General features: G+C 64.5%; 53 protein-coding genes and 1 tRNA gene (2 of these 54 only partly in view). 27 read left to right on the forward strand and 27 right to left on the reverse strand.

What is annotated here, in order from left to right; translation table 11 throughout:
* On the reverse strand, positions 1-530 hold the 5' portion of the coding sequence (locus DKB74_RS01505) for a COX15/CtaA family protein (RefSeq protein WP_109806345.1). 502 nt of this gene lie to the left of the window's left edge; 530 of the gene's 1032 nt are visible here — the first part of the coding sequence; its start codon is at positions 528-530; its stop codon lies beyond the left edge, outside the window.
* Between the two features lie 129 nt (positions 531-659).
* Here DKB74_RS01505 and DKB74_RS01510 point away from each other — a divergent pair, with 129 nt between their 5' ends.
* The 12 genes from DKB74_RS01510 (at position 660) to DKB74_RS01565 (ending at position 14806) form a co-directional block, all read left to right on the forward strand.
* Positions 660-1046, forward strand: coding sequence for a MerC domain-containing protein (locus tag DKB74_RS01510; protein WP_109806346.1), 387 nt, complete (start codon positions 660-662; stop codon positions 1044-1046).
* A gap of 58 nt (positions 1047-1104) precedes the next feature.
* Positions 1105-1569 (forward strand): Fur family transcriptional regulator, encoded by a 465-nt coding sequence (locus DKB74_RS01515; RefSeq protein WP_109807047.1) that lies wholly within the window; start codon positions 1105-1107, stop codon positions 1567-1569.
* A 67-nt stretch (positions 1570-1636) separates the two neighbouring features.
* Positions 1637-3856 carry a S9 family peptidase gene (locus DKB74_RS01520; protein WP_109806347.1) on the forward strand — a complete coding sequence of 740 codons (2220 nt, stop codon included), beginning with the start codon at positions 1637-1639 and terminating at the stop codon, positions 3854-3856.
* 100 nt (positions 3857-3956) lie between these two features.
* The gene (dxs, locus tag DKB74_RS01525; RefSeq protein ID WP_109806348.1) at positions 3957-5885 is read left to right on the forward strand and encodes a 1-deoxy-D-xylulose-5-phosphate synthase; all 1929 of its coding nucleotides are present in this window, start codon (positions 3957-3959) and stop codon (positions 5883-5885) included.
* A gap of 883 nt (positions 5886-6768) precedes the next feature.
* On the forward strand, positions 6769-7506 hold the full coding sequence (locus tag DKB74_RS01530; RefSeq protein ID WP_109806349.1) for a TlyA family RNA methyltransferase: 738 nt from the start codon (positions 6769-6771) through the stop codon (positions 7504-7506).
* 114 nt (positions 7507-7620) lie between these two features.
* Positions 7621-8697, forward strand: coding sequence for an efflux RND transporter periplasmic adaptor subunit (locus tag DKB74_RS01535; protein WP_420822395.1), 1077 nt, complete (start codon positions 7621-7623; stop codon positions 8695-8697).
* Positions 8697-11810, forward strand: a complete 3114-nt coding sequence (locus DKB74_RS01540; protein ID WP_109806351.1) for an efflux RND transporter permease subunit — start codon at positions 8697-8699, stop codon at positions 11808-11810. Before DKB74_RS01535 ends, DKB74_RS01540 begins: the two co-directional genes overlap by 1 nt.
* Complete coding sequence (locus DKB74_RS01545; RefSeq protein WP_420822388.1) at positions 11810-12361, forward strand: TspO/MBR family protein; 552 nt, start codon at positions 11810-11812, stop codon at positions 12359-12361. The genes DKB74_RS01540 and DKB74_RS01545 overlap by 1 nt, the downstream gene beginning before the upstream one ends.
* 28 nt (positions 12362-12389) lie before the next feature.
* Positions 12390-12689: an accessory factor UbiK family protein gene (locus DKB74_RS01550; protein WP_109806353.1), complete on the forward strand. Its 300-nt coding sequence runs from the start codon at positions 12390-12392 to the stop codon at positions 12687-12689.
* A 105-nt stretch (positions 12690-12794) separates the two neighbouring features.
* Positions 12795-13295, forward strand: coding sequence for a type III secretion system chaperone family protein (locus tag DKB74_RS01555; RefSeq protein ID WP_109806354.1), 501 nt, complete (start codon positions 12795-12797; stop codon positions 13293-13295).
* Positions 13292-14125: a pyrroline-5-carboxylate reductase gene (gene proC, locus DKB74_RS01560; RefSeq protein ID WP_109806355.1), complete on the forward strand. Its 834-nt coding sequence runs from the start codon at positions 13292-13294 to the stop codon at positions 14123-14125. The genes DKB74_RS01555 and proC overlap by 4 nt, the downstream gene beginning before the upstream one ends.
* Before the next feature lie 81 nt (positions 14126-14206).
* Complete coding sequence (locus DKB74_RS01565) at positions 14207-14806, forward strand: hemerythrin domain-containing protein (protein WP_109806356.1); 600 nt, start codon at positions 14207-14209, stop codon at positions 14804-14806.
* Between the two features lie 18 nt (positions 14807-14824).
* On the opposite strand, the gene DKB74_RS01570 is transcribed toward DKB74_RS01565, so the two are convergent.
* Complete coding sequence (locus tag DKB74_RS01570) at positions 14825-15322, reverse strand: MarR family winged helix-turn-helix transcriptional regulator (protein WP_109807048.1); 498 nt, start codon at positions 15320-15322, stop codon at positions 14825-14827.
* 93 nt (positions 15323-15415) lie between these two features.
* Between DKB74_RS01570 and DKB74_RS01575 the strand changes: the two genes are divergently transcribed.
* The 3 genes from DKB74_RS01575 (at position 15416) to DKB74_RS01585 (ending at position 17670) form a co-directional block, all read left to right on the forward strand.
* On the forward strand, positions 15416-16513 hold the full coding sequence (locus DKB74_RS01575; protein WP_109806357.1) for a branched-chain amino acid aminotransferase: 1098 nt from the start codon (positions 15416-15418) through the stop codon (positions 16511-16513).
* 89 nt (positions 16514-16602) lie between these two features.
* A tRNA-Gln gene (locus DKB74_RS01580) sits at positions 16603-16677 on the forward strand.
* 360 nt (positions 16678-17037) lie between these two features.
* On the forward strand, positions 17038-17670 hold the full coding sequence (locus tag DKB74_RS01585) for a PilZ domain-containing protein (RefSeq protein WP_161956771.1): 633 nt from the start codon (positions 17038-17040) through the stop codon (positions 17668-17670).
* Here DKB74_RS01585 and DKB74_RS01590 read toward each other — a convergent pair.
* The gene (locus DKB74_RS01590; protein WP_109806359.1) at positions 17667-19952 is read right to left on the reverse strand and encodes an FdhF/YdeP family oxidoreductase; all 2286 of its coding nucleotides are present in this window, start codon (positions 19950-19952) and stop codon (positions 17667-17669) included. The genes DKB74_RS01585 and DKB74_RS01590 overlap by 4 nt on opposite strands.
* Before the next feature lie 174 nt (positions 19953-20126).
* On the opposite strand from DKB74_RS01590, the gene DKB74_RS01595 reads away from it, so the two are divergent.
* On the forward strand, positions 20127-20420 hold the full coding sequence (locus tag DKB74_RS01595; protein ID WP_109806360.1) for an ArsR/SmtB family transcription factor: 294 nt from the start codon (positions 20127-20129) through the stop codon (positions 20418-20420).
* Positions 20421-20423: 3 nt separating this feature from the next.
* Here the strand turns inward: DKB74_RS01595 and DKB74_RS01600 are convergent, their stop codons facing one another.
* The 12 genes from DKB74_RS01600 to DKB74_RS01655 form a co-directional block, all read right to left on the reverse strand.
* Positions 20424-21362 (reverse strand): 1-phosphofructokinase family hexose kinase, encoded by a 939-nt coding sequence (locus tag DKB74_RS01600; RefSeq protein WP_109806361.1) that lies wholly within the window; start codon positions 21360-21362, stop codon positions 20424-20426.
* A 41-nt stretch (positions 21363-21403) separates the two neighbouring features.
* Entirely contained in the window at positions 21404-22951 is a 1548-nt protein-coding gene (locus tag DKB74_RS01605) for a bifunctional aminoglycoside phosphotransferase/ATP-binding protein (RefSeq protein ID WP_109806362.1), read from the reverse strand.
* 71 nt (positions 22952-23022) lie between these two features.
* Entirely contained in the window at positions 23023-24315 is a 1293-nt protein-coding gene (locus DKB74_RS01610; RefSeq protein ID WP_109806363.1) for a patatin-like phospholipase family protein, read from the reverse strand.
* Between the two features lie 179 nt (positions 24316-24494).
* On the reverse strand, positions 24495-25160 hold the full coding sequence (locus tag DKB74_RS01615) for a dTMP kinase (protein WP_109806364.1): 666 nt from the start codon (positions 25158-25160) through the stop codon (positions 24495-24497).
* 61 nt (positions 25161-25221) lie between these two features.
* Positions 25222-26874 carry a putative bifunctional diguanylate cyclase/phosphodiesterase gene (locus tag DKB74_RS01620; RefSeq protein ID WP_109806365.1) on the reverse strand — a complete coding sequence of 551 codons (1653 nt, stop codon included), beginning with the start codon at positions 26872-26874 and terminating at the stop codon, positions 25222-25224.
* Between the two features lie 69 nt (positions 26875-26943).
* Positions 26944-28080, reverse strand: coding sequence for a helix-turn-helix domain-containing protein (locus tag DKB74_RS01625; protein WP_239987327.1), 1137 nt, complete (start codon positions 28078-28080; stop codon positions 26944-26946).
* A gap of 73 nt (positions 28081-28153) precedes the next feature.
* Positions 28154-28672 (reverse strand): hypothetical protein, encoded by a 519-nt coding sequence (locus DKB74_RS01630; protein WP_145960872.1) that lies wholly within the window; start codon positions 28670-28672, stop codon positions 28154-28156.
* A gap of 78 nt (positions 28673-28750) precedes the next feature.
* Positions 28751-29800, reverse strand: a complete 1050-nt coding sequence (locus tag DKB74_RS01635) for a sigma factor-like helix-turn-helix DNA-binding protein (protein WP_109806368.1) — start codon at positions 29798-29800, stop codon at positions 28751-28753.
* Positions 29801-30095: 295 nt separating this feature from the next.
* Positions 30096-31169: a peptidoglycan-binding protein gene (locus DKB74_RS01640; RefSeq protein ID WP_109806369.1), complete on the reverse strand. Its 1074-nt coding sequence runs from the start codon at positions 31167-31169 to the stop codon at positions 30096-30098.
* Positions 31166-31594 carry a hypothetical protein gene (locus tag DKB74_RS01645; RefSeq protein ID WP_109806370.1) on the reverse strand — a complete coding sequence of 143 codons (429 nt, stop codon included), beginning with the start codon at positions 31592-31594 and terminating at the stop codon, positions 31166-31168. Before DKB74_RS01645 ends, DKB74_RS01640 begins: the two co-directional genes overlap by 4 nt.
* A complete protein-coding gene (fliI, locus tag DKB74_RS01650; RefSeq protein WP_109806371.1) occupies positions 31591-32934 on the reverse strand; it encodes a flagellar protein export ATPase FliI in 1344 nt (447 codons plus the stop codon). Before fliI ends, DKB74_RS01645 begins: the two co-directional genes overlap by 4 nt.
* A gap of 9 nt (positions 32935-32943) precedes the next feature.
* Positions 32944-33357 (reverse strand): flagellar biosynthesis repressor FlbT, encoded by a 414-nt coding sequence (locus DKB74_RS01655; protein ID WP_109806372.1) that lies wholly within the window; start codon positions 33355-33357, stop codon positions 32944-32946.
* Positions 33358-33603: 246 nt separating this feature from the next.
* Between DKB74_RS01655 and DKB74_RS01660 the strand changes: the two genes are divergently transcribed.
* The 3 genes from DKB74_RS01660 (at position 33604) to DKB74_RS01670 (ending at position 37993) form a co-directional block, all read left to right on the forward strand.
* Complete coding sequence (locus tag DKB74_RS01660; RefSeq protein WP_109806373.1) at positions 33604-34905, forward strand: flagellar hook protein FlgE; 1302 nt, start codon at positions 33604-33606, stop codon at positions 34903-34905.
* A gap of 68 nt (positions 34906-34973) precedes the next feature.
* On the forward strand, positions 34974-37073 hold the full coding sequence (locus tag DKB74_RS01665) for a flagellar hook-associated protein FlgK (protein WP_109806374.1): 2100 nt from the start codon (positions 34974-34976) through the stop codon (positions 37071-37073).
* A 14-nt stretch (positions 37074-37087) separates the two neighbouring features.
* Positions 37088-37993, forward strand: a complete 906-nt coding sequence (locus tag DKB74_RS01670; RefSeq protein WP_109806375.1) for a flagellin N-terminal helical domain-containing protein — start codon at positions 37088-37090, stop codon at positions 37991-37993.
* Between the two features lie 39 nt (positions 37994-38032).
* Here the strand turns inward: DKB74_RS01670 and DKB74_RS01675 are convergent, their stop codons facing one another.
* Both DKB74_RS01675 and DKB74_RS01680 read right to left on the reverse strand, forming a co-directional pair.
* Positions 38033-39850: a hypothetical protein gene (locus tag DKB74_RS01675; protein ID WP_109806376.1), complete on the reverse strand. Its 1818-nt coding sequence runs from the start codon at positions 39848-39850 to the stop codon at positions 38033-38035.
* Positions 39850-40065, reverse strand: a complete 216-nt coding sequence (locus tag DKB74_RS01680; protein WP_145960873.1) for a hypothetical protein — start codon at positions 40063-40065, stop codon at positions 39850-39852. The genes DKB74_RS01675 and DKB74_RS01680 overlap by 1 nt, the downstream gene beginning before the upstream one ends.
* Before the next feature lie 74 nt (positions 40066-40139).
* On the opposite strand from DKB74_RS01680, the gene DKB74_RS01685 reads away from it, so the two are divergent.
* Positions 40140-40544, forward strand: a complete 405-nt coding sequence (locus tag DKB74_RS01685; protein ID WP_239987328.1) for a hypothetical protein — start codon at positions 40140-40142, stop codon at positions 40542-40544.
* A gap of 45 nt (positions 40545-40589) precedes the next feature.
* On the opposite strand, the gene DKB74_RS01690 is transcribed toward DKB74_RS01685, so the two are convergent.
* From DKB74_RS01690 to DKB74_RS01705, 4 genes are read right to left on the reverse strand one after another with little or no spacing between them, the layout of a single operon-like run.
* Positions 40590-41147, reverse strand: a complete 558-nt coding sequence (locus tag DKB74_RS01690; RefSeq protein ID WP_164497896.1) for a MotE family protein — start codon at positions 41145-41147, stop codon at positions 40590-40592.
* Positions 41144-41638 carry a DUF6468 domain-containing protein gene (locus tag DKB74_RS18925; protein WP_193504336.1) on the reverse strand — a complete coding sequence of 165 codons (495 nt, stop codon included), beginning with the start codon at positions 41636-41638 and terminating at the stop codon, positions 41144-41146. The genes DKB74_RS01690 and DKB74_RS18925 overlap by 4 nt, the downstream gene beginning before the upstream one ends.
* Positions 41639-41643: 5 nt before the next feature.
* Entirely contained in the window at positions 41644-42669 is a 1026-nt protein-coding gene (gene fliM / locus DKB74_RS01700) for a flagellar motor switch protein FliM (RefSeq protein WP_109806379.1), read from the reverse strand.
* Positions 42666-43205, reverse strand: coding sequence for a flagellar basal body-associated FliL family protein (locus DKB74_RS01705; protein WP_109806380.1), 540 nt, complete (start codon positions 43203-43205; stop codon positions 42666-42668). The genes fliM and DKB74_RS01705 overlap by 4 nt, the downstream gene beginning before the upstream one ends.
* Before the next feature lie 117 nt (positions 43206-43322).
* Here DKB74_RS01705 and DKB74_RS01710 point away from each other — a divergent pair, with 117 nt between their 5' ends.
* The 7 genes from DKB74_RS01710 to DKB74_RS01740 all read left to right on the forward strand — a co-directional run bounded on the left by DKB74_RS01710 (position 43323) and on the right by DKB74_RS01740 (position 48381).
* Positions 43323-44066: a flagellar hook-basal body complex protein gene (locus DKB74_RS01710; RefSeq protein ID WP_109806381.1), complete on the forward strand. Its 744-nt coding sequence runs from the start codon at positions 43323-43325 to the stop codon at positions 44064-44066.
* A 39-nt stretch (positions 44067-44105) separates the two neighbouring features.
* Positions 44106-44888 (forward strand): flagellar basal-body rod protein FlgG, encoded by a 783-nt coding sequence (gene flgG / locus DKB74_RS01715; RefSeq protein ID WP_109806382.1) that lies wholly within the window; start codon positions 44106-44108, stop codon positions 44886-44888.
* Positions 44888-45337, forward strand: coding sequence for a flagellar basal body P-ring formation chaperone FlgA (flgA, locus tag DKB74_RS01720; protein WP_239987329.1), 450 nt, complete (start codon positions 44888-44890; stop codon positions 45335-45337). Before flgG ends, flgA begins: the two co-directional genes overlap by 1 nt.
* Before the next feature lie 51 nt (positions 45338-45388).
* The gene (flgH, locus tag DKB74_RS01725; RefSeq protein WP_109806383.1) at positions 45389-46156 is read left to right on the forward strand and encodes a flagellar basal body L-ring protein FlgH; all 768 of its coding nucleotides are present in this window, start codon (positions 45389-45391) and stop codon (positions 46154-46156) included.
* A gap of 325 nt (positions 46157-46481) precedes the next feature.
* Positions 46482-47333 (forward strand): flagellin, encoded by an 852-nt coding sequence (locus tag DKB74_RS01730; protein WP_109807051.1) that lies wholly within the window; start codon positions 46482-46484, stop codon positions 47331-47333.
* Positions 47334-47501: 168 nt separating this feature from the next.
* The gene (locus DKB74_RS01735) at positions 47502-47903 is read left to right on the forward strand and encodes a hypothetical protein (protein ID WP_109806384.1); all 402 of its coding nucleotides are present in this window, start codon (positions 47502-47504) and stop codon (positions 47901-47903) included.
* 115 nt (positions 47904-48018) lie between these two features.
* Positions 48019-48381 (forward strand): hypothetical protein, encoded by a 363-nt coding sequence (locus DKB74_RS01740; RefSeq protein ID WP_109806385.1) that lies wholly within the window; start codon positions 48019-48021, stop codon positions 48379-48381.
* A 302-nt stretch (positions 48382-48683) separates the two neighbouring features.
* Here DKB74_RS01740 and DKB74_RS01745 read toward each other — a convergent pair whose 3' ends face one another.
* The 6 genes from DKB74_RS01745 to fliF all read right to left on the reverse strand — a co-directional run.
* Entirely contained in the window at positions 48684-49340 is a 657-nt protein-coding gene (locus DKB74_RS01745) for a flagellar hook assembly protein FlgD (protein WP_109807052.1), read from the reverse strand.
* A gap of 10 nt (positions 49341-49350) precedes the next feature.
* Entirely contained in the window at positions 49351-51069 is a 1719-nt protein-coding gene (locus tag DKB74_RS01750) for a flagellar hook-length control protein FliK (protein WP_109806386.1), read from the reverse strand.
* 71 nt (positions 51070-51140) lie between these two features.
* A complete protein-coding gene (gene flhA, locus DKB74_RS01755) occupies positions 51141-53222 on the reverse strand; it encodes a flagellar biosynthesis protein FlhA (protein WP_109806387.1) in 2082 nt (693 codons plus the stop codon).
* A gap of 216 nt (positions 53223-53438) precedes the next feature.
* Complete coding sequence (locus DKB74_RS01765; RefSeq protein WP_109806389.1) at positions 53439-54773, reverse strand: sigma-54-dependent transcriptional regulator; 1335 nt, start codon at positions 54771-54773, stop codon at positions 53439-53441.
* A 2-nt stretch (positions 54774-54775) separates the two neighbouring features.
* On the reverse strand, positions 54776-55141 hold the full coding sequence (gene fliN / locus DKB74_RS01770) for a flagellar motor switch protein FliN (protein ID WP_420822389.1): 366 nt from the start codon (positions 55139-55141) through the stop codon (positions 54776-54778).
* On the reverse strand, positions 55138-56570 hold the 3' portion of the coding sequence (fliF, locus tag DKB74_RS01775; RefSeq protein ID WP_239987330.1) for a flagellar basal-body MS-ring/collar protein FliF. The gene runs 124 nt beyond the window's last position; only the last 1433 of its 1557 coding nucleotides appear in the window; its start codon lies beyond the right edge, outside the window; it ends in the stop codon at positions 55138-55140. Before fliF ends, fliN begins: the two co-directional genes overlap by 4 nt.

Here is a 56570-nt window from a genome sequence, read left to right on the forward strand (position 1 = left end):
GCCGACAGGATCGTCAGTGCCAGCAACAGATGCACCGCGAGTCGGAAATGGCTGACATCGGTCCGCACGGTGAGCCCCGAAGTGACCATCCACCAGCCGACCACGCCCTGAAGCCCGCCGAGCGCCAGCAGGCCGACCAGCCGCCAGCCATGGCCATGCGGGATGGCCTTGCGGATCGCGAAGACCACCAGCGGCACGAAGAACGCGAATCCGATCAGCCGCCCGATCAGCCGATGCAGATATTCCCAGAAGAATATCCCCTTGAACTGCGTCAGCGTCATGCTGTTGTGGACCAGCCTATATTCCGGGATCTGCTGATATTTGGCGAATTCGGCCTGCCATTGCGCTTCGCTGAGCGGTGGCACGATGCCGGTCACCGGCTTCCATTCGGTGATCGAAAGCCCCGACTCGGTCAGCCGGGTAATGCCGCCGACGACGACCATCGTCACGATCAGAGCTGCCACGGCATAGAGCCAGATCGCCAGCGCGCGTGGCCGGGCGGTGGCGGGGATGGGAGTGGGCTGAAGCATGGCCGCCGTTTAAATTCCGCTCTCGCGAAAAGCGAATCTTTTGGCCGCGGTTTCCAAGCGTGCGCGAGCGCCGCGATTCTTTGGCGATGATATGTTGTAACTTAATCCGGGCCGGTCTATATCGCTGCCATGGTTCAGGCGCTTACCTTTTCCCGGCTGTGGGAAGGCATCGATTCGCGATTCGATCGCTATGCGATGGCGATCAGCGGCCTGTGCGTGGTACATTGCCTGGCAACGACGGTGTTTCTGGCGCTGCTTTCGTCGGCGGGCGGGCTCCTCAATCCTGTAATCCACGAAGTCGGTCTGGTGCTGGCGATTCTGTTCGGCATCGTCGCGCTGGGGCGCGGCATCGTTTCGCACGGCTATATGATGCCGGCGGTCGTGGGTGCCTTTGGTCTCGGCATGATGGCCGGTGCGCTGCGGCTTGACCATGGCACTTATGAGACGCTGTGGACTCTGGTCGGCGTCGCGCTGGTCGCGCTGGGCCACGATCTCAATCGCCGCGCGACCTATTGAGCATATCGTCGGTCGTATCGAGCTTGCCGGTGCGGTGCGGCGCGCCTACATCCCCTTCATGCACGCGCACGAACATCATGAGCACCATGGCGCAGCACTGACGCGCGCTGCCAAGGTGACGCTGGAAAAAGCCGGCGAGCAATGGACCACCATGCGGCAACGCGTATTCGAGGCGCTGGCCGCGTCGGACAAGCCGGCATCCGCCTATGACGTGGCGGACGCCGTATCGAAGGCCGAGGGCCGTCGCGTGGCCGCCAACAGCGTCTATCGCATCCTCGATCTGTTCGTCGCATCCAACCTGGCGCGGCGAGTGGAAAGCGCCAATGCCTATGTCGCCAACGCGCATCCCGATTGTCTGCACGATTGCATCTTCCTGGTCTGCGACGCATGCGGCCAGACGACGCATATCGACAATGACGCAATCACCAGCAATGTCCGTTCGGCCGCCGAAAGCGCAGGATTTTCACCGGTGCGACCGGTGATCGAAGTGCGCGGCAAATGCTCGGATTGCGAAGAGGGCTGACTCGCCGCGGCAAGGCCCGACTTTCGCCATGAAGCCTGCCGAATGCTGCCGGTGAGGGAGTATCGGCATGCGGCGTTCACTTTGCATCTTTTTAGGCGCGCTTGCGGCGGTTCTGATTTCGCCGACACAGGCGCAGATATCGCCGCGCCACTCGCTCACGCTGGACGATGTGCTCGATATTCAGCGGATCGATCGCGCGACTCTGTCGCCCGACGGCTCCGAAGCTGCGGTGGTGGTGGTGCGTCCGGCACGAGCGGGCGAAGTCTATGGTCGCACCGACTATGAAACCGATGTCTCTCGCGCTGACATCTGGCTGATCGACACACGCACCGGTGCACGGCGCGCGATCACGGACGGCAGCGGCGATGCGGCGGGCAGCTGGTGTGCCAGCTGGTCGCCGGACGGGCAGCGACTGGCGTTTCTTTCCACGCGTCCGGAAGCGGGCGAGCCGCGCGGCGGCGACAATGTGCGCCTCTATGTCTGGGATCGTGCGACAGGGCGTGCGACGCGCGTCGCAGACGCGGCGGTGATGACGCAGACGCGATATGGCAGCGCGATCGACCGGCTCGATCTGCGCGGCGGCGCCGGAGCGTCGGGCGGCGCCCATGCGTGCAATTTGCGGCAAGAGAATGCGCCGTTTCTCTGGCTCGATTCGCGCCGCCTGCTGGTCGCGACGCTGCCCGAGGGAGCGGTCTCGGCACTGATCGACCAATATGGCCGCCCCTTTGCCGAGCGCGCGCGCAGCGCTGCGCGGCTGCGCGAGGGCCGCGAGCCGACGCTGCTTGCGCTCGGCAGCGGCGATGCGCGCGTTGCCGGCGACGAATCGGCGAACCGGGTGATTCTGCGGATCGCGGACGTAGCGCGCGGAACAGTCGAAACGGTCGCCAGCGTTCCGACCTATCCGTTCCGCAGTGCGCTCAGCGTCTCTGTTGCGCCCGACGGGCGGACGGCGGCAGTGCTGGCGACGCTGCGCGCGCTTGCGCCGGTCGCGGATCGCGATTTTCCCAATGACTGGAACGACGACTGGCTGGTCGAGCGGCGGCTGGGATTCGTGTCGCTACGGTCCGGGGCGGGCGTTCGCTGGATTGAAGCTCCGCCCGAGGCACGCTTGCCGATCGCGCTGGGCGACTGGCGGGGCGACGGCATTGCATTCACTGCGCGGTCCGACGCGTTCGCGGCGGATGCAACATGGTTCGTCGCCAGCGCAAATGGGGAGGTCCGGCCAGCGGCAGATGCCCCGGCAACGCCGACCGAACACCGTTTCAGCTCCCCGACCCGTGGCGAATTGCTCGATGACCGCCCCGATCGGGACACCGTGTTGTGGAGCGAGAGCGGTCGCACCGGGCTTGTGCTCCATCTCACCAACCCGAGCGACGGCGCCACCCGCGACCTGCTTACCCTCGACGGCCATCTTGCCGAAATCGACTGGGGCGATCTGCGCCTGATCGACTACACGCTGGCCGATGGCGCGCAACGCAGCGCTATCGCGGTTCTTCCGCCCGGATATCAGCAGGGGCGACGCTATCCGACGCTGGTCTGGATTTATCCCGGCTATCGCGTCGTCGACATCGATCATGACTTGTTCACCGACCCGTTTCTGCCGGGCTTCTATAACCTCCAGCTCTATGCGGCCCGTGGCTATGTCGTGGTGGTGCCCTCCATGCCGCTCGAGTCGCGAGACGGGCTTTACGCCAGCCTTCCCGCCATGGTGCTGCCCGCAGTCGACCGGATGATCGAACTGGGCATTGCCGATCCCGAACGCGTTGGCGTGTTCGGCCAGAGCCTGGGTGGCTATGGCGTCTATGCGCTGATGACGCAGACGGATCGGTTTCGCGCCGCCGTGGCGATTGCCGGAATCAGCGACGTGGCGCATGTCTATGGCGCGCTCGATCCCGGCGCGATCGGCTATCCCGGAATCGCACATGAAAAAAGCCCGAACTGGACGATGACCGGCCAGTTCGGGCGTGCCGCGCCGCCGTGGCGGGATCGCGAAGGCTATGACGCGATCTCGCCGCTGCGCGAAGTCGATACAGTGACCACGCCGCTTCTGATGATCCACGGCGATCTCGATACGCGCGGCACGGCTGACCAGGCCGAGCAGTTCTTCTTCGCGCTGTACCGGCAGGGCAAGACGGCCAGGCTGCTGCGCTATTCGGGAGAGAGCCACGGACTGCGCCAGTCGCCGGCGAACGTCCGCAGCATCCTTGCCGAGACGATGGGATGGTTCGACGCCTATCTGGCGCCGGCCGCCGCCCCGGCATCGGGCGATGCGACCGAGCGCGACTGATCGCCGGTTGCGGCGATTTGCACGCCCGAGGGAAATCTGCACGGAAATTTGACGGGTCGAACCGTTCGACTTGTCGGATCGAGTGGAGTAAGCAGGCGTGATGGTTGACGTTCCTGAGACGCCGTTGCTCGACACGGTGCACACTCCCGAAGACCTTCGAAAGCTGAAGCCCGCCCAGTTGCGGCAACTTGCCGACGAATTGCGCGCCGAAACGATTTCTGCGGTCGGGGTGACCGGCGGCCATCTCGGTTCCGGCCTTGGCGTCGTCGAACTGACCGTCGCGATCCATTATATCTTCAACACGCCCGAGGATCGCCTGATCTGGGACGTCGGGCATCAATGCTATCCGCACAAGATCCTCACCGGCCGGCGCGATCGCATCCGCACGTTGCGGCAGGGCGGGGGGCTTTCGGGTTTCACCAAGCGCACCGAAAGCGAATATGATCCGTTCGGCGCCGCGCACAGCTCGACGTCGATTTCGGCGGCGCTGGGCTTTGCCGTCGCCAACAAGCTGAATGACAGGCCGGGCAAGGCGGTTGCAGTGATCGGCGACGGCGCGATGAGCGCGGGCATGGCCTATGAGGCGATGAACAATGCCGAAGCCGCCGGGAACCGACTGGTCGTCATCCTCAACGACAATGACATGTCGATCGCACCGCCGGTCGGCGGGCTTTCCGCCTATCTCGCGCGGCTGATTTCCTCGTCCGAATATATCGGGCTGCGCAGCCTGGCGAAGAAAGTGACCAAGAAGCTTTCGCGCCGCGTCCATAAGGGGCTGGGCAAGGCGGAGGAATTCACGCGCGGCATGGTGACCGGCGGGACGTTGTTCGAGGAACTGGGCTTTTATTATGTCGGCCCGATCGACGGGCATAATCTCGACCATCTGATCCCGGTGCTGGAAAATGTTCGCGACAGCGAGCAGGGGCCGATCCTGGTCCATGTCGTGACGCAGAAGGGCAAGGGCTATGGCCCGGCCGAGGACGCCGCCGACAAATATCATGGCGTCCAGAAATTCGACGTCATAACCGGCGCGCAGGCAAAGGCGCCTCCCGGGCCGCCCAGCTACCAGAACGTCTTTGGCGAAACACTGGCAAAGCTCGCCGAAACCGACGACCGCATCGTCGCGATTACTGCCGCCATGCCGTCGGGCACGGGTGTCGACAAATTCGCCAGCGCGCATCCCGCGCGCGCATTCGATGTCGGTATTGCCGAGCAGCATGCCGTCACCTTTGCCGCGGGTCTGGCCGCGCAGGGCATGCGGCCTTTCTGTGCGATCTATTCCACCTTCCTGCAGCGTGCCTTTGATCAGGTGGTGCATGATGTCGCCATTCAGAACCTGCCGGTGCGCTTTGCGATCGACCGCGCCGGGCTGGTCGGCGCCGACGGTGCGACGCATGCGGGCAGCTTCGACATCACTTATCTCGCGACGCTTCCCAACTTCGTGGTGATGGCCGCTGCCGACGAGGCGGAACTGGTCCATATGACCTATACCGCTGCCGAATATGATGCCGGGCCGATCGCGGTGCGCTATCCGCGCGGGTCGGGTGTCGGCGTCGCGCTCCCCGAAACGCCGGAAAAGCTGGAAATCGGCAAGGGGCGCATCGTCCGCGAAGGCAAGAAGGTCGCGATCCTGTCACTCGGCACCCGGCTTGCCGAGGCGCTCAAGGCCGCCGACACGCTCGATGCCAAGGGGCTTTCGACCACCGTCGCCGATCTGCGCTTTGCCAAGCCGCTCGACGAGGCGCTGATCCGCACATTGCTGACGACGCACGAAGTCGCGGTGACGGTGGAAGAAGGTGCGATCGGCGGGCTTGGCGCGCATGTGCTGACGATGGCGAGCGACGCGGGGCTGACCGATGGCGGCCTCAAGATCCGCACCATGCGCCTGCCCGATATCTTTCAGGACCACGACAAGCCCGAAAAACAATATGAAGAAGCCGGCCTCAACGCCGAGCATATTGTCGAAACGGTGCTCAAGGCGCTGCGCCACAATGCGCCCGGGGTGGTGGAAGAGGGCGCTCGGGCCTAGCTGGACATATATAATTGGCGGACTGTTTTGTCTTAATTGAAAGATATGGGAACAGGAAGACACCGGCTTCACTTCGCGGTGAGCATTCGGGCTGCCCCTTCTGCTTAAGGAGGGGTGAGCCATTTCCGGAAGATGGCGAGCAGGCCCTATTTTTAGCTGGCGCCAAAGCTGGCCAAGTCTTTCGCGTAGGAGAATTTCTTCTTCAGAGCGACCATGATTTGGTCACCCCACTTCCACTCGTCCCCATTCCCCAATGGTCAGTGCCGTTTGACCTTCGAACTTCGGCTATACTCGATCACATGGCAGTATGGTTTTGCGATGAAGGATTGATAGGGGACAGTTTCTTCTGGTCTTGCTCCAGCGTTATAACTGCTGCTTGGGTATGCTGGAGGAAGCGAATACCACTGACTGGAAGTGAGGCAGCTAGGCTGTTCATTTCCCATGGCATGCCTCACGACTTGCAGAAACGCGCTGAGGAGGAGTTTGAGTTCGCATTTGAGGCAATGGTCGCGGCAGCTCAACGGCGACCAATCAAGAAGCTGAGGAGCACCGAGGTAATGCGCGATCAATGGTTTGAGGCAATGCGCCAATGGGGGAAATAACTCACGGTAGGCCGGGCGCCGCTCTAGGGGGACGTCGCCCGGCCACGCCCGCAGGATCAACATAGGCGTTCGTGGTCGCTGTGCCAGCATCGTGCGCCGATCCGGCGCGGGGATGCGGCAGCCGGAGCCGGAGTGCGCGCTGCCGACACGCATCCGTTCCCGTCCCGATCTCCCGCCAAGGCTGTGTTCGCGCGGACCGACATAATGCCGATTTCGATACATGGCTTCCGGCGCCGCTCCGCACTTGCCTCGACCCCATCGGTGCGGGCAGAGGCTGGCGCATGGCAAAACAACGCGCAGACCAGATGCTTGTCGATCGCGGGCTCGTCGAAAGCCGCACGCGCGCGCAGGCGCTGATCATGGCGGGGCTGGTCTATGCGGGCGACCGCAAGGTGGAAAAGGCGGGGCAGACGCTGCCCGACGACACGCTGCTCGACGTGCGCGGGCGCGATCATCCCTGGGTTTCGCGCGGCGGGATCAAGCTGGCGCATGCGCTCGATCATTTCGCGCTCGACCCGGCGGGGGGCGTCGCGATCGATGTCGGATCGTCGACCGGTGGCTTCACCGACGTCCTGCTGAGCAAGGGCGCGATCCGCGTCTATGCAGTCGACAGCGGCACCAACCAGCTCGCGTGGAAATTGCGACAGGACGACCGCGTCATCGTCCATGAACAGACCAGCGCGCGGATCCTGACCCCCGATCATATTCCCGAACCGATCGACTGGGTGGTGTGCGACGCAAGCTTCATCTCGCTTGCCAAGGTGCTGGAAGTGCCGCTGGGTTTCGTCAGACCCGGCGGGCAATTGGTCGCGCTGATCAAGCCGCAGTTCGAAGCCGGGCGCGAGGAAGTGGGCAAGGGCGGCGTGGTCCGCGATTCCGCGGTTCACGAACGCGTATGCCGCGAAGTCGCCGACTGGCTGGAGCGCGCAGGATGGGATGTTGCCGGGATCGTGCCCAGCCCGATCACCGGCCCCGAAGGCAATGTCGAGTTCCTGATCGCGGCGCGCAAACGCGCCTGAGACGCCCGTGTCGGCGACGCAGTGCCGTGGAGTTGCCGTTCGCGCTCGTTTTTCGCTGCTATCGGCTTGCGTTTCGTACTGCGGCAGCATAGCGGCGAAGCTATCGCCATGCACATTCGATCCTTCGCTTTTGTCGCCTTTCTGGCTCTGACCGCGTGCGGGAACGGGGCCGATGCGGGCAAGGGCGCGCGCCAGCCTCCGCTGGTGGGAGTCGCACCGGTTTCGACCCTGCGTTTCGTCGATCGGATCGAAGCGGTCGGCACTGCCCGTGCCAATGAACAGGTCACGCTGGCGGCGCCGGTTACCGAGCGGATTGAGCGGCTCAATTTCGACGATGGCGATTTCATCCGGCGCGGCCAGGTGGTTGCGGTGCTCGCGTCGGGACAGGAAGGCGCGCAACTCGCCGAAGCCGAAGCGCGCGCGCATGAGGCGCAGCAACAACTGACACGGCTTGAATCGCTTCAGGATCGCGGTTTCGCGACCTCGAGTTCGGTGGACGCGCAACAGGCAGCGGCGGCGCAGGCGCGCGCGCAGGCGCAACAGGCGCGCGCATCGATCGGCGACCGCGTGATCCGCGCGCCCTTTTCCGGATGGGTGTCGCTGCGCACCATTTCGGCGGGGGCGGTCGTCACCGCCGGCACCGAAATCGCCCAGATCAGCGATATTTCGCGGATCAAGCTCGATTTCGCCGTTCCTGAAACGCTGCTCTCCCGGATCGCGCCGGGCCAGACGATCGAGGCCCGCGCCGAAGCCTATCCCGACCAGCCGTTTCGCGGCACCATCGCCAGCATCGATCCGGTGCTCAGTCCCGAAACGCGCGCGGTCACCGTGCGCGCCATCCTGGCCAATGGCGACAATCGGCTGAAGCCCGGCATGTTGCTGACCGTCACGATCGAATCGGCTTCGCGCAACGATCTGGCGGTGCCCGAACTGGCGATCGTCGGTGAGGGCGACCGCAGCTTCGTCTTCGTGGTCGAGGACGGCAAGGCGAAGCGCGTGCCGGTGACGACAGGCGTGCGGCAGGACGGGATGGTCGAAATTCTGTCGGGGCTGTCCCCCGGGCAGCGGGTAGTGACCGAGGGCGTGGTCAAGATCGCCGATGGCATGACCGTCCGGGTCGCCGGGACGGCCAATGCCGAACCGGGCAATTCCGCCGCCGCCAATACGACGACAGCGGCCGAACCGGACTGATGCAGCTATCCGACCTGTCCGTCCGCCGTCCGGTGTTCGCTTCGGTGGTCGCGATTCTGCTGGTCATATTCGGCATCGTTGCTTTTTCCAGCCTGTCAGTGCGCGAATATCCCGATACCGATCCGCCGATCGTGTCGGTGGATACCAGCTATACCGGCGCTGCCGCCAATGTGATCGAAGCGCGGATCACGCAGGTGCTGGAGGAACGGCTTTCGGGGATCGAGGGCCTGCAGACCATATCGTCCGAATCGCGCGACGGGCGTTCGGACATCACGCTGGAATTCCGCCCCGGCCGCGATATCGACGCCGCCGCCAATGACGTTCGCGATCGCATCGGCGGCGTTGCCGATGACCTGCCCGACGAAGCGCTGGCGCCCGAAGTGCGCAAGGTCGATTCGGATGCGCGATCGATCATGTTCATCACCATTTCGCGCCCCGGCTGGTCGCAACTGGCGCTGTCGGACTGGGTCGACCGCAATCTGGTCGACCGGTTCTCGACCATCGATGGGGTTGCGCGCGTCTATATCGGCGGCGACGCGCGTCCATCGATGCGGGTGTGGCTGAAACCACAGAAACTGGCGGCGTTCCAGCTGACGGTGGGCGATGTCGAAAGCGCGCTGCGTAGCCAGAATGTCGAATTGCCCGCAGGACGCATCGAATCGCAGCAGCAGAATGTGACGCTGCGCGTGCAGCGGCCCTATGAAACCCCAGAGGCTTTTTCCCGGCTCGTCGTGGGGCGCGGACCCGATGGCTATCTCGTCCGGCTGGGGGATGTCGCGCGGGTCGAGGAAGGGCCCGAAGATCCCTATTCGCTGTTCCGCCTCAACGGCCAGTCAACGGTGGGTCTGGGCATCATCCGGCAATCGGGCGCCAACACGCTGGCGGTGGCCGAGGCGGCCAAGCAGAAGATGGCGGAAATTCAGCCCGATCTGCCTCAGGGCATGGTGCTGGGGCTGGGATCGGACGATTCGCTGTTTATCGACCGCGCGATCGAAAAGGTCTGGCACACGCTCGCCGAAGCGGCGGTGCTGGTGGTGCTGGTCATTTTCCTGTTTCTCGGTTCGTGGCGTGCCACGCTGATCCCGGCAGTGACAGTGCCGATCTGTCTGTTGTGCAGCTTTGCAGTGCTGTGGATCGCGGGATTTTCGATCAATCTTCTGACATTGCTCGCGCTGGTGCTCGCCATCGGTCTGGTGGTCGATGATGCGATCGTGGTGCTCGAAAACGTCTATCACCGGATCGAAGAGGGCGAGCCGCCGCTGGTTGCCGCCTTCCGGGGGACGCGCCAGGTGGGCTTTGCCGTGATTTCGACGACGTTGGTCGTCTGCGCGGTGTTCGTGCCGGTATGTTTCCTTGCCGGGCAGACGGGATTGCTGTTCCGCGAACTGGCGGTTGCGATGATCGCGGCGATCGGTTTTTCGGGTTTCCTCGCGCTCAGCCTGACGCCGATGCTCTGTTCCAAGCTGCTGCGTGTGGAAAAGCGCGGGCGGCTGACCGGCTGGGTCGATGATCGCTTCCGGTCGCTGGAGCGGGTTTACGGTCGCTGGCTCGATCGCGCGCTCAATCGTCCGCTGCTTCCCGTGCTCGGGACGATCCTGTTTCTGGGGATCGCCGCCTTCGCCTTTTCGACGCTCAAGTCCGAACTGGTGCCTGCCGAGGATCAGGGCGTGCTCAACGCCAGCATCTCGGCACCCGAAGGCACCGGGTTCGCGCAGATGGACCGCTATATGACGCAGGTGCAGGAAAAGCTCCTGCCGCTGCTCGATCAGGGGGCGGTCCGTACCGTCATCACGCGCACGCCCGGCGGCTATGGTTCGAGCGACGATTTCAACAGCGGGATGTTCATCATCTTCCTGAAAAACTGGGAGGACCGCACGCAATCGACGCAGGATGTGGCGAACCAGGTGAACCGCATCATTGCCACCATGCCCGCCGTTCGCGGCAATGCCCAGGCGCGATCGGCATTGGGCCGCGGGCGCGGGCAGCCGATCAACTTCGTGCTGGCGGGCAGCAGCTATGACGATCTGGCCCGTGCGCGCGACCGTATCCTTGCCGCGGCTGCCGACAATCCCGGCATCATCAATCTCGATTCCGATTACAAGGAAACCAAGCCGCAGCTGCGCATCGATGTGAACACCACGCGCGCCGGCGATCTGGGCGTGTCGGTACAGGCGGTCAGCCAGGCGCTGCAGACGCTGCTCGGTTCGCGCCGCGTCTCGACCTATGTCGATCGCGGCGAGGAATATCGTGTGATCATGCAGGCCGAAGCGGACAGCCGTTCGGCGGTATCCGATCTGGGCAATATCTATGTTCGCGCCCGCGACGGCGGGCTGGTGCCGCTTTCCAATCTGGTGACGACGCGACAGGCGGCCGGGCCGCGCGAGCTGGGCCGTTTCAACAAGCTGCGCGCGATCACGCTGTCGGGCAGTCTGGCACCGGGCTATGCGCTGGGCGATGCGCTCGCCTTTCTCGAGGCGCAGGCGCATGCCTCGCCTGAAGTGACTGCCGTCGGGTATCGCGGCGAAAGCCAGGCCTATAAGGAAACGGGCAATTCGATCCTGATCGTGTTCGGGCTCACCATCCTGATCGTCTATCTGGTGCTTGCCGCCCAGTTCGAGAGCTTCGTCCATCCCACGGTCATCGTCACCACCGTGCCGCTGGCGGTGGGCGGCGGGCTGATCGGGCTCGCTTTGTTCGGCCAGACGCTCAATCTCTACAGCCAGATCGGCATCGTCATGCTGGTCGGGCTGGCGGCCAAGAACGGCATTCTGATCGTCGAATTCGCCAATCAGCTGCGCGACGAGGGGCTGGCGATCGCCGATGCCATCCGCAAGGCGGCTTCGCGGCGTTTGCGCGCGATCCTGATGACGTCGATCGCAACGGTCGCGGGCGCGGTGCCGCTCGTCACTGCCGGGGGCGCCGGCGGCGCCGCGCGTGCGGCGATCGGCGTGGTTATCATATCGGGTGTTTCGCTTGCCACGATGATCACCCTTTTCCTAATCCCCATTCTCTATAGTAAGCTGGCGGGGCGCACGCGTTCGCCCGAGGCTGTGAGCCGCGAACTGGACGCAGCGCTCGAAACGCCGGCAGCGCAGGGAGGGTCGCAAGGTTGATGGAAATCGCATCCAAGGGTCAGTTGCGTTTGGCGTATCTGCGGTGGGCAGTGGTCACCGTGCCCTTCATCCTGCTGCTGGGGTTCACATCGGCGCGGCTGGTGCCGAGCGGATCGGAAAACAACTGGTATCGCCAGCTGGCGAAGCCGGAAATGCTGCCCGAAGACTGGGTGTTCCCGGTCGCCTGGACGCTGATCTATATCCTGCTGGGTCTTGCGCTGGCGATGATCATCAATGCGCGGGGATCGCGGCTGCGCGGTCCTGCGCTGGTGGTGTTCGCAGTGCAGATGGGGCTGAACCTGCTCTGGACGCCGCTTTTCTTTGGCGCGCATCAGGTGGTGCCGGCGCTGATCGTCATTGGCGCATTGCTGGTCACCGTGCTGATCACGATGCTGTTATTTGCCAGGATTCGCATCGGCGCGGCGCTGTTGCTGGTACCCTATCTGGCATGGCTGGGTTTTGCGGGAACGCTGCTGTGGCAGATCCACCAGCTCAATCCCAACGCCGAAAGCCTTGTACCATCGCATGCGAGCGACCAGATTCAGCTGTGATACCGCCAATCAGGCGCTGGAGGAATTAATGCAGAGCGACAACCGGATTTTCGACGACTTCGTGAAGTTCGTGAACGGAGCGGCCGGAACCATGGCCGGCATGGTGCGCGAAGGCGAGGCGGCGACTCGCGAACGCGCCCGCGAATGGATCGGCGGGCTCGATTTCGTCAGCCGCGAGGAATTCGACGCGGTGAAGGAAATGGCCGCCGCCGCGCGCGACGAAGCTGATGCGCTCAAGGCGCGGATCGCCGAACTCGAAGCCCGGCTGGGCGGTGCCGCAGCCGCGAAGCCCGCGTCGCGTGCAAAGAAAACTGCCCCCAAGGATTGAACGGCTTTTCCACAGCTTTTCTACAATATGAGTAACACTGTACTTGTGCGGTATCGCGGCGCCGTGCACCCTTGGTGCAGCATGGCAGCCGCGCAGAGGAACTGAATGCTGGAAGAAGCCGATTTCGACCGCGATGACGCTGCGCCCATCGATATGCTGGAGAGCTATTTCTCTGCGCATGGGTGGCAGCATGAGCGCGACGATGATGAAATCGTCGCCAAGGTAAAGGGCAGCTGGGCGCCGTATGAGCTTCGCGCAATCTGGCGCGAGGATGATGGCGTGCTGCAATTCCTGGCGTTTCCGGACATTCGCGTGGCGGATGACCGCCGTGCGGTGCTGTATGAAACGATCGGGCTGGTCAATGAACAGCTGTGGATCGGGCATTTCGAACTCTGGTCGCAGAGCGGCATCCTGTTGTTCCGTCACGCGGCCATGGTCGACGGTGACGAAGCGACACTTTCTCTCGCCCAGGCGGAACTCCTGGTCGAGAGCGCCATTGATGAGTGTGAGCGCTTCTATCCGGTGTTTCAGTTCGTTCTTTGGGGCGGCAAGAGCCCGGCTGAGGCAATCGCAGCTGCATTGATCGAAACACAAGGCGAGGCATGACCGAGAGCGGAAACGCAACGAACCCCGAACTTCCCAAGTCCATCTGGCTGATTGGTTGCGGCAACATGGCTGGCGCGATCCTGCGCCGATGGGTGGATGCCGGCATGGACCCGGCCATTTTCACGGTAATCGATCCGGGCGAGCCGAAACTGCCGGCCGGTATCACGCATGTCGCCGAACCACCCGCAGGCTGGCCCGAAGCGATGTTGCTGGGCGTCAAGCCGCAGATGCTCGACAAGGTTGCGCCGCTCTACACCGATGTCGATCGCGGCGGAAAATTGCCGCTGCTTATCTCCATCCTGGCGGGCGTCGAGGAATCGGCGCTGGCGCGGCGGTTCGATGCCGATGCGGTGGTGCGGCTGATGCCGAACCTGCCGGTCGCGATCGGCAAGGGCGTGGCTGGCCTCTACAGCAGCAACGCCGATACTGCGCTGCGCGACAAGGTGTCGGCGCTGATGGACCCGCTGGGCCTGGTCGAATGGATCGACAATGAACAATTGTTCGACGTCGTCACAGCGCTGGCCGGCAGCGGGCCGGGTTTCGTCTATCGCGTGATCGACGCGCTTGCCGAAGGCGCGAAGGCGCTCGGCCTGCCCGGGGATCAGGCGCTGCGCATGGCCACCGCCACGGTCGAAGGGTCCGCGACGCTCGCGGCCAATGCCGACGAAACCCCCGGCGAACTGGCCGACAAGGTGGCGAGCCCCGGCGGGTCGACTCGCGAAGGGCTCAACGTGCTCGACGCGGATCAGGCGATTCAGAAGCTGATGACCGCGACGCTGGCTGCCGCAACCAGGCGCAATCAGGAACTGGCGGCCGCCGCGCGCGACTGACCCGCACGGCAATCCGGACGCGCGCGGAACGACGGCTTGCGCCGTCGGTTATAGAGGCGTGCTCCAAACAGGAGGGAAGCCATGGCGACGACAATGGAACGCGACAGCAAGGGACGTTTTACCGGTAAGGCGGGGGTCGGCCGGCATCTGGGCCTGATCGGAGCGGCCGCAGCCGGCGGCGCTGCACTCGGCCTGTTGGCGATGCTGGGCCGCAAGGCGGCGGTGCAGGCGCCCTCTGCGCTGTCCGAAGACTGGGTTGAGGCGCTGCACAAGGAGCATCTGGCGGTGCTCAAGCTGTTCGACCTGATCGAGAATACCGACGACCGCGCGACCACGCGGCGCAGTCTGCATCTCGCACAGCTCAAACATGCGCTTGCCAAGCATGATGTCGAGGAAGGCAATGTGATCTACCCGGCACTGCGCGAAGCGGGCATGGCCGAAGAGGCCGATCAGCTGACGCGGGAGCATGGCTATGTGAAGCAATATCTCTACGAACTCGAGACGATGCCCTATGCGGCGCCCGAATGGCTGGAAAAGCTGCGCCAGTTCCGCGCCGATCTGGAAAAGCACGTCACCGAGGAAGAGACCGACCTGTTCCCGCGCCTTTATGGCCAGCTTTCCGAAGAGAAGAACAAGAAGCTCGCCTTCGCAATGAACAAGGAAGGGTTCAAGGTCGCCTGAACCCGCAAGGTTTACGACCTAGCTCCGGTCGCCTTCGCGCAATTTCTGAATACGGCCGCGCTCCGAAAGCGGGATCAGTTCCTCGAGCACGGCCCAGAATCCTCCGACCGCTTCCTGACCCGCTTCGGAATAGGCTGTGGAAAGCCGGCGGCGCAGCGCTTCGAACAGGTCCGCCTCGAGCGCCGCTCCGCTGTCGGTCAGCGTCAGCATCCGGCGGCGCCGATCCTTGGGATCGGTCGTGGTTTCGACCAGCTCGCGGTCGGAAAGATCGCCCAGCACGCGTCCAAGCGACTGTTTGGTGATCGCCAGCAGCGCCAGAAGTTCGCTCACCGACAGGCCCGGCTTGCGCGCGATGAAGTAGAGTGCGCGATGATGGGCGCGGCCAAGTCCCTGTTTCGAAAGCTGTTCGTCGATGGAACGGGTGAGGTGGCTATAGCCGAAATAGAGCAGTTCCACGCCGCGCCGAATCTCGGGCTCACGCAGGAAAAGCGGTGATGCGGGAATTGGGGCAGCCATGTTGACCGATCCTGCCACCGCGCCTAGTTTCGCGCAAGTTTTCAGCGCGCCATTCCGTGTCGCGGAATGCCCAGTTTTTGCGGAGCCGTTTCGATGTCCGATGCCTCTCTTCTCGACTTCCGGTTCGAGGCGCATGGCAGTCCGGTACCGGCCAGCGAGCGCGAGGCGATTCTGGCCGATCCCGGCTTCGGCAAGGTCTTTACCGACCATATGGCGATGATCCGCTATTCGACCGATCGTGGCTGGCACGACGCGCGCATCATGCCGCGCGGCCCGATCCAGATGGACCCTGCCTGTGCGGTCCTTCACTATGCCCAGGAAATTTTCGAAGGGATGAAGGCCTATCGCCTTCCCGATGGCGGTACCGCGCTGTTCCGGCCCGAAGCCAATGCGCGTCGCTTTCGCGAATCCGCCGAGCGTATGGCAATGGCGCCGCTGCCCGAGGAACTCTTCCTCGAATCGATCCGTGCGCTGGTGCGCGCCGACAAGAACTGGATTCCCGCGATGGAGGGCGGGGCGCTCTATATTCGCCCCTTCATGTTCGCGAGCGAGGTGTTTCTGGGGGTGAAGCCCGCATCGGAATATCTCTACATGGTGATCGCATCGCCTGCGGGGGCTTATTTCAAGGGCGGTGCGCCGTCGGTCACGCTCTGGGTTTCCGAAGATTATACGCGGGCCGCGCCCGGCGGCACTGGCGCGGCCAAATGCGGCGGCAATTATGCGGCCAGCCTGGTCGCCCAGGCCGAAGCGATCCGCGAGGGATGCGATCAGGTCGTGTTTCTCGACGCTGCCGAGCGGAAATATGTCGAGGAACTGGGCGGGATGAACCTGTTCTTCGTGTTCGAAGACGGGTCGATGATCACGCCGCCGCTTGGCGGGACGATCCTTCCGGGCATCACGCGCGATTCAATCCTGACTCTGGCGAAGGATGCCGGAATTGCGGTTCGTGAAGAGGCCTATTCGCTCGATCAATGGCGCAGCGATGCCGAAAGCGGCAAGCTGCGCGAGACCTTTGCCTGTGGCACGGCGGCGGTGGTTACGCCGGTCGGCACGGTGAAGGGCGACGGGTTCGAATTCGGCATCGGCAATCGCGGCCCGGGGATTCTGACCGAGCAATTGCGCGCCAAGCTGGTCGGTATTCAGCGCGGTGAGGCGAGCGATCCCCACGGCTGGCTCGAACGGCTCGACTGAACGATATCAAAAGGGGAATTCCGCCCCTTCCATCGTCGCGCCAGACGATTATAAGCGCACACCCGCCCGCATGTCGGGCCGACGCCTGCTGGGGCGTAGCCAAGTGGTAAGGCAACGGTTTTTGGTACCGTCATTCGCAGGTTCGATCCCTGCCGCCCCAGCCAGACGCTAGCATCTTCCACACGCGTCGCTCGGTTTGGACCGCTTCCGCAGCTATCATGCGAAAACTCCGGGTATTCACACTTGTGTCAGCGCTCGTTGAAATAAAATAACAATTCCCAGGCGAACAAAAACGAACGTTCCCAGCAGGGCTAACCGCTTATCTTTTGGCGAATTTATACAATCGCGGCCCGGCAGGCGGCTATATTCTTTGTCTGATCATCAATTGCCGCGCATTTTATTGCAAATTATGAATTTATTAACGGTTCAGGCGCGATATGCGATGCAGTCGCAAGAATGAACCCGGGTCGCCAAGGAGTTGGTTTAACGCTGCACATATTTTGGCGGCTGCGAGGGGAGGGAGTATGGATCAGAGTATTGATCGCCCGCGCGATACTGTTTCCGAACGGCGCCAGACGTCACGCCATCTTACCGTATATCGGACCGCGCGGATGTGCATCGGAGACGTGCAGCGTCTGATGCTGGTAAAGAATCTGTCGTCGGGCGGGCTCAAGGCGCGCATCTATGAACCGGTTCCGGTCGGGACGACGATCACCACCGAATTGACCAATGGAAAGTTGATCGAAGGCACCGTCGTCTGGGCCGATACCCCGCATATCGGTGTGCGCTTCACGCGCGAAATCGATGTGGCCGAAATACTTCACCTGCCGTTCGTCGCATCGACGGCGCTGGAACGGCTGCGGTTTCCCGTGCTCGATATCAGCACGAACGGATTGTTACGGGCACCGCGCGAAAGCGCGATGGTGACGGTGCATAGCGTCGGTACGACCGGCGCGCGGTTCGACTGGCCGGCGTTGCCGCACCATGACGATGTCTTCCTTCAGATCGAAGGGCTGGAACCCCATCGGGGCCATATCGTGTGGGAAGGCGATGGCATGGCCGAAATCGGATTCTTCCGGCCTATCGCCTTTGCGACGCTGGCCGAATGGGCGACACGCCGTCAGCCGCTTGGTCTGCGCCTCGCCGCGACTGCCTAGGGTACGATCCGCACCGGCACCGATTTCGCGGCGGGCGTTTGCGCCAGCTTGTCGTGGTGCGACAGCGGCATCAGCGGGTTGAGTTCGGGATAATAGCCCGCAACGCATCCGCGCGGCAGGTTGAAGGGCGTGACAGTCAGCCCGCCGACTTCGCGATGGATCCCATCCCCGGCGTCGCTGACGAGCGATACGACCTGACCCGCCTTCAGCCCGGCCATGTCGATTTCCTCCTGACTCATCAACAGCACGTCGCGCGTGCCTTCGATCCCGCGCAGACGGTCTGAATAGCCATAGATGGTCGTGTTGAACTGATCGTTCGAACGCAGCGTCATCAGCCGGTAGCGGCCCGGAGCATCATCGAAACCGCAGCTGTTGAGCGCTTCGGCAACGGTAAATTCCAATTTGCCGCTGGCTGTGTTCCAGATGCGGTCGCGGGCGGGAATCCCCTTGTTGAATCCACCGGGGGTGAACAGGCGATCGTTGAAATTGGCGAACTTGTCCGGATAGGTCGCTTCGATCAGGTCGCGGACCTTTCCGTAATCGGCGGTCCAGGCGTCCCAGGCTACTTTATCCTTTTGCGGCAGCGTCGCTTTCGCGATGCCTGCGACGATCGCGAGTTCGGATTTCAGGAACTTGCTCGCCGGCTTCGCCTTGCCGATCGAACCATGGATACAGCTGGTGCTGTCCTCCACCGTCACGATCTGGGGGCCGCTTTCCTGCATATCCTCTTCCGAACGGCCAAGGCAGGGGAGCAGCCATGCGCTCTTCCCGTTGATCAGATGGCTGCGGTTGAGCTTGGTCGCGATCTGGACGGTCAGCTGCATGTTCGGCCAGGCGGCTTCCATGATCGCGGTTTCGGGAATGGCGCGCAGGAAATTGCCGCCCAGCCCGATAAACGCATGCACCTTGCCCGCGATGATGCCTTCGCACGCCGCCACCGTCGCCATGCCTTCTTCGGCGGGAGGCTCGAAATCGAAAAGCTGCCGGAGCTTGTCATAGGGAACCAGTTCCGGCTTTTCGGAAATGCCCACGGTGCGCTGGCCCTGCACATTGCTGTGCCCGCGCACGGGTGAGATTCCTGCGCCTTCGCGCCCGATATTGCCGCGCAGCGCGAGCAGATTGACGAACATGCCGATCGTTTCGAAACCGCGCACATGCTGCGTAACGCCCATGCCATAGACGCCGATAACCCGCTTCGCCGCGCAATAGACATCGGCGGCGTTTTTTAGCCCTTCGCGGGTAAGGCCCGATTCGGTTTCGATATCTTCCCAGCTGGTTGCTTCAACCTGCGCCCGGAATGCTTCGAAGCCGTGGCAATGGGTGTCGAGAAATTCGGTGTCGAGGATCGGAGTGCCACCGCTCGCCCGGCATTCTTCGTCGGCGGCGAGCACATGTTTGCACAGGCCCATCAGCACGGCGGTGTCGCCGCCCGGGCGCGGCTGGAAATAGAGTTCCGAAATGTCCGTCTTGCCGCCGGTCAGCATTTCCACCGGATTCTGCGGATTGCGGAACGCGATCAGTCCTTTCTCGCGGATCGGATTGAAGGTGACGATGCGGCAACCGCGTTTGGCGGCCTGTTGCAGCGGGTGGAGGAAGCGTGGGCTGTTCGTCCCGGTATTCTGTCCGAAAAAGAACATTGCGTCGCACGAATCGAAATCCTCGAGCGTGCAGGTGCCGACCGGCGATCCGGTGACCTTGCGCAGCCCGACCGATGTGGTTTCGTGGCACATATTGGAACTGTCGGGCAGGTTGTTGTGCCCATAGAGCCGCGCGAACAGCGCATAGAGATAGCTGGTTTCGAGGCTGGCGCGCCCCGATGCATAGAAAATCGTCGATTTGGGATCGAGCGCCTTCAGCTCGCTGCCGATTCGGGCAAAGGCTTCGTCCCAGCCGACCGGGACATATTTGTCGCTTTGCGGGTCATAGCGCATCGGGTGGGTGAGGCGCCCGGTCTGTTCCAGATCATAGTCGCTCCAGTCGCGCAGTTCGGAAACCGTGTGGCTGGCGAAGAAATCGGGCGTGCAGCGGCGGCTGGTCAATTCCCAGAAGGTCGCCTTTGCACCATTTTCGCAAAATTCGAGTCCGTGCGGATGTGCGGGTTTGGGCCAGGCGCAGGACGTGCACATGAAGCCGCCGGGCTTGTTCTGGCGACGGAGCGTATCGAGCGCATCGACCGAGGGCCGCTCGCTGGCCGCGATGCTGGTGATGCCGCGTACCGACCCCCAGCCGCCGACGGGGCTGCGATATTCGCCGATCCGGCCCTTGTCGCGTCGGTTCGCCATCGTTTTTTCCTTCGTTCGCCGGGCCCGTTGCTTTTCATCGCGCGAACTGCGGCGAAGGGCAAGGCGTGACGGCGGCCGAACAGTTGTGGCATTTGATCGACAGCCGAAATTTCTTTCTGTTCCCGCAAGATAGCAGGTTGCGTCGCTGCCTCGCTCAGAATAGCTGTCGCCCCTGTGACCGATGATTTGCTAGTGCAGGCCGACCGTGCGTCGGCTTTTCTCAAACTGATTTCGGGCCGAACCAGGCTCAATATTCTGTACCTGCTTCGTGACGGCGAACGCTCTGTCGGCGAACTCGCCGAGCTGAGCGGCGTTCGCGATACCGCCGTGTCGCAGCAGCTCGCCCTGCTGCGCAACGACGGTATCGTTGCCGCGCGCAGGGCAGGGCAGACGATCTTCTATTCGCTGGCCAGCCAGGAAGCGGTGGCGTTGCTCGTCCTGATGGACCGCCTGTTCGGGGCGGCCTAGCTGTCAGTCTATCTGAGCGAGCAGCCGCTCGACATCGTCCCGATGCGCGAGTTCGGTCGCCGGGGTTAGCAGCGCTGCCGCGCCTGCGGCCATGCCATGGCGAAACGCTTCCTCGAGCGGCAGGCCGCGCGCCATCGCCAGGGTGATGGCGGCGACCATCGAATCGCCGGCACCGACTGCGCTTGCCGCTTTCACCTGGGGGGCGCGAAAATGGCGGCTGGTGTCGGCAGTGACCAGCAGCGCGCCCGCTTCGCCCAGCGACAGCGCCACGATTTCGGCGAAACCCTGTTCGATCAACGCGCGCGCGGCATCGGTTTGCGCCGCTTCGTCGGGCAACTCCCGGCCCAGCAGGTCCTCAATCTCGCGCTGGCTGGGCTTGATGAGCCAGGCACCGCATCCCTTTGCCGCCGCCAGCGCCGGGCCGGACGTGTCGAGGATCAGCCGCGCGCCGATCCGGCGGCAGAGCGCGCCGACCTGGCAATAGAAATCCTCCGGCAGCCCGGTGGGAAGGCTGCCGCTCGCGACGATATAGGCGGGAGGTGCCGGCTGCTCTTCCAGGACACGCAAGATCGCCTGTTGTTCGGCTTGCGACAGCGCGGGGCCGGGCATCACGAACCGATATTGTTCGCCGGTGGCACCTTCATCGACAGTGAAGCTTTCCCGCGTCGCGCCCGCCACCGGGACCGGCGCAATCGGGATTTCGGCGCGGACCAGCAATTGCTTGAGCGTCTCGCCCGCCGGGCCGCCGGCCGGAAAGACTGCCGTCGCCGCGCCGCCCAGCGCATGGATGACGCGCGCGACGTTGATCCCGCCACCGCCCGGATCGAAACGCGGCGCCGAACAGCGCAGCTTGTGCGTCGGGCGGACATGCTCGGTGGCGGTCGTGACATCGAGCGCCGGATTCATGGTCAGTGTGACGATAGGGGGCGTGGAAAACGGCATGGACTGGGCGCTAGGGGGCGGGTGCCCATGGGGTCAAGCGGTCATCGCCTGCGGCGGTCGAGAAACGCGCGCGCGGCCTGTGCCACTGTATCGATCGGCCGATTGGCGCGCAGCCGCAGCCATCCACCGACATCGCCGACCGATTTGCGCGACTGTTCGCGCACGACTTGCGCTCCGGCGTCCGACGCATCGAATGTGCGGCTGGAAACCCGCGCGACACGTTCCTGTTCGGGGGCCTCCAGCCAGATGCCGTGAAACGGAACGCGTTCGCGCTCGGCGATGATCTGCGCGACTTCGCGTTCGCTGCGGCTGGTGAACACCGCGTCGAGAATCACGCTGGTGCCGCAGCGCAGGTGATCCTCGGCGGATTCGAACAAGGCTTCATAGGTCTCGTCCGAAGACGCCGCCGTATAGCTGGCCGGGGGCAGCCGCGTTTCCGGCGAAACCCCCGCCAGCCTTTTGCGGAACACGTCGCTGCGCAGCACCCGTGCGCCGGGTGCCCGACCGATCCATGCGCCCAGCTGGCGCGCAAGCGTCGACTTGCCGGTGCCCGAAAGCCCGCCGACCGCGACCAGACGTGGCGGCACCGGCGTCAGCAATTCGACGGCGAGGGTGCAATAGTCGCGTGCTTCGGAAATTTGCGCAGCATCACCGCTGGCCTGCGCCGCGGCACCAGTCACATGGGCACGGATCGCCGCACGGATCGACATGAACAGCGGGAGCAGGCTGTATCCTGTCGCGCCCTGGGGTGACACGTCGAGATAGCGGTTGGCGACGATATTGGCTTCGATCCGCAATCCGCGATGCCACAGATCCATCAGCACGAACGCCAGATCGTACAGGACATCGACCGTCGCCAGCCCGACATCGAATTCGAGACAGTCGAACAGGACCGGTTCGCCGTCGATCCGTGCGATGTTGCGCAGATGCAGGTCGCCATGCCCGTGCCGCACCCGACCGCCCTTTGCCCGGCTGTCGAGCTGGGCGGCAAGGCGTTCGACTTCGGCGCGTTGCAGGCGATCGAGCGCGGCGGCCTGATCGGGCGGAATCACCGCCGCGACATCGGCGAAGCTGCGCGCATTGCCGTCGAGGATGTCGCGCATCCGCTGCGCGCCGTCCCCGGTGTCGCGCTTCGCCTCGGCATGGAGCGTGCCGATCCGGTCGGCCAGCTTGATCAGCAACGCCGTGCTCAGCCGATGATGCGTTGCGATATCGTCGAGCAGCGCATCGTCGGGGAAGCGCCGCATTTCGAGCACCCAGTCGACCGGATCGCCGCTGCCGTCGAGCGCCAGCGTGCCATCGTCCTGACGCGTGATCGGATGCAGCGCGTGATACAGGTCCGGCGCCGTCCGGCGGTTGAGGCGCAATTCGGCGTCCAGCGCTTCGTGCCGGCGTTCGGGCGTCGAAAAGTCGAAATAGTCATAGCGGACCGCGCGCTTTATCTTCCACGCGCGGTCGGACGTCAGGAATATATGGGCGCCATGCGTATCCACGCGCCTTTCGACACGACCGATGGCATCGCCGCCCTCAAGGAAAGCAAGCTGCGGCGTCTGCACCTGGATCTGCGTGCCAGAAGGCGGCACTGCCATTGAACGCTCCCTTTTTGCCGGCAGCGCAGCGCGCCCGGCTCCGTGCCGATATCCGTTTCTTCAGGCGAAATTCAACTGTCCGGCGGTTCGGCATCCGCTTCGCCATGCAAGGGAAGTTGTGAGAGCGATATCCATGGGGAGGGGGCGCGTGCCTTGGCCGCGCCGAAACGCGTCAGGCAGTTCATGAAATCCTTGTCGAACATCGCGCCGCCGCCCGGTTTGACGCAGCCGGCGGTGTCCCAGCCATCGGCGGTGACGAGCAGCAGCGGCCCGCGCGGATGCTCGATGCGCAGCGCGGCGATCGACCCGATTTCGAGCTGATTGACGACGATTCCCTCGGCGCGCATCGCCGCGGTCAGCGCGCCCGACTGGCGATTGACATCGGGATCCGGCTGAACCGTCGTCGGGCCGTTGCGTACGACATAAATCGGCAGTCGCGCCTCGCGGTCGCGCCAGATACGGTTGTAGAGCGCGTCGAGAATCTCGCGCCGCTCGGTCACCAGCGCGGCAGTATGCGCCACCGATGCTTCGAAGACCGAGGATCGCACGCCACCGTCATAATAAGCGACGCCGTTGATCCTCACCTGTTGGAAAAATACCGGCATCGCCGCCGATGCAAGCGCCGCGCCGGTAAGGCAGGTGCGTGCCTGTCGCCGGGGCAGCTGTGCCAGATCGACGGCGTCGACATATTGGAACCGCCCGGTTTCCGCATTGACGAATCCGATCAGCACGGTCTTGCGCCCCTTCAACCTGCGCAACCCGTCGAGCATGCACCGGCTTTCCGGATCGTCGATCAGCGCGTCCGGGCAGAGCGCGGCTTCGATCCGCCGGCGCAATGGGGAAAGCCCCGCGACGGAGCCGCGAAACGCCGCCTGCCATGTCGGATCGCGATCGACCACATCGCTTTCGCGCGTGGGGTCATAGGCACGCAGCAGCCCGTCATAGGCTTCGGTTGTGGCAACGGCGATGAACATGGATTGCAGCCCGCCGGTACTGACTCCCGTGATGACCGTGAATTCGGGCAGATCGCTGCGCAGCCGCAGTTCGTTGAGATACCCCGCTCCGAACGCCCCCCATTGGCCGCCACCGCTCAGCAGCAACAGTATAGGAGTCGGGGTGGGAGCGGTCGGGTCGGTCATTTCCGCTTCTGACGGCAGCGTCGCTTCGACGCGTTCGGTCAGTTCGGACTGATCGGCATTTTCCGCAGGCGGCGTTGCCGTTTCGCCATGGATTTCGCGTTCGAGCTGCGAATAGGGCAAATCGCGCCGCATCGTTTCGAAGCTGGGACAATCGATGTTGAGCGCGCCGCGCGCACAGCCGCTCAGGCTGGCGAGCATCAACAGCGCGAAGACGATCGGTCGCATGGCAATCCCCCTGTTCCGGCACAAACCGGCCGGCCGCCCCCGGCGGCGAGATCGGGCGGGCGTCTGGCGGCCCCGTCCCGATGCGATGCGTTCCCACAGACGAGCATACAGCGCGCGGGGCGATTCGCCACTATGGACCGGACCCGTAACGGTGAAAGCCGGGCCGACGCCCGGAGGCGTCAGAGCGCGTCGATCGCCGCCATGATGTCCGCCACGATCGCGGCGGTCGGGCGCATCGCGCCGTCCTGGCTCGCCTGAACGATCCGCCAGCTTCCCAGCAGGCCCGCAGCGGCGATCGCTTCGTAATTGGCGCGAACGCGCTGTTGCAGCGCGACGTCCTCCTCATGCACGTCATAGCTGCGGTCGGTATAGCTGCGCTGCGCCTTTTTCAGGATCATTTCGCGCGCAAGTTCCCAGGGCGTATCGAGATAGATGTTGAGCGCGGGCAGCGGCAGCGCGAACTGGTCGATTTCCAGCGCGCGGATCCAGTCCATCAACGCGCGCGCTTCTCCGGGCGGGACCTTCGCACCCTGATAGGCCATGTTCGATGCGACATAGCGGTCGAGCACCACCACATCGTTCGTCGCCAGCGCGCGGTTGAGCGTGTCGCGCCATTCCAGCCGGTCGAGCGCATAGAGGACCGCGGCGGCCTCTACCGTCATCGGCACCGGCAGCTCGCCGGCAAGAAACCGACCGATGGTTACCCCGGCGACGGTTTCGCCATAGCGGGGAAAGGCGATCAGCTCCGCGCTGCGTCCGCGCGCGGCCAGCGTATCGCGCAACGCGTTTGCGGTCGTGTTCTTGCCGACGCCATCGGCGCCTTCGATCGCGACGAGCAATCCCATCGATGCCGAGCCTCTTTCCCTGATGTACCGCCGCGCCGCTCTAGCATGCTGGCACGGGGAGTCACCTGTCCGCGTTGCAGCCGTTGGCGGTCCGGCTGCTGTCGCACGGAATGACGATGGCGGGCGTGTGGAGGCTGACCACGCGGTCGCCATGCGGAGCAGCATGGGGCACCATCTGCCGCGCAAGCGCAAGCGCACGCGGCGCCGGTTCGGCATGCCCGAACAAATAGCCCTGAGCGAGCGGGCATCCGAGCGCATGCAGCGCATCGGCCTGTTCGCGGGTTTCGACGCCCTCGGCAGTGACTGCGAGTTTCAGCCCTTCGCTGAGCCGCAGGATCGACGCGATGATCGCGCGGTTTTCCTGGGTTTCCATATGAGTGATGAAGCTGCGGTCGATCTTGACCCGATTGAACTGAAGCTCGCGCAGATGCTTGAGCCCCGAATAGCCCGTGCCGAAATCGTCCAGTGCGATCTGGACGCCGGCATTGTGCAGAGATGTCAGGATCGCGCGCGCGGCATCGAAATCGCCGACCAGCCTGTTTTCGGTGATCTCGACGATCAGCCGCTGCGCGGGAAACCCCGTTTCGCACAGCGTTCGCAGGATACGCTCGGGCAACCAGCTGTCGATCAGCTGCATCGGCGATATGTTGATCGAAAGCGTCAGTTCCGCGGGCCATTCGCGCGCATGTCGGCAGGCTGCGCTCAGAATCGCATAGCTGAGCTCCTGAATCAGGCCCGCTTCTTCGGCAATGGGGATGAAGATATCGGGCGACACCAGCCCGCGCTGTGGGTGCTGCCAGCGCGCCAGGCATTCGAAACCATTGAGCTTGCCCGACTGAAGCGACACGATCGGCTGGAAATAGGGAATGAACTCGCCCCGGGTGATGCCCGATCGCATATCGACTTCCAACGCGGCGCGATCATCCATTTTCGCGGCCATTTCCGGGACGAAAAGCGCGCATCTGCCACGGCCGTTGCGGCTCGACTGCTGGGCGGCGAAGGTTGCCGAGCGCAGCAGCCGTTCGCCATCGAGCGATTCCGCCGGCAGCGTGGCGATGCCCAGCGATGCCGTGATCTGAACGACGCCGGCGCGCAGCTGAATCGGTTGGGCAATGCCGCGTGCCAGCGTTTCGGCCAGGTTTGTCGGCCATGACGATCCTGTGGGGTGTCGCAGGAAACAGGCGAATTCGTCGCCGCTGAGCCGTGCGGCAAAGGCGCGGGTTCCGCAGATTTTATGTATCCGATCAGCGATCACCTGCAGCGCATGGTCGCCCGCTTCATGCCCGTGAATATCGTTGATCGGCCGAAACCGGTCGAGATCGAGCGCGATCAGCGAAATTTGCTTCCCTGCGCGCGATCGGACGGACGCATCCAGAAGCGCCTTTATCAGCGAATTGCGATTGGGCAGGCCGGTCAGCGAATCGAAGCGTGCGAAACGCTTGATATCTGCCTCAGCACGCGTGCGCCGGGCATATTCGACACGCAACCCTTCGGTGCGACGGATCAGCAGGGCGAGATAGAAGAACAGCGTCAGAATCATCGTGGCGACCAGTTCGATCGCCATGATCGTCTCGCGATCGGCACCAAAGGCGCCGATCCCTGCAAGCATTTCGAACGCGCCCCAGACCAGAACGAACAGCGGGAGCGGAAGCACGGCGATCAGCGCGTGCTCTCGCGAGGCCGCCCAAATCCCGATCCGCCGCAGATACGCCATCCCCACTGCCTCCTTTCTGCTTGTTAGAAGGAAAGCAGCATGCGCGTCAGATTGGAGATGTGCGGAGCGTTATGGAAAGGTTGCGGTAACCACTGGCGCAAGCCGGGCCGGGTCGCAGTCGTCGAGCGGGACGTCATATTCCGGATGCAGCGAAAATCCGGTCATGCCGCCGCTGCGATTCGATTCGACGGCAAGCAGCCGCCATCCCTGTTCTTCGCGTAACAGGACAAGCCCGCCGGGGCTGGGCGACCGCGCCGGATCGGCGATCAGCACGGTCTGGACCGGCAATCCCGGGCCCAGCGTGGCGCGCGACGTGCGCACCGCAAATGCTTGCGGGCCGACATTTTCGGGCGCGGCGACATGTTCCGACGTCGCATCCGCCGCGATCAACCCGCCGGCCAGGCTGGTCGAATAGACCGGGATGGTGGCCGTCGGAATAGCGGCGGGGGCGGGGGCCGGCATGTGCACCGGTGCCGCGCGGCCGGGCCTGGCGCTTCCCGGCTGTCCGCCCGTCAGCGCCGCGCGCAGTTCGGCGATGCGATCGCGGCTGCGCGCGAGGCGTTCGGCGGGATCGGACACGCTGGAAAGAAAGGCGTCGAGCGCGCCGCTGCGATGCCGATCCTCGATTCGTGCGCGCAGCGCCGCTTCGCCGGAAACGCCGAACAGCGAATAGAGCGACTGGCGTACCGAGCCGTTCCAGCGGGCAAAGGTCTTTTGCGCGTTTTCCAGCCGGGAAAGATTGACCGGCGGCAGGCCATGATCGCGTTCGATGGCGGCGATCGTCAGTGCCGCGTCGCTTGCCCGCATCGCTCGCACCGCAGCGCCCAGCAGGACCGCGAACCGTTCCTCGGCGATGTCGATGTCGCTGCCGTCGCGAAACGGTTCGGCCCATCGCGCAATGTCGAAACCCGGCGCGTCGGGATCGATCAGCAAGGTTTCGGGCGCGATTCCCAGCGCCGCGGCGATATGCCGCAATTCCTCGGGCCGGGCGACGACTTCGCCGCGTTCGATTTTTGACAGGCGGATATAGGGGATGTCGGGGATCGCAGCCGCGAGCGGGAGCAGCTTGGCATAGCCATGCGCCCGGCGCAGCTCGCGCATATGGTTGGGAAACACGATTCCCCGATACAGATCGACCGGAACCGTCGCCGCAACTGTAGTTGCGGCGCCATTTTCCACGCCAGCTACACCGGCGATACTGCTCATTATTATCCCCTCGCTTCCAAGCGGCCTTTATCTTGGAGCGAATTAATGAACAAGCTGTGATTGTCGGAATGACCTAGTGGAGGACGATCCCCTGTTCCTGATAGCTCAGCAATGCGGCGGAACCGGTGGGCGAAAGCGGGCGGATCTCGCGCAGGACATGGCGCCCGCTGGCGATATCGGCGAACCAGCCGGGAAGGAAGGGGTCGGGTCGTTCCGGGGCGAAGGCGACACCGATACCGTCGGTGACGATGCCGAACCGCGTCGGCGCGGCGCCGGGCGGCCAGCGACCGATCAGCCAGTCGAGCAGCACCGCGCCGCTACGCTGGACTGCACCTTCCGCGGTTCCGATGGGGCAAAAGTCGCTGCGTGAGGCATCGAGCCGCGCCACGATTTCGAACTGCGGGCTCCACCAGCCGAGCGAAATCCGGTCGCCTTCGCACAGGATGCCGAGCAGCATCCGCGGGTCGGGGGCCAGCAGTACCGAGGCGCTGTGCGCCACGCGCCGGGCGAGACTGGAGAGCCGCCGGTTGGGGCGAAATGCCCCGGATGATTCAAGCGTCGGGGCGGCGGGAGCGATCATGCGAACGGTCACGATAGAGAATCCTCAGGGGGTATTTCCATTATAGGAAGAAATACGCGGCGCTGGTTGCAGAGCCGCGTACCCCGGGGATCAATGGCGGGACGCCGAGCTCATATTGACGACCAGCTGGGCGTTGCCGCTGCGCGTCTTTTCCGCCGCAGCTTCGTCGCCGGCATGCAGCGATGCCGGATCGATCGCACGCACCCGCGTCAGGCGGTTGTGCGCGTCATCGGCACGCGGCAGCAGCGAGGGAGCGGGCGCGGCGGCGGCGCGGCGCGGGCGAGCCCGCTCGGCGGCCGCAGCCTTATATTCGGCCATCACGGCGAAGCGCGGATCGGCGGCGGCAAGATCGGCCATCGCCTTGGTGGCGCGCTTGGTGATCTGGCGGACGCGTTCCTTGGTCACGCCGGTGTCGTTCGACAGATCGTCGAGCGTGGCGGCGTCGAATACGCGGCGCAGAACGATCTCGCGATCGCGTTCGAGCTTGGCTTCGAGCTTTTCGAGCTCGTCGGGGTCGATTCCGTGGGTGGCGACGCGCAGGCGCGGTGCGTCGCTCGGCAGGCGTTCGCGGCGCTTGGGGCGCGGGCGACGATGCAGCTGTTCGATCCCGACCTTGCGGAGATGATCGACATAGGCGTCGACCAGCGCTTCGATGGCATTGTCGGCGAGATAATCCGACGCGGCCGCTTCGGTGCGTTCCTGGGCAAATTCGTCTTCGATCAGCGTTTCGGGCGACATTTCCTCGCCATCGGCGCTCGAAGCGAGGGCGCTGAGCGACACGGTGGTCGCTTCGACCTTCTTCGCCGACGGGCGCTGATCGGTCATCAGGCGGAAGCGCAGGCTCTGCAGTTCGCCGCGGATCTGCCAGTTGATGAAGGTGGTGAACTGGGCCTTGGCGGGGTCATAGGCCTGGATCGCACGATGCACGGCGATGGCACAGCATTGTTCGGCATCTTCCCAATGGGCGTTGAGCCCGTACTGGCGGATGAAGTGACGGATACGCGGTGCGATCAGCTTCAGGATTTCGGCATAGGCGCGGTCGACATTGGCGCGCTGGCGCCGGGTCTGCTCGCCGTCCTTCGGCATGTTTTCAAGTGCGGAAGCAACAGCGGCTTCAAGTGCGATCGTGACCTTGGACATCTCTGTCCCCCTGATTGTTGTCAGCGACCCCCTGGACGCTGTTCACACTCAGGAGATTGGCGTGATCCTCCTAAAAGGAGTTAACCAGTCCTATATGTAATCCTACATATGAGTAGTCACACCTAGGAACGGGCTTTTGCATAGAAAATGACGGTTTTTCGGGATTTTCTTGGCGATCTGCTCGATCGGCATCGTAGCCGCGGCAGGAATCATTCCGGCCTCTGTTAAAAATTATAGGATAATTTTTGCAGGTTGGGTGGCATCCGTAGCGCTACGGACATGGTTCCCGAAAAATTTACGATGCGAACCGGTCCGGCTGGACGCGTTGCGCGATATAGCCGAGCAGCCACTGGCGATGCGCCTGGACTGCGCCGCCCGCGCGCGTGATCCTTTCCTGCGCTGCCACAGGGCCGATTTGCGCGGTCAGCAGCGAGCGTGCCCGTTCGGTGCCGATTTCATTGCCCAGAAAGCGGCGGGCATCGCCCAGACCCAGATGATGAGTGAGATAGGCTGCCTTGGCCACCGTCTCTGAATCCGCGCGTACGTTGAAGCCCGAGGATTCGAGCCGGTCGAGATTGATTCGCGCGAAATCGGCGACGGTGCGAATCGCCGCGCCGGGATCATAGCGTAGCTGCAGCAGTTCCGCGCGCGCCTGCGGCACGATGCGTCCCGCCTGATCCAGCCAGCCGCGCTGTTTCGCGACGTCGTTGAGCCAGCATCCCGGCGTCTGTGCCAGATCCTGCCAGGTGCCGCTGAGAAACTGGCCAAGTCCGGCTGCGCTCGAACGCGGATTGCGCGAAAGGGGATTCCAGCTGCCATCGGGATGGCGCGCCGATTCGGCGTCGACGATTGCGGCAATGGCGGGCGCGGGGACGCCCGTCGCGGCTGACGCGGCTGCGATGGTGCCGGCGTACCGATCATTGGGGCCCAGATCGAGCGGGCCGGCGGCCGGGGCGGGGGCAAGCGTGTCGGCGGCGCCGGTGGCGCTGATCCCGACCGCGGCAATGCCGTTCCCGCGCGCCAGCGCGGCTGCGCGCAGGGCGGGGTCGGGGCCCGTTGCGTTTGCGGCTGCGCCGATCGCCGCGCTACCGCCCTCATGCTGGCAGCAACAGCAATGATGCTGGCATCCGCACGCGCCGCCCGCCTGAGCCCCGGCGCTATTGCCGCCGCCCATCATCTGCATCAGCATTTCGACCGGAAGGCCGCCGATGCTGCCGGTCCCGCCGGCAGGATCGCTGCGATCCTTGCCATCCGGATCGCCCAGCGCAGCGCGCCACAGCCGGTTCGACATTTCCGATTGCGCGGTGCGATAGATCAGTTCGGCGCGCCGCGCCGGGGTCAGCGAAGCAAGCGTTTCGGGGCCGTTCATTGCATCCGCCTCCGCTCGATACCGCGCGCGGCCAGGAAACGGGCAGTGCCGAAATCATCGGCCTGCGCCTGTTCGACGGCGGATTGTTCGCGGTCGATTTCTTCCTGTCGGCGCGCGGCGGCCTCTTCGATGGCACGCATGGTGCCATAGCTTTCCGCCGCGCGGCTGCGCAGCAGCGTCAGCCGCTCGCTCGCATCCCGGGCGCTGCGGGCCAGCCGGTCGCGCTCGCTGCGCATGCGCGCGGCCCAGGCATCGGTGGGTATCCAGATTTCGGACGCTGCCGCGCGCTCGCGACGCTCTGCCTCCAGATGCGCGCGCTGTTCGTCGGTCAGCATATCGACCTGTTCGATCTGAACGCTGATCGAAACGCGCAGCGCATCGAGTTCGCGACGCTGAACGCGAAGTGCGGTGTCGAAACTCTTCATGCGACAGGCTCCTCTGCAAGCGCATCGTCGACGATGGCGGCAAGCGCGGCGAAGGCTTCGCCCGAATGGCCGCGGTCTTCCTTGCCCTGATTGAGCATCGCTTCGATCCGCGGCGCCAGCGCGACCGCGCGATCGACGTCGGGGTTCGATCCGCGCTTATACGCGCCCAGCCGCACCATCTCTTCCATATCGGCATAAGTGGAGAGCAGGTTGCGCGCGGAAACGCGGGCAGTGTTCTGCGCCTCGTCCAGGCAATGGGGCAGCGTGCGCGACACCGATTTGAGCAAGTCGATCGCCGGATAGCGACCGCGTTCGGCGATCGCGCGGCGCATCACCACATGTCCGTCCAGAATGCCGCGCACAGCGTCTGCGACCGGTTCGTTGTGATCATCGCCATCGACCAGCACCGTGAACAGGCCGGTGATGCTGCCCTGACCCGGCAGGCCGGGACCGGCACGTTCGAGGAGGCGCGGCAGCTCGGCAAATACCGTCGGCGGATAGCCCTTGGTCGCCGGAGGTTCGCCGCTTGCCAGTCCGATCTCGCGCTGTGCCATGGCGAAGCGCGTGACCGAATCCATCAGGCACAGGACGTTCAGCCCCTGATCGCGGAAATGCTCCGCGACGGCGAGCGTGGTCCAGGCCGCCTGGCGACGCATCAGCGCGGGTTCGTCCGATGTCGCGACGACAACGACGCTGCGGGCAAGGCCCTGTTCGCCCAGATCGTCCTCGACGAATTCCTGCACTTCGCGGCCGCGTTCGCCGATCAGACCGATCACCGCGACGTCGCATTGCGTCCAGCGCGCCAGCATCGACAGCAGCACCGACTTGCCGACGCCGGAACCTGCGAACAGGCCCAGCCGCTGGCCCTGGCACAGCGGTGCGAACATATCGAGCGCCCGGACACCCGTTTCCACGCGCCCGCCAACGCGCGCGCGATTTGCGGCAGCGGGCGGCGGGGCCTTGATCAGATGCGGGTCCGCGCCAAGCGGCAATGCGCCCTTGCCGTCCACCGGCCGTCCCAGTCCGTCTATCATGCGACCGAGCCAGCCTGTCGACGGCCGCAAGCTCAATTGCCCGGCGGCAAGATCGGCGCGCGCGCCGAGCCCCACGCCCTGCGGATCGGCGAAGGGCATGCACAGCGCCAGTTCGCGATCAAGGGCAGTGACTTCGGTTTCGACGATGCCGCTGTTGGAACGGATCGCCACGCGGCTTCCGATCTGCGTGGCGCCGGCCAGCCCTTCGACTTCGATCAGCGCGCCGCGCACCGCGACCACGCGCCCGAACCGATGGTCGGGCGCCTTGGCGCGGATCGCACGGGCTGCGCTGGCGAGCGTCTGCATGGCTGTTCCTCAGGCCGCCTCGGCTTGCGCACCGGCTTCGGGTTCGGCCGGTCCGGTCTGTTCGAGCGCGATCAGATCGCGTGCCGATGCCAGCGCGCGATAATAATCGCTGCGGGCAAGGTGGTTGGCGAAGCGGACACAGGCCGCCTTGGCGGCAGGCTGCTGCATGGCGGCGAGCAGGGCCTGAAGTTCGGTCAGGATCGCGTCGTTATGCGCTTCGCGCTGTTCGAGATCGACATAGGCGAGCATGCAGGTGAAATAGAGTTTGCGCGCAGGCGTGGTCGCATCCTCGGGCTGCATCACTTCGCTGCCGCGCAGGATCGACACGCGGTTTTCCACGAGCAGCCGCGTGCGACCGATCGCGCGAACGACCGCGCCGTTGATAATTGCCTTTTCGCCGTCCCGGAGCGTGATCCGAAGCATGGGGCGTCCTTTTGATGATGCTCTTGGCTTCATTATAGGATGAATGCGCGGGTCGGGACGGTGCACCGGCAAAATTTGCCTAGCCACGGCGCAGCAACGAAGAAACCCGCAAGAGTGCGAACCGGCGCGGCGAAATATTTTCGCTCCGGGCTATGCATAAATCGCCACATCGAACCGTGACGTGCTCCGCCATCCTATAATGCGCAGGAAGGGCTCGGTTGAGCCATCATCCGGGGAGTATCAGAGTTGAGCCTCTATTCCGCACTCTATGCCGGCGTTTCCGGCCTTGGCGCCCACGCCAATGCGATGGCCGCGGTCGCCGACAATATCACCAATATCAACACCATCGGCTATAAGGGCACCGATGCCCAGTTCCGTTCGATGGTCACCGACGGACGCAGCACCAGTTCCTATTCGGCCGGCGGCGTAACGGTTGCCCCGATTGCGATGATTTCCAAACAGGGTCTGCTGCAGGCTTCGTCGAGCAGCACCGATATCGCGATCGAAGGCGCGGGCTTTTTCGTCACGCGCAACGAACCCAACGCCAATGGCGACGTCGAATTCACGCGTGCCGGTTCCTTCCGTCCCGACAATGAGGGCTTTCTGCGCAACGCCGCCGGTCTCTATCTCTATGGCTGGCGCCTCGATGCAGAGGGCAATTATACCAATACCGGCAATCTCGCGACGCTCGAGCCGGTCCGCATCAGCGATCTGACAGGTACGGCCCAGCCGTCCACGCGTATCCAGATGCGCACCAATCTCAGTTCCTCGGCAACCGCCTATACCGGCGCCTATGCCGCAGGCGACATGGCGTCCGGAGCTGTAGCGCCCGAATTTTCGCGCTCGTTCGACGTCTATGATTCGCAAGGTTCCACGCACCGGATCACCATGTCCTATCTCAAGACCGGTCCGAACAGCTGGCAGTCGGAAATCTATGCCGATCCCGCCAGCGATGTCACCGCGGCCGGCGGACTGCTGGCGAGCGGCACGTTGATGTTCAATCCGGACGGCAGCCTGGATCGCGCAAACTCGTCGCCCGCGCTGTTCGACGATCTCAATATCAACTGGACCAACGGCGCCGGATCGGTGCCGATCGAACTGCAGATCGGCGACGATGGCGGGATCAACGGCCTTACCCAGTTCGGCACCGAATCGGCGATGATCTCCTCGTCGGTGAACGGCGGATTGCTCGGCAATCTTTCCACCATCGAAATCACCGATGACGGCATCGTCAGCGCGATCTTCGACGATGGTTCAACGCGCTCGGTATTCCAGTTGCCGATCGCCACGTTCCAGAATCCGGACGGCCTTACCCGCCTGTCGGGCAATGCCTATGGGATCAGCCAGCAATCGGGCGGATTCGCGCTCAATGCTCCGGGTTCGCTCGGCGCAGGCAGCATCTCCGCCAATTCGCTCGAATCCTCGAACGTCGATCTGGCGGGCGAATTCACCAACATGATCCGCTTCCAGCGCGCCTATAGCGCATCGTCCAAGATCATCACGACGGTGGACGACATGTTGCGCGAAGTCAGCGACCTCAAGCGGTAATCATGCTGTCGATTCCGGGCCGGAGATGATCCGGTCCGGAAACGGCGGGAGTTGGGGATCGGAACGCAATGTCCATCAACGAGATCCTCCACAGCGCGACATCGGGGCTTGCGGCCGCGCAGGCGGGGTTGCGCTCGGTCTCGAACAATATCGCGAACGTCAACGTCACCGGCTATGCGCGCGAAAAGACCAACCTGACGACACGGGTCGTTGCGGGGCGGGTCAGCGGCGTCGCCGTTGGCGAGCCCAGCCGGGTTGCCGACCAGTTTCTCGAAGCGACTGTCTATCGTCGTTCGGGCGATTATGGCCGGGCCGAGGTCAAGGCCGAATATCTCGATCGTCTCCAGGAATTGCTGGGCGAACCGGGCGGCGAGTCGGGCCTGCCCGCGCGGCTCGACGCGATCGCTTCGTCCGCAGTGGCGATGACCGGTGCGATGGGCGCCGAACAGACCGCAGCCGAATTCACCGGCAATGTTCAGGACGCGCTGTCGTCGATGCAGCAGCTTACCGACGATGTCGAAAATCTGCGCGGCGATGTCGAAAGCGAAGTCGGCTATACGGTCGATCGCATCAACGGTCTGTTGCAGCGGGTTTACGACCTCAACACCACGGTTTCGCAGCTGACCGGCCTGGGCCGCAGCACCAGCGGTCCCGCCGATCAGCGGATGAACGCGATCGAGGAACTCAGCCAGCTGGTTTCGATCAATGTGCGCGATCAGCCCGATGGCCGCGTGACGATCGAAGCCGCGAATGGCGCTACGCTCCTCGACAAGAAACTGCGTCAGCTAAGCTATCCCTCCAGCGGCGCCGGGATCGCGCAGCCGCATTATCCCGCGATCGAACTGCGTTTCGCCGACGGCCAGGGCAATCTGGGCGCGGCCACGGGGGAAAAGCTCGACAGCGCGGTGGTCGGCGGCAAGCTGGGCGGGCTGATCGATTTGCGCGACCGCGCGCTTCCCGAATTCAACGAACAGGTCGGCGTGCTGTTTGGCGGCATGGCCGAAGCGTTGAATTCGGTGTCCAATGCCAACACGACCGTGCCCGCTCCGGCCAGCCTGAACGGGCGTCAGACCGGCCTTGGCGGAAGCGACAGGGCCGGGTTTACCGGTGCCGCGACATTCGCGGTCACTGCCGCCAACGGCACGCTGATCGCGCGGGCCGACATCGACTTTTCCACGCTGCCGGCGAATGCGACCGTGGATACGGTGGTCGCACAGATCAACGCGGGCCTGGGCGGCGCGGCAACCGCCAGCTTTGTCGACGGCAAGCTCAATCTGACTGCCGCCAACAGCAGCAACGGCGTCGTGGTGGCGCAGGACGAAACCCGCCCCAGCGATCGCGGGGGCGTGGGCTTCGCGCAATTTTTCGGTCTCAACGATGTGGTGCGCAGCGATACGAGCTCGCTGGTCCCATCGGGGTTCGCTGCCACCGATCCGCATGGCTTCGCAGCCGGCCAGACGACTCAATTCGTGCTGCGCGACACCAGCGGACGCGAGCTTGCCAGCTACGCGCTTGCCACGTCGGGCGGCGGCACCTTCGGTGACCTGGTAAATGATCTCAACGCCAGCCCGATGGGGCAGTTCGGCAATTTTGCGCTCGATGATCGCGGCCGGTTGCGGTTCGATGCGACTGCGTCGGTCGCGGGTTCGACCATCACCATTCCCGTCGATTCCACCGATCGGCGGGGTACCGGGCGCACGCTTTCGGCGCTGATGGGGCTGACCGGCGCGTCGAGCGGCCTTTCCGACGCGGCGGTTCGTTCGGATGTGGCGGCCAGCGCCGTAAAGCTGCCGCTTGCGCGGTTTCAGGCAAGCGCGGCATTGGGCGAGAAGGCGCTCGGCGCCGGCGACACCCGCGGCGCCAATGGCTTTGTCGAGCGGCTCGATATTCCGGTCGACTTCGGCAAGGACGGCAGCGCGACGCTGGAGCGTTTTTCCAGCCTGTTGCTCGGCAAAGCGGGGCTTCAGGCTTCGAAGGCAGAAGATTCGCTGGCGGACGCCACGGCGCGCCGCGCCGACGCGACGAGCCGCCGCGACAGCTTTTCCGGCGTCAATATCGACGAGGAGCTGGCACAGATGGTGGTGCTTCAGAACAGCTATGCCGCATCGGCGCGCGTGATGAGCACCGCCAGCGAAATGTACGATACGCTGATCGCGATGGTCGGCTGATCGGGGAGATAGAGATGACTCGCGTTGCCACCATTCCGCTCCAGCGCACCATGGCCGATGCGATCGGCAAGTCGCAGGAAAAACTCGCGCTTACGCAGGTACGGCTGTCGACCGGCAAAAAGGCCAGCGATTTCGCCGATCTGGGCACAGAAGCGGTGCGCAATCTTTCGACGCACTCGATGCTTGCCAAGCAACAGGCAACGTCGGTTGTGGCAAAGCGCGTCGGGACGACGCTGGACCTCTATCAGGGGCATATCGAAGTCGTGGAGGAATCGGCTTCAACGCTGCGCACGTTGATCCTGACGGCGATCGGCACCGGTCAGTCCCAGGGGCTGCAATCGGACATCGAGGCCGCGTTCGACCAGCTTCGCAATTCGCTCAACGCATCGGAAGGCGGCAAGCCGCTGTTCGCGGGATCGCAAACCGACACTTTGCCGTTCAAGCCGCTGAAATTTTCCGATCTCTCCGGCATGGACCCTGCCGATGCCTTTGCCGATGACCAGGTGCTGGCAAAGGCGCGTGTCGACGACAATGTCGATGTTACCTATGGCATCGGTGCCAGCCAGCTGGGCGGCAAGCTGTTCGATGCGTTTCGTACGCTTGCCGATGGCGGCGCGATCGGTGCCGCTTTGACCGACGATCAGAAGCTGGTTCTGCAACAGGCTGCCGAACAGCTTGCCAATGGGCTGGACGATGTGAACAGCGTCAATGCGGCAAATGGGCGCAAACAGGCGCAACTCGAATCGCTCGTCGCACGCGGCGAACAGCGCGCGCTCGTGCTGCAGGGCGTGATCGAGAATAATGAGGATGCCGATCTGGGTCAGGTCGCGATCGACCTTGCCCAGCAAAAGGCCGTGCTGGAAGCCAGCTATTCGGTCTTTTCCCAGCTGTCGAACCTCAGCCTCGTCCGCTATCTCTGATCGCTCCGGCGGGCATGCGCCCGCCGGATTTGCCCGCGCCTATTCGGTATAGACCGCGTCGATCAGGTCGGCGAAGCGACCCGCCGGGCTCGCCGAGGGAATTTCCCCCATCGCCGCGCTTACCGTGGCCGGATCCACCGATCCCACCGCGCGCGTCAGCACATCGAACACGCCTGCGCTCGGCAGCTTTTCGAACGCGCTGCCATAGCGGTTGCGCAGCGCCACCAGGCCGTCTTCGCGTCCCAGCATCGCCAGCGCGATCGCCTGGCGCAATATCTGTGCCTGTTGCGGCGCCTGGAGCGGGCCGCGACCGGGAAGGGCGGCGCCGTTGGTCGCGGCAAAGCGTTCCCACGCCGCGTCCTTCCATTCGAATTCCGCGCGTAGCAGGTCGCCGCCGGGTATGCCGTCCAGTGCCGCCATCGCGGCTTCGGGTTTGCCCAGCACGTGCAGCGCGACCGCTTCCACGCGCTTGCGATCCCAGATCATTTCGTCGGAATATCCCGGCTGCTCGGTCTCCTGCAGCACGCGGATCGCGCGTTCGGGCTGTCCGGCCAGGATGCGCAGCGACGCGACCTTGATCGACAGCGGCCCCTGAACCACATCCTGCGCGCGTTCGCGCAACTGATGATCGAGCAGATCGGCGGCGCGCTCATACAGGCCCGCTTCCTGAAGCCGGTCGGCCAGCCGGTCGACCAGCCGGTCGCCATCGGGTCCGGCCGGCGCCAGCTCGCGATAATCCCAATAGAGCCCCGCCGCCTGGGCCAGCGGCACGCCGCTATCGGGCGCCAGCACGGCGAACAGCGCCGTCCGCGCCTGTTCGAGCAATTCGGCAGCATCGCTACGCGGCTCGAAATAGCCGATCAGCGTTGCGGCGGACCGGAGCGTCGCGGTGGTATCGTGGCTTGCCATGGCGAGCATGAATTCGCGGCGCAGGGCGCGTTCCTCTATCGGGCCGCCGCGCCAGCTATAGCGCACGGTCTCGAGCTTCCCGATCGCTTCGGCCGGGGACAGCGCGCCATGATCGATCTCGCCTTCGACCAGCGCCAGCCGGGCGTCGGCCTTTTGCTCTTCGGTTCCGTCGATCAGCACCCGTTCCAGCCGCAAGCGGCCGGCCTGTACTTCGCCCATCGCCAGATAGGCGCGACCACGCAGCACATTTGCCGCAGGATCGCGATCGGTGAGCGGATTCAGCCAGCGCAGCGCCATGCCCGGTCGCCCGGCGCGTACCGCCGCGTCGGCGGCCGCCAATATGAAGGGGATCCGGCTGGCATCGCGGCGCCCGTTGATCGCAGGCAGCGCGCAATTGACTTGCTGCAGTGCTTCGTCGTCGCGGCCCAGCGCGGCGAGCGCGCGCATCCGCCAGGCGCATGCCTCGGCATTGTCGCGCAGTTCCGCGCCGGACAGCACCGCCATGGCTTCGGCCGGTCGGTGCAACTGCAGCTGCGCTATGCCTTTTGCGAGCTGGAACACGGGCACGAGCGCCAGATCGGCGTCATCCTCTTCCATCAGCGTAAGCATGCCCAGTGCCTCGGGCGCGCGCCCGGCGCCGATCAGCGCCCGGGCATAGTCCCAGCGTGCCGCCTGGCGTTTCGCCCGACCGGCGGACATCCAGCGCGCGCGCGCATCGCCTTCGGGTCGCCATGCGGCGGTGCCCATGAACATGGGCCGCTGTGCCAGCTCGGCGGCGAAGCGGGGCAGGGCGATATCGCCGCTCGGCGCATCTGCGGTTTGCGCGGGCGCTTCGACCGGAGGCCCGGAATGTGCCGTCGCATCGGGCGCGGGCTTTTCCGGCTCGGAAGCGGAAAGCGGCGAGCCGGCGGCAAGCGCCAGCGCGAACAGGGAAACGCTGCGTTGCATCAGCCGAGCAGACCCGAGCCGGCAACAAATGCGATTGTGCCGCCGCCGGCAGCAGCACCGAACAGGAAGAGCAGCATCGGAACCAGTTTGCCGGCCTTCTTCGCCGCAGGCTTCGCCGTATCGACGGCAGGCAAGGCGGGCGTGGCCGTCGCACCGACAGCCGTCGCAGCCTCGCTGACGACGCGCATTTTTCCGGGGCGTTGGTCTTGGGACATGCGTCTCTCGCTGGGGTTATCCTCTATTATAGAAGGAAGTGGCGCGAACCGCGCCGTTCAGGGGAGCTGTTTCGTTGCGAATTCCGGCGTTTCTTTCCGCTCTGATCGCGATGGCGATCCCCGTGCCGGTCGCGAATGCGTCAGGCGGCGGGTCGTCGGGCGGCGAGGGAACGCACTTCGTCGAAATGCCCGAGATCGCCGTGCCCATCACCGACAGCGGGCGAGTTGGCGGCGAACTTCGCGTGCGGCTGGTGCTCGACGCGACCGATGATGCCGCTGCGAAGAATATTCAGGAAATGATGCCGGTATTGCGCGCGGCGGCGGTGGCCGCGTCGCTCGAATTTGCGCGGCTTTATGCCAGCGGCATGCGCGCAGTGGATGTCGCGATGCTCGATCAGGATCTTACCGCCGCGCTTCAGGCGGCGGATCATGGCGTCGCGCGCGTGCTGATCGTTCGGGTCGGCGCCTTTCCCGGCTGAGCGCCGCCCTTTTCAAACTGCAATGCAAATCCGGGGCGCCGATATTCAGCGCGCTTCTGCCTGTGCGCCACCCGTTGCGGCAGTCCGCCTTCCGCTATCCTCGCGACCACGCGCCAGCGCCATGGTCAGCCGTGCGGCCCCTTCGGGCGACATGTTCGCCATGATCAGCGCGGTGTTGCGCTCGCGCATCCGCCTGGCGACCTCGACCTGTACTTCCATCGCGAGCTGTTCGAACACGACCGCAGCGTTTTTGGGACGCATCGACTGATAGATGCGCGCGAGTTCATCGAACTGCGCGCCTTCGGCTTCGGCAGGTTCTCCGGTTGCCGCCTCTGCTTCGGTTGCCTGGCGCTGGCTTGCCATGCTCGCCTGCAAGCGGGCTTCGGCGGCTGCCGCGGCCTGTTCGCGCAGGGTCAGCGAGCGGCGGCGTTGCGCGGCCTGCCGGTCGCGCTGCGACATGTCCTGTTCGATCGCGGTTCCGAGCCGCGTCTTGGGCTGCCCCTGTTGCGAGGCATCCTGCGCCGCTGCCGTCACGCCATGCGCGACGACCGAAAGTCCGGCGGCGCCGGCCATCAGCAGCATCAGCGAAGGGCGCGCGATCATGCTGCCTCTGCCGGCATGCCGGCGGCGACCGCCGCGGCGATTGCGGAAACCAGCGCCGTGTCTTCGCCGACCTGCGCCTTGGTCTTGCGCGGCGCACGGCGCTTGGGTTCGGCCTTTGCCCGGGTGCGCGCAGACGCGGGCTTTGCCGGCTTGTCTGCGTCTTCGCGTTGCTCGCCCCGCGCGCTGCTCACTGCCCCGGCGATCCGTTCGGCAGTGGAGTCGGCAATGCCGATCATCACCGAAAGCTCGTCGCGCAGTTCGCGGGCCTCTGCGACCAGCCGGGCATTTTCGGCGCAATCGCCGCTCAGCGTCCGCTTCATGTCCGAAAGCACCGCGCGCGCCTGAACCGTGGCGATGTCGAGCGCCTTGACGGTATCGCTCAATGCGCCGTCCTTCACCTTGCGCAGGCTGCGCATCATGCGGCTGCTCTGAACCAGAACCGCCAGGCACAATACGATGGTCAGAATGTTGGTCGTTACTGCGATATCCATAACCATTATCCCTTGGTCAGCCGGGCAATGCCCGACATCAGCCGTACCGCCACGCGTCCGTTCCGCTGGCCGATCTGTGCATGGCCGAGCCCGATGCCGCCGCAATTCAGCTCCAGCGGATCGTCCGGTCCCTTGTTGAAGCGCAGTGTCTGCCCGACTTCGAGCGCCTGCAGCCACGCCACGCGCATGTCCCGTTCGCCCAGCACGACGTTGACATCGACCTGAGTCTTGCGGATTTCCGAAGCCATATGGGCTTCCCAGATGCTGTCGCGGCCGGTCTTGTCGCCCATGAACCGCTGGAGCAGCTTTTCGCGCACCGGCTCGAGCGTCGAATAGGGCAGCAGGATCGTGAACTTGCCGCCGCGCCCGTCGATATCGACGCGGAAGGTGGCGACCGCACAGATGTTCGAAGGACCGGCGACCGCGGCGAAGCGCGGGTTGGTTTCGATCCGGTCGAGCTGCGTGGTGATCGGTTCGATCGGCGCAAAAGCCTCGGCGAAATCGTTGAGCGCCAGCGTCAGCATGCGCGAAACCAGACTGGTCTCGATCGTCGTGAACGCACGCCCGTCGATCACCAGACCGCCGTTGCCGCCGCCACCGCGCCCGCCCAGCAGCGCATCGACCACGGCATAGATCAGGCCGGATTCGACCGTCACCAGCCCGAAGCTTTGCCATTCGCTGACCTGAAACACGCCGATCATCGCTGGAAGCGCCACACGATTCATGAACTCGCCGAAACGCGTGGACGTCACTTCCTCCAGGCTGACATCGACGGCATCGGACGACAGGTTGCGCATCGAGCTGGCGAAGGAGCGCACCATGCGGTCGCATACGACTTCCAGCATCGGCAGCCGTTCGTGCCGGATGACCTTCGATTCCAGGACGGCGCGAAGCCCCTTTTTGGGAGTCAGCGAATCGCCGACATCGCCAAACAGCGCATCGATATCCGCCTGGTCGAACTTGCCATCGCCGTCCAGCGCGCCTGCGACGGGCGGATCGGGCAGATCGAAATCGTCGAAATCGCCGGTCATTGTTGGATCAGATCCTGAATGAGAACGTCCGCCACGACACCCGGCCCGAGTGCGCCGGTGGCGCGCACCAGCATCTCTTCCTTGATGCGATAGACCGCTGCCGATCCGGCAAGATCGACCGGGCGCAATTCGCGCAGAAACGGCTGATAGGCGTCGAGCAGCACGGGAAGCTTCTCTTCCAGGCCCGCGCCATTGGGTCCGGGCACCAGCATGAAATGGATCTTGAGGAAGCGCGCGCCGCCGTCGGGCGAACGCAGGTTCACGATCATCGCCGGCACATCGACAAAGGCGGCGGCCTCACCTTCGGCGCCGCCATGTTCGCCGCCACCCTCGGCCGGTGCGGCATGGTCGCCACCTTCCTGCGCAGCGGCTTCCTCATGCGTTTCGGCGCCACCGCCACCCGAGAGCATCATCGCCGCGCCGCCACCGCCGCCCAGCACGACGACTGCCGCGGCGGCGCCGATGATGATGAGCTTCTTCTTGCTCTTCTTCTTCGGGGCGGCCTCTTCCGCCACTTCGACGATTTCATCCGTCATGTCCGACTTCCCTGGAATTGAACGCACGAACACCCGTCCGGGCGATTTCTTCCTATTATAGGATCAACGCCCGGCAAAAACTGCCTAGTGCGTCGATTTTGAAAACGGAAAAGCGCGATGGACATTTCTTCCTATGTGCTGCTGAGCCACGAACAGGCGCTGCGTCGTCGCATGGACGTCGTGTCGAACAATCTGGCGAACATGACGACCGTGGGATTCAAGCGCGAAGCGCCGGTGTTCCATGAATATGTCGAACAGACCGACAGCAGTGTCCGGTCCGCACAGACGACGTCGTTCGTGCTCGATTACGGCACGGTGCACGATACCAGCAATGGCGGGTTCCAACCGACCGGCAATCCGCTCGACGTGATGATCGACGGGCCGGGATATCTGGCGGTCGAAGCGCCAGGCGGCGAAGTCGCCTATACGCGTGCGGGTTTCATCAAGGTGCTGGAATCGGGTGAACTGGCGACAGCCGGCGGACAGAAAATCCTGGGCGAGGGCGGTCAGCCGATCGCGGTTCCGCCCGATCAGGCCGCCAATCTGAGCATTACCGAAGACGGCACGGTGATGGGGCGCGATGGTCCGCTGGGGCGCATCGCCGTCACGGTGTTCGACAATGAAGGCAGTGTCGATCCGCGCGGCGACGGGCTGTTCACCGGCAATGGCGGACGCGAACTTGCCGCTGCCGAAACAAAGGTCCGCAGCGGCGGGGTGGAGGGATCGAACGTCAATGCGATCTCCGAAACCACCGACATGATCGAGATTTTGCGCGCCTATCAGGCCAGCCAGAACATGTCCCAGAACATGGCCGATCTGCGCAAGCGCGCGATCGAGCGGCTGGGCCGCCCGGGCGCCTGATTCACCCCATTCAACGTTTCAGAGTGAAGGAACGAACCAATGCGATCGCTCTCAATAGCCGGCACCGGCATGCTCGCGCAGCAGACCAATGTCGACGTCATTTCGAACAACATCGCCAATATGAACACCACTGCCTTCAAGCGGCAGCGGGCGGAATTTCAGGATCTTCTCTATCAGCAGATCACGCGCCCCGGTTCCGCGTCGGGCGGGGATTCGATGGTGCCGTCGGGCATTCAGATCGGATCGGGCGTGCGCACCGGTGGCGTCTATCGGATCATCGAACAGGGCTCGATGATGCAGACCGATAATCCGCTCGACCTGGGCATTCAGGGGCGCGGCTATTTTCAGGTGACGCTGCCTTCGGGCGATACCGCCTACACCCGTGACGGATCGTTTCAGGTGTCCGATCAGGGCGAACTGGTGACGCAGGACGGCTATCCGGTTCAGCCGGGCATCACCATCCCCCAGGAAGCGATCGCGGTTACCGTATCGAAGACCGGCGAGGTTCAGGTGATGGTCGCGGGCGATCCGCAGCCGCAGACCGTGGGACAGCTCGAACTGGCGACCTTCATGAACGAAAGCGGGCTTGAGGCGCAGGGCGGCAATCTGTTCCTTGAAACCGCCGCATCGGGTCAGCCGACGGTCGCCGCGCCGGGCGAGCCGGGTGTCGGCATCCTCAATCAGGGGTTCCTCGAATCCTCGAACGTCAATCCGGTTGCCGAAATCACGGCACTGATTTCGGCCCAGCGCGCCTATGAAATGAACAGCCGGGTGGTGAAGACCGCAGACGAGATGCTGGCGACCACCAGCCAGCTGCGCTGATGCGTATCGCATTCACCTGCGCTGCGCTGCTGGCGGCGATCCTGCTTCCGCAGGAAGCGGCGGCTCAGGAGGTCGAGGTCGCCGTGCTGGTGCGCGACGTGCCGCGTGGCGAATTGCTGGCGGCAAGCGATTTCACCACCGACAGCGGCACCCAGGTGCAGGCGCGCAGTGCGCTGACCCCGCGTGAGGCAAGCGGGCTCGAACTGCGGCGCAACCTGCGCGAGGGCAGCATCGTGCGCCGCACCGATGTGCAGGAGCCACGGCTGGTGCGTCGGGGCGAGCCGGTGACGATCCGGCTGGTCAACGGTTCGCTCGTCATCGCCACCAGCGGCCGCGCATTGGGCGATGCCGCCGACGGCGAACTCGTCCGCGTCGTCACCAGCACCACCAGCCGCACGCTCGACGCCGTTGTCGACGGACCGGGCAGCGTGCGGATCGCATTGCCATGATTGCAGGCGGACCTTCCGGCCCGCGATAAATTTCATCGGAGTATCAGGGACATGAAACGCATTATCGCGATTGCCGTCATCGGCGGCATGGTTTCGGGCTGCGGCGCCGTCGGGCGGCTCAGCCAGGTCGGCAAGGCGCCGGAGCTCACGGCGATCCAGCCGGTGGCGGCACCTCAGATCGAACCGTCGCTTGCGGCGCCGGCCGATCGCGTCGGCAATGGCGCGGGGCAGCAGGTTCGCGTCGCACAGGCGGCAACGTCCGGGGCATCCTTGTTCCGCACCGGAGCGGGCGCGCTGTTCCGCGATCAGCGTGCATCGTCGACGGGCGACATTCTGACGATCCGGATCCGGATCGCCGACAAGGCCAATCTGGGCAACAATACCTCGCGCACACGGGGCGGGTCCGAAAGCGGCGGCATCGCCGGACTGCTCGGCCTGCAAACGCCGCTGCAGAATATCCTGCCGGGCAATCCCGATCCCTCGACGCTGGTCGATACCAGCAGCACGTCGCAATTTTCCGGCGGCGGATCGACCGCGCGTTCGGAAACCATCGACATGACGATGGCGGCGATCGTCACCCAGGTGCTGCCCAACGGCAATCTGGTGATCCGCGGTCGCCAGGAAGTGCGCGTCAATTTCGAAATGCGCGAGCTGATCCTGACCGGCATCGTTCGTCCGCAGGATATCGAGCGCGACAATTCGATCCAGCACAGCAAGATCGCCGAAGCGCGCATCATCTATGGCGGTCGCGGACAGCTTACCGACGCGCAGCAGGCGCGCTGGGGTCAGCAGATCTACGACGCATTGTTTCCGTTCTGACGGTTTCCGCCGATCCTGCGGGATTGGTGGACAAGGCCGGGCGCATCGGGGGGTGCGTCCGGCTTTTCTTTTTTGGGCGCGACCGGGCCGAATTCGGCCTTAGCCGGAATCTTTTGCCGGGCAGAGGCGGGTAGGCGGCAAATCTTGCCGGATTTTCGCGGCTTAATCATTGATAAACCGAGAAAATTTTCAAGAGTGATTTGGGTCCTTCGCGAATGCCCTCCACAATAGAGGTGCAGGCATTGGAACACGCCTGTCGCGGGTCGGCGCCTCCGACCCAAAAGGCCGCAGAACGCGACCGCTGTACTCCAGAAGGATGATTACGATGGGTTTTTCCGTCAACACTAACACCGGCGCGATGGCCGCGCTGCAGAGCCTGACCGAAACCAACAAGGGCCTTGCCAAGACCCAGAGCCGCATCAACACCGGCCTGTCGGTTTCGTCGACCAAGGATGACTCGGCTTCGTTCACGATTGCGCAGACGCTTCGCGGCGATCTGGGCGGTCTGAAGTCGGTGAGCTCGTCGCTGAGCCGCGCCAAGAGCGTGGTCGACGTGGCGACTGCCGGCACCGAGCAGATTTCGGACATCGTCAACGAAATGAAGGCCAAGGCCTATCAGTCGGCCGACGATGGTATCGACCAGGCGAGCCGTGATGCCATCAACGAGGATTTCAAGGCGTTGCGCGATCAGATCACGACGATCGTCGACTCTTCGGAATTCAACGGCACCAACCTCCTGAAGGCTTCGGGCGGCACCGTTACGGCGCTCCAGTCGCTCAAGGACTCCGACGGCACCGGCACCTGGGACCCCGATTCGCTCAGCGTAGCGAACCAGGGCCTGGATCTGGGCGGTTCGGTGGTGACCGTTTCTTCGAGCGGCGACATCAGCACGCAGGCCAATGCGCAGGCGATGATCGACACCCTCGAAACCACGCAGGACAACCTCAACACGACCCTCAGCACGCTCGGCGCGGCTTCGCGCAAGATCGACGCACAGTCGTCCTTCACGAGCAAGCTTTCGGACGTGATCGAGGGTGGTATCGGCAACCTCGTCGACGCCGACCTGGCGAAGGAATCGGCAAAGCTGCAGGCCCTGCAGGTCAAGCAGCAGCTGGGTGTCCAGGCTCTTGGCATTGCCAACCAGGCACCGCAGACGATCACTTCGCTGTTCCGTTAAGGGCGCGCTCCGCGCTTTGCCCTGGAAGCGTGGAGAGCACTCTTTGCCGGGCCAGGACGATCCGTCGTCCTGGCCCTTTTTTTATCTGCGCGGCGCGTGATCGCGGTGCGTGGAACCGGCCCGAAAGCGGACAAATTGTCTATAATAGAGTAAGGTCAGGAGAAACCATTGTTTCCGCGAATTCGAGAGATCACCGATGCCTTTGGCGGCCGGCTGCGAGTCAGCGTCGAAGAACATCCTTCGGGCGCCTTGATCGTGATCGAGCGCCCCGATGCGACCACCGGCGACCGGGTGTTGCTCGACGGATATGGGTGCGATGTTCTCGCCGGTTTCGTGATGTCATCGCGCCTCGCGGTACCGCACAGCCTGCCCGGCGAACATGTCGATGGCAGCTTCGGCGCGGCGTTCCGCCTCGACCTCGATCCGGCCGCGGCGATCTGTGTCACCGAACGCGGCGGCGGCGAAGTGGAGATCCCTTCGCCTTTCTGGGACCGGCTCTACGCCGAACTCTGTCTGGTTTCCGCCCATGCGCGCGAGCTGGCGCGGCGGGCCGAGGCACGGGTGCATTGACCCCGATTCTGCCCGGGAATTCTACGTATAGGCGAATTCCTAAATTCAGGGGCCGGGGAACCCCCTGTAGGTGAGGAACATCGCGATGGATGTCGCGACATCAGGGGAACGAAACATGGAATTGCGTACGCTGCGTGTTGCCGAACAGACCCAAGCCGATGCGAATGAATATCGCGTCACGCTGACGCTCGGCGTCGCGGACGCGCAGGCATTGTGGACTGCGGCGGCCGAACGTGCGCTGCAGTCACCGGGGATGACGCTGGGCGACGTGCTCGACACGCTGGGCCCGCGCGAAGATCCTTCGATTGCCGATTGTATCGCCATGCTCGCCATTCCCAACGCTATTCCGGGCTGTTCCCTCGAAGATGCGCGTATCCGGTCGATCGAGGAGGCAGGCGCGGCACCGATCGCGTTGTCGCGCCTGCCTGTCCCTTCTTTCGGTATCAAAGCCGGCGGGGCATTTTCGGCGCACGCCTGACCCGAAACCCAAAATTGCTCCCTGGACCGTTCCTTCCCCCTTTGGAGCGGTCCTTTTTTTGTCTGTAGAATGCGGTAGCCCCAAATGCGAAGCGGCAGGCCGGAGGGGGACCGGCCTGCCGCAAAACTCTTTTGCCCTTGCGGACGAAGGAGAGGGGGAACCGGGCGGATCGCGAGGGGATCGGTTCGTGGATCCGCCGCGGTTCTTACTTAATTTATAGAGTGGAATGGCGCTCCCGATCGGATTTCTGCACGCGCAAAACCTCAGGATTTATACGGGTCAGGAACGATACGCTGCGGCGCTCAGCCGCCGATGCGGAGCAGGCGCGACGCGGGCACTTCGGCACCGTTGACGTTCAGCGTGACCGTGCCGTCGGTCATATGCACGTCGCTCACCGTTCCGATTCCGTGCACCGTCATGTCGATGCGTGCGCCATTGGCGTCTGCGCCGGCGAGTTCGAGCGTATAGTTGCCGGGAGCCGCAGCGGAGCCGTTCGATTTGATGCCGTCCCATTCGAACCGTCCCGACGATGCCGGATCCAGCTCGCGGGTCGCGACGACACGGCCATTGGCGTCCTTGACGGTCGCGGTCAGCGACGCGACGTTGCGCTCCGACGACCAGCTCCAGGCTGCGGGGGCATCGCCCAGAGCCGAGCTGGCGGAATCGAATTCAACCTCACGGCCGAGCAGCGAGGACGCCTGTACCAGGTCGCTCGATCCCATCGCCGTCAGAATCTGCTGCAGCGTCTGGGTCTGCTGGATCGACTGTTCGACCTGCGAATATTGCACCAGCTGCTGGGTATATTCCGACGTGTCCATCGGATCGAGCGGATCCTGATTCTGCATCTGGATCGTCAACAGCTTCAGGAACATGTCGAAATCGGCATTCAGCCCCGAAAGCGATGAATTGCCGCTCGCCTGTGCGGCGGCGGTGTTGTTGTTCGTCGTGACGGTCGTCATCGAGATATCCTCATGCAATCAGATCGACCCGGCCATCGGACCGGACCGGGCGATATCCGCTTTCGCTGTCGCCAAAATCGCCGTCATCGGCGGGAATCGGAGCAGCGCCGGGACGCGGCTGGCCGCCATTCCCGCCATTGCCCTGCTGGTTCATCATCTGCTGCTGACTGCCGTCGCTGCGGCTTTCGAAGCGGAAGCTCTGTGTGTCGGCGCGGATACCCGCCTGATCCAGCGCGCGCGTCAGCTCCACGGCGTCGCGGCGCAAAAGGTCGAGCGCATGGTGGTTATCGGCCTTCAGCGTGGCCTGAACATTGCCCTTGTCGTCAAATGCCAGCGTGACTTCGACACGGCCGAGTTCGCCCGGCGTCATGCGCACGCGCACCATATCCTCGCCATTTTTCGCACGGTGCGCGATCGCGATGCCCAGATCGCGTCCCACGCTGCCCGAACGCGCGTCGATTTCGATTTCGTGCCTCGGCGCGGGCGCGGGGGCCAGTGCGGGGCTGGGCGTCGCGGCGGCAGGCGCGGCGTGGGCGGCGACCGGCGCCGCCGGAGCGGGAACGCGGTCGGGTTGCGGGGTAGCGTTCGCCGCGCGCGGCTCCGGCAATGGCGGTTGGGGCGTCGCCGCGCGTTCGCTGGTCATGGCGGGGTCGGGCGGCGTGGGCTTGCGGCCAGCGGCGTTGTCTTCCGACCCGTCCCGCGCGTCGGTTCCGGTGTCCGGCTGGAACGCTGTCAGTGGCGCATCGTCCTTGCCGTCCTGGGCGGCGGCGACGGGATGGCCGTTGCCCGGCGCAGCGGTCGCTACGCGGATCTGGCCGGGCGTTTTGGCATCGCCTGGGTTCGGGGACGTGTTGGCGATGTCCGGCTGCGGCGCGACGGTCGCGAGCGGCGGAGCGACCGGCGTCGCCGCGATCTCCGCAACGGTCACCGTATCGCGCGCGACATCGTCCTTCGGTGCGCGCCCGGTCAGCGGAGCAGGCGTTTGCGCTTTCTCCGGCGATCCTGGCCGGGCAGCATCGCCGGCCGCGATTGTCGGTGCGTCGGGCACGGCCGGCTGCGGGGGCGCAAGTCCCTCCGCCGCTTTGGTCTGGCCTTGCGGAGCGATCCGGCTGGGAGCGGGAGATGCGGGAGCCGCAGGCGTAGCGCTGGGGGCCGAAACGACAGGGCTCTCCGTTGCCACCGGAGCGGCGGGCGCATCCGCAATGGATTGCCGCGCGGCGGCGACCGCCGGGGCCGCTTCGGGCGCGGAGATCGGGAGTTTCGGCGTTGCTGCGATGATATCGGCCTGCGCAACATCGCCGTCGATCGCAGGGTCAGCCATATCGGGCTTGGCGTCGATGCCTGCAGGTAGCGGCACGGTAGCGACGGCCTTGCCCGAAGTCGCGCTCGTCTGAATCAGCGAAGCCCCCGTCAACAATTCGGGCAGCATCGAACGCCGCGCACGCGGCTCCGCCGTGGCGGGCATCGGCGCAGGCAGCGATGGAGCGATCTCAAGCGGCGTTTGCCTCTCGGGCAACATGGGTGCGCCTGCGCGTACGTTTCCGACCGGCGCGGGAATGGGCAATGTTTCGCAGGCGAGACCGGGCTGCTTGTCTGCGCCACCGGGCAAAGCAGAAACGGCCGTCTTGCCGCCGTCCACCATCAGCGCGAAACCGGGGCTGGCCTTGTCGATCCGGGCAAAGCCGGGGAGCAGCGCATCGACGGCGAGGCCGTTGTCGGCAACTTTCATGCAGCACTCTCTTTGCGTGGCCGCCTGGAGGCCACCTCTCATTATAGAGGATGGCCGTTCCGGGTGGCGGTTCAGCCGATATTCCCAAGTGCGCGGATGCGCGCGCGGGCATGGATTTCGTTCTGGCTCAGCACCACCGTCGCCGGGCGCACCCGCTCGATGATCGATCGGACGAACGGGCGGATCGACGGATTGGTCAGCAGGCACGGAATTTCGCCGTCCTGCGCCAGCTTGTCATAGGTGGTGCGCACGGCGCCGATGAACTGCTGGAGCACGGTCGGCGCCATCGCGAGCTGACGATCGTCGCCCGCTCCCACGATGCTTTCGGCGAATGCCTGATCCCATTCGGGCGACAGGGTAACGATCGGGATTGCGTCGCCGCGCATATTGACCGACGAAATCTGGCGGGCGAGCCGCGCGCGGACATGTTCGGTCATTTGCGTCACGCTGCCGGTCAGCGGTGCGGCTTCGGCAATGCCTTCCAGGATCGTCGGAATGTCGCGGATCGAAATGCCTTCGCTCAGCAGATTTTGCAGGATGCGCTGAACGGTCGATACCGAAACCTTGGACGGGATGATGTCGGCGACCAGCTTTTCCGCGTCGCGATGCACTTCGTTCAGAAGCTTCTGCGTCTCGGTATAGCTCAGCATGTCGGCGATATTTTCCTTCACCAGCTCGGTCAGGTGCGTGGTGATGATCGTGCCGCAATCGACCACGGTCAGGCCGCGGAAGCCGGCTTCGTCGCGCAATTCGCGATCGATCCACAGCGCGGGCAGGCCGAATACCGGTTCGGTGGTGACGTCGCCGGGCAGGCCGGTCGGGCCGCCGCCCGGATTGATCAGCAACAGCTTGTCGAGGCGGATTTCGCCGCGCGCGGCTTCGGTTTCCTTGATGTAGAGGACATATTCGCTCGGCTGCAGCGCCATATTGTCGATGATGCGCACCGATGGCAGGACAAAGCCGTAATCGGTCGCCATCTGGCGGCGCAGCGCGCGCACCTGATCGTCGAGCCGCGGTTCGCGCGTCGAATCGTTGATGATCGGCAGCAGCGCATAGCCGATTTCGATGCGGACCGAATCGATCGCCAGAGTCTCGCTGATCGGCTGTTCGCGAGTCGCTTCCTTTTCCTCGGCCTGCGCTGCGATCAGTTTTTCCTGCGCCGCGCGCGCCTCGGCATTTTTCGACATTTTCCAGGCGGTATAGCCGCACGCCACCGCGATGCTGGCGAAGGGGATGAAGGGCAGGCCAGGCATCAGCGCCAGCCCGCCCATCAGGAACGAAACCATGCCGAACGCCTTGGGATAGCGGCCCAGCTGGTCGCCGAGCGCAGTGCCCGCGCGGGTCTTGAGGCCGCCCTTCGACACGAGCAGGCCGGCAGCGACCGACACGATCAGCGCCGGGATCTGGCTGACCAGACCGTCGCCGGCAGTCAGCACCGTATAGGTCTGGAACGCTTCGCCCAGCGGTACGCCGTGCGAAATGACGCCGATGCCCAGACCCACAACGATGTTGATCGCCGTGATCAGCAGGCCGGCAATCGCGTCGCCCTTCACGAATTTCGAGGCACCGTCCATCGCGCCGTAAAAGCCGCTTTCGGCTTCGACTTCGGCGCGGCGTGCCTTGGCTTGCTCCTCGTCGATCATGCCGGCGGACAGGTCGGCGTCGATCGCCATCTGCTTGCCGGGCATCGAATCGAGGCTGAAGCGGGCGGCGACTTCGGCGATGCGGCCCGCGCCCTTGGTAATGACGACGAAGTTGATGACCACCAGGATCAGGAAGATGGTCAGGCCGATCGCGGTTTCGCCCGCCATCAGGAACTCGCCGAACGCGCCGATCACATTGCCGGCGGCCTGAGGCCCTTCATGGCCATGGCCCAGGATCAGGCGCGTCGAAGCAAGGTTGAGGCCCAGACGGAGCATCGTCGCGATCAGCAGGATCGTCGGAAAGGCGCTGAGTTCGAGCGGCTTTTCGATGAACAAGGCGGTCATCAGGATCATCACCGAAATGGTGATCGACAGCGCCAGCCCCATGTCGAGCAGCCAGCCCGGCATCGGCAGGATAAGCATCGCGATGATCGCGACAACGCCGATCGCCAGCGCAAGGTCGCGATTGGCGCCGATCCGGTCGAGAAAGCGAGTGAGTGCAGGCGGCACGTCAGGCAACTCCGATAACGATCAGGCAGGGTGTTCCTGCCAAAGGGCCGCGCGGCAGAGTCGATCTGGCAAAGCGCAGCGAAGCGGCGGAGCTTGCGCCATCGCCGGTCGCAGCCCAGCCGACCGGTTGCCCGCTACCGCCCCGAAGCGCCCAGCGACCGCCGCCGGCGTGGCAGCGCAGCTGAACCGGAATGCGATGGGCGCTGGTCATGGCCGTCACGCCGCCGGCGAGACGGGAATGCCCGCCTCGACAAAGGCCTTCAGCTTGTTGCGCATGGTGCGCACCGAAATGCCCAGGATGTTCGACGCGCTGGTGCGGTTGCCGTGACAGCGTTCGAGCGTCTGGAGAATCAGCTCACGTTCGACTTCCTCCACGGTCCGTCCGACCAGGCTTTCGACATGCAGCCGTTCGCCGCCTGCGGTATCGCGCCCGATCAGGCGCGTACCGTCGCTGAGCACGAGATCGCCCGGCTCGATCCGGTTGCCGCGCGACAGCAGCATCGCGCGATGCACGGCGTCCTCCAGCTCGCGGATATTGCCCGGCCAGTCATAGCGGCGCAGCAGCGCCATGGCCTCGTCGCCGATCGGCTTGACCGGCAAGCCGTCGGACGCAGCCAGCCGTTCGGCGAAATGCGTGGCGAGCATCGCAATATCGTCGCCGCGTTCGCGCAGCGGCGGCACTTCGATCCGAACCAGCCCCAGCCGGGCGAGCAGATCGGCCCGGAACGCCCCTTCGGCGACCCGCGCGGTGAGATCCATGCCCGTGGTCGCGATCAGCCGCGCCTGGAACGGGACATATTCCTCGCTACCGACGCGTTGCAGCCGTTGTTCCTGCAGCACTGCGAGCAGCCTGGCCTGAATCTCCGGTGCCACCGCGCCGACTTCGCGCAGCAACACCGTGCCGCCGCCGGCCTTTTCCAGATGGCCGATGCGTCGTGCGACTGCGCCGGGAAAGGCGCCTTCCTCATGCCCGAACAATTCCGAACGCAATACCTCCGGCGCGACGCCCGCGCATTCGACGACGAGCATCGGATTGGGCCGGCCCGAAGCGATATGGATGGTTCGCGCCATCATTTCCTTGCCGCTGCCGCGCTCGCCCGTGATCAGGATCGCCGCGCTGCTGGGGGCGACGGCGCGGGCGAGCTCATTGGCGCGTTCCAGCGCCGGATGCCGGGCCAGCGGTTCGGTCGGACGGCGTTCGATCACCGATGCGATGGCGGCCGCGATCAGTTCCCGCTGCGGCGGCAGCGGCACATAATCCAGCGCCCCCGCACGGATCGCCGCGACGGCACGCTCGGCGGGCGCATCGATCCCGCATGCCAGTACCGGCAGCGTGAAACGTTCGGTGCGCAGCTGACTCAGGAAATAGCGCACGTCGAGTTCGACATCGATCATCACCAGGTCGCCGGTATTGGCGCGCAGCGCCGCCAGCGCCTCGTCACAGTCATCGGCCATGTCGACAGCGGCGCCGGCTTCCTGCGCCAGTTGGGCGGCGCGGCGGAATTCGCTTTCCGGCGCACCGATCAGCAGCATGCGGATGGGCATATCCATGGTCAGATTTCCTGCCGTACGACTTCAGTGAGCGTGACGCCCAGCGCACCGTCGATCAGGACGATTTCGCCGCGCGCGATCAGCCGGTCATTGACGAAGATGTCGACGGGTTCGCCGACGCGACGATCGAGTTCGAGGACATGGCCCGAACGCAGCTGAAGCAGGTCGCCGACCGGCATCCGCGTGCGACCGAGCACTGCCTGAACCTTTACCGGCACGTCGAATACGGCCTCCAGTCCTTCGGCGGGCGGTTCTGCACTGGGCGCAGGCTGGGGTTGCGGTTCGAAATCCTCCAGCGCCGGCGCTGCCTGTTCCTGGGCGGCATCGGTGGGAACGATGTCCTGCGGGTCCACGCTTTTCTCCATCATGCGTTCATCCATTGGCGGATCACCGCCACTGCTTCAGGCGGGCTTGCGGCGATCGTGTCGCCAAGCTTGTTGAGGGCGGAGAGCTTGATCCGGCCATCGACCTGCGCGAGCGCGATTTCCTGATCGAGCAGCGCGGCATTGCCGGCGGTCTGGCGCGCCTCAAGCTGTTGCATCGCCTCTTCGTCGCCTTCGGCGGCGCGCTGCGCGAGCGCGATCATTTCGGGGTCGTTGGCGGCCAGCATACCGCCGTCCTGCGTGGCCTCGCCCGACGTCGCCTTGGGCTTCAGCATCCGCAGCGCAATCAGTCCCGCGACGGCGATGACGACCAGCTGCAGCAACCCGAAGATGCGGTCCATCGACAGCAGCGACAAAATGCCGCCCTGACCTTCGGCCAGATCGTCGACCGGTGCGAAGGCCATGCTTTCGACAACCACGCTGTCGCCGCGCTCGCTGTTATAGCCGATTGCATTCTCGACGAGGCGGGTCAGGCGCTGGATCATTTCATCGTCCAGACCCTTTTCGCCGCCATCGACCATCACCGCGACGGTCAGCCGCTTGACTTCGCCCGGGCCGCGCACCGTGACGGTGCGGCGCGAGCTGTTCTGATAGGTCGTGTCTTCCGACGACTGGCTGCCCCGTGAGCTGCGGCTTTCGCCGGGCTGGGCGGGCTGGCCGGTATTTTCGGGAAGTTCGTTGCCAACCGACACGCCCGGAGGGGCCGCACCGGTTTCCTGATCCTCGGTGCCGTTTTCGACGGTCACCTGACGTGCGATCACCTGCGCGTCGGGGTCATAGACATTGGCTTCCTCACGCGTGGCGTCGCGATTGATATCCGCCGACACTTCGGCGCGGACCTTGCCCTGACCGACGATGGGAGAGAGAAGCGCCTCGATCTCGTCGCGCAGCCGCGTTTCGACAGCGGCCTGGCGTTCGTCGGCGTCGCTGCTCGCGATCGTCTCGCTATCGCCGGCGCGTGCCAGCAGTGCACCCGACTGATCGACCACCGACACCGCTTCGGGCGACAATTCGGGGACCGAGGAAGAAACGAGATAGCGGATCGCCTGCACCGTTTCGGCGGGGAGGCGGCCGCGCGTCTTTACGGTGACGGCGGCGGTTGCCTTGCGTGCTTCGGCGGCGAACATCGCGCGTTCGGGCATCACGATATGGACGCGCGCGGCGGCGACTGCCTGAAGGCTCTGGATCGAGCGGGCGAGTTCGCCTTCGACGGCGCGGGTTTCGTTCATCTTGGCGCGGCTCGCCGACACGCCGAAACTGTCTTCCTGATCGAGTACGTCATAGCCGATCGGGCCGCCCAATTTCTCGCCGGCAAGGCTCATGCGCAGCTCGGCAAGCTTTTCCTGCGGTGCAAGGATCGAGCTGCCGTCGGCGGACAGGCGATAGTCCACGCCTTCGGCCTTGAGCTTTTCGG

This window comes from Stakelama portus, from assembly GCF_003171655.1.
In the GTDB taxonomy this organism is placed as follows: domain Bacteria; phylum Pseudomonadota; class Alphaproteobacteria; order Sphingomonadales; family Sphingomonadaceae; genus Sphingomonas; species Sphingomonas portus.

What these genes read in the sequence shown, in the direction of transcription:
- fliI (WP_109806371.1), bottom strand. Translation starts at nt 32,934, where the DNA reads ATGCAGACGCTCGCCAGCGCAGCCCGTGCGATCCGCGCCAAGGCGCCC.
- DKB74_RS01635 (WP_109806368.1), bottom strand. Translation starts at nt 29,800, where the DNA reads ATGTCCAAGGTCACGATCGCACTTGAAGCCGCTGTTGCTTCCGCACTT.
- DKB74_RS01520 (WP_109806347.1), top strand. Translation starts at nt 1,637, where the DNA reads ATGCGGCGTTCACTTTGCATCTTTTTAGGCGCGCTTGCGGCGGTTCTG.
- DKB74_RS01675 (WP_109806376.1), bottom strand. Translation starts at nt 39,850, where the DNA reads ATGCAACGCAGCGTTTCCCTGTTCGCGCTGGCGCTTGCCGCCGGCTCG.
- DKB74_RS01640 (WP_109806369.1), bottom strand. Translation starts at nt 31,169, where the DNA reads ATGAACGGCCCCGAAACGCTTGCTTCGCTGACCCCGGCGCGGCGCGCC.
- DKB74_RS01620 (WP_109806365.1), bottom strand. Translation starts at nt 26,874, where the DNA reads ATGGCGTATCTGCGGCGGATCGGGATTTGGGCGGCCTCGCGAGAGCAC.
- DKB74_RS01730 (WP_109807051.1), top strand. Translation starts at nt 46,482, where the DNA reads ATGGGTTTTTCCGTCAACACTAACACCGGCGCGATGGCCGCGCTGCAG.
- DKB74_RS01590 (WP_109806359.1), bottom strand. Translation starts at nt 19,952, where the DNA reads ATGGCGAACCGACGCGACAAGGGCCGGATCGGCGAATATCGCAGCCCC.
- DKB74_RS01680 (WP_145960873.1), bottom strand. Translation starts at nt 40,065, where the DNA reads ATGTCCCAAGACCAACGCCCCGGAAAAATGCGCGTCGTCAGCGAGGCT.
- DKB74_RS01550 (WP_109806353.1), top strand. Translation starts at nt 12,390, where the DNA reads ATGCAGAGCGACAACCGGATTTTCGACGACTTCGTGAAGTTCGTGAAC.
- DKB74_RS01555 (WP_109806354.1), top strand. Translation starts at nt 12,795, where the DNA reads ATGCTGGAAGAAGCCGATTTCGACCGCGATGACGCTGCGCCCATCGAT.
- DKB74_RS01765 (WP_109806389.1), bottom strand. Translation starts at nt 54,773, where the DNA reads ATGGATATGCCCATCCGCATGCTGCTGATCGGTGCGCCGGAAAGCGAA.
- DKB74_RS01710 (WP_109806381.1), top strand. Translation starts at nt 43,323, where the DNA reads ATGGACATTTCTTCCTATGTGCTGCTGAGCCACGAACAGGCGCTGCGT.
- flgH (WP_109806383.1), top strand. Translation starts at nt 45,389, where the DNA reads ATGAAACGCATTATCGCGATTGCCGTCATCGGCGGCATGGTTTCGGGC.
- DKB74_RS01600 (WP_109806361.1), bottom strand. Translation starts at nt 21,362, where the DNA reads ATGCCGTTTTCCACGCCCCCTATCGTCACACTGACCATGAATCCGGCG.
- flgG (WP_109806382.1), top strand. Translation starts at nt 44,106, where the DNA reads ATGCGATCGCTCTCAATAGCCGGCACCGGCATGCTCGCGCAGCAGACC.
- DKB74_RS01545 (WP_420822388.1), top strand. Translation starts at nt 11,810, where the DNA reads ATGGAAATCGCATCCAAGGGTCAGTTGCGTTTGGCGTATCTGCGGTGG.
- DKB74_RS01615 (WP_109806364.1), bottom strand. Translation starts at nt 25,160, where the DNA reads ATGGGATTGCTCGTCGCGATCGAAGGCGCCGATGGCGTCGGCAAGAAC.
- DKB74_RS01645 (WP_109806370.1), bottom strand. Translation starts at nt 31,594, where the DNA reads ATGAAGAGTTTCGACACCGCACTTCGCGTTCAGCGTCGCGAACTCGAT.
- DKB74_RS01530 (WP_109806349.1), top strand. Translation starts at nt 6,769, where the DNA reads ATGGCAAAACAACGCGCAGACCAGATGCTTGTCGATCGCGGGCTCGTC.
- DKB74_RS18925 (WP_193504336.1), bottom strand. Translation starts at nt 41,638, where the DNA reads ATGGATATCGCAGTAACGACCAACATTCTGACCATCGTATTGTGCCTG.
- DKB74_RS01610 (WP_109806363.1), bottom strand. Translation starts at nt 24,315, where the DNA reads ATGCGACCGATCGTCTTCGCGCTGTTGATGCTCGCCAGCCTGAGCGGC.
- DKB74_RS01585 (WP_161956771.1), top strand. Translation starts at nt 17,038, where the DNA reads ATGGATCAGAGTATTGATCGCCCGCGCGATACTGTTTCCGAACGGCGC.
- proC (WP_109806355.1), top strand. Translation starts at nt 13,292, where the DNA reads ATGACCGAGAGCGGAAACGCAACGAACCCCGAACTTCCCAAGTCCATC.
- fliM (WP_109806379.1), bottom strand. Translation starts at nt 42,669, where the DNA reads ATGACCGGCGATTTCGACGATTTCGATCTGCCCGATCCGCCCGTCGCA.
- DKB74_RS01575 (WP_109806357.1), top strand. Translation starts at nt 15,416, where the DNA reads ATGTCCGATGCCTCTCTTCTCGACTTCCGGTTCGAGGCGCATGGCAGT.
- DKB74_RS01670 (WP_109806375.1), top strand. Translation starts at nt 37,088, where the DNA reads ATGACTCGCGTTGCCACCATTCCGCTCCAGCGCACCATGGCCGATGCG.
- fliN (WP_420822389.1), bottom strand. Translation starts at nt 55,141, where the DNA reads ATGATGGAGAAAAGCGTGGACCCGCAGGACATCGTTCCCACCGATGCC.
- flgA (WP_239987329.1), top strand. Translation starts at nt 44,888, where the DNA reads ATGCGTATCGCATTCACCTGCGCTGCGCTGCTGGCGGCGATCCTGCTT.
- dxs (WP_109806348.1), top strand. Translation starts at nt 3,957, where the DNA reads ATGGTTGACGTTCCTGAGACGCCGTTGCTCGACACGGTGCACACTCCC.
- DKB74_RS01740 (WP_109806385.1), top strand. Translation starts at nt 48,019, where the DNA reads ATGGAATTGCGTACGCTGCGTGTTGCCGAACAGACCCAAGCCGATGCG.
- DKB74_RS01750 (WP_109806386.1), bottom strand. Translation starts at nt 51,069, where the DNA reads ATGAAAGTTGCCGACAACGGCCTCGCCGTCGATGCGCTGCTCCCCGGC.
- DKB74_RS01540 (WP_109806351.1), top strand. Translation starts at nt 8,697, where the DNA reads ATGCAGCTATCCGACCTGTCCGTCCGCCGTCCGGTGTTCGCTTCGGTG.
- DKB74_RS01565 (WP_109806356.1), top strand. Translation starts at nt 14,207, where the DNA reads ATGGCGACGACAATGGAACGCGACAGCAAGGGACGTTTTACCGGTAAG.
- DKB74_RS01605 (WP_109806362.1), bottom strand. Translation starts at nt 22,951, where the DNA reads ATGGCAGTGCCGCCTTCTGGCACGCAGATCCAGGTGCAGACGCCGCAG.
- DKB74_RS01665 (WP_109806374.1), top strand. Translation starts at nt 34,974, where the DNA reads ATGTCCATCAACGAGATCCTCCACAGCGCGACATCGGGGCTTGCGGCC.
- DKB74_RS01705 (WP_109806380.1), bottom strand. Translation starts at nt 43,205, where the DNA reads ATGACGGATGAAATCGTCGAAGTGGCGGAAGAGGCCGCCCCGAAGAAG.
- DKB74_RS01570 (WP_109807048.1), bottom strand. Translation starts at nt 15,322, where the DNA reads ATGGCTGCCCCAATTCCCGCATCACCGCTTTTCCTGCGTGAGCCCGAG.
- DKB74_RS01625 (WP_239987327.1), bottom strand. Translation starts at nt 28,080, where the DNA reads ATGAGCAGTATCGCCGGTGTAGCTGGCGTGGAAAATGGCGCCGCAACT.
- DKB74_RS01515 (WP_109807047.1), top strand. Translation starts at nt 1,105, where the DNA reads ATGCACGCGCACGAACATCATGAGCACCATGGCGCAGCACTGACGCGC.
- DKB74_RS01510 (WP_109806346.1), top strand. Translation starts at nt 660, where the DNA reads ATGGTTCAGGCGCTTACCTTTTCCCGGCTGTGGGAAGGCATCGATTCG.
- DKB74_RS01655 (WP_109806372.1), bottom strand. Translation starts at nt 33,357, where the DNA reads ATGCTTCGGATCACGCTCCGGGACGGCGAAAAGGCAATTATCAACGGC.
- DKB74_RS01690 (WP_164497896.1), bottom strand. Translation starts at nt 41,147, where the DNA reads ATGATCGCGCGCCCTTCGCTGATGCTGCTGATGGCCGGCGCCGCCGGA.
- DKB74_RS01745 (WP_109807052.1), bottom strand. Translation starts at nt 49,340, where the DNA reads ATGACGACCGTCACGACGAACAACAACACCGCCGCCGCACAGGCGAGC.